Genomic DNA, 54,440 nt, shown 5'->3' on the forward strand with positions numbered 1-54,440 from the left:
CGGGCCCAAGACCGCAGACGGGTCTGGCCGTGGCCAGGGCTGGCTGCGGACGCGGGAGGGCTTGCCCTGCCCGCAGGAGCCTTAGAACGTCACCGGCCGGGACAGCTTCAGCAGCTGGTCCAGATCCATATAGCGTTCCAAATGGTCCGCCAGCGCATCCAGCGTCTCCTCGACACCGTCTTCATACCCCGTCTGGCTTTCATGCCCGAGCCCCGCCAGCACGCTGGCGCGGAAGGCATCCGAGGAAAACAGCCCGTGCAGATAGGACCCTTTCACCCGGCCATCGGCTGAGGCCGCGCCCTCGGCCCGCCCGCCGATGCTCAGCCATGCCCGATCGCAATCGGTACCAGCCGTGCGGCCCATGTGGATCTCATAACCGCTCACCGGAAGATTGCCGTCGCGGGTCACAGCCTTGGTCAGGGTGACGCGCTTTTCGCCCGCCATCACCGTATGCACATCCAAGAGGCCCAGCCCCTCGACCTTTCCGGGGCGGCCATCGACACCCTCGGGGTCGTCGATGGTCTTGCCCAGCATCTGATAGCCGCCGCACAAGCCCAGCACATGGCCGCCGCGGCGGTAATGCGCCTGGATGTCGATGTCCCAGCCCTGGCGGCGCAGATAGGCCAGATCGCCAATGGTCGACTTGCTGCCGGGCAGGATCACCAGATCCGCATCGCCGGGCAGGGCGCGGCCCGGTGGCACGATCTCCACCGTCACCTCCGGCTCCGCTGCCAGCGGGTCCAGATCGTCGAAATTCGCCATCCGCTCCAGCTGCGGCACCACCACCTTGCAGGCGCCGCCCTGGCGCGAGGCGATGTCCATCATGTCTTCGGCCGGCAGTTTCCAGGCGTCCCAGAACCACGGCACCACTCCCAAGGACGGCCAGCCGGTGCGCGCGGCAATATCGTCCCGGCCTGCATCAAACAGGCTGAGGTCGCCGCGGAACCGGTTCACCATGAAACCCGCGACCCGCTCCAGGTCCTGCGGCTCCAGCACCGCGTGGGTGCCGACGATCTGCGCAATCACCCCGCCGCGGTGAATGTCGCCTGCAATCACCACCGGCACCCCCGCCGCACAGGCAAAGCCCATATTGGCAATGTCATTCTTGCGCAGGTTGGTCTCGGCAGGCGATCCCGCGCCCTCGATCAGCACCAGATCGGCGTCCTTCGCCAGCCGGCGGTAGCTCTCCAGGGCAGCTTCCAGCAGGCCCGATTTGTCGCGCATGAAGGATCCGGCCCCTTGGGTGCCGCGGCGCTTGCCCTGCACGATCACCTGGGCGCCGGTATCCGTCTCCGGCTTGAGCAGCACCGGGTTCATGTCGGTATGGGGAGGCCGCATTGCGGCGCGCGCCTGCAGTGCCTGCGCCCGGCCGATCTCGCCGCCCTCGGGCGTCACCGCGGCGTTGTTGGACATGTTCTGCGGCTTGAACGGTGCCACCTTCAGCCCGCGCCGCACATAGGCGCGCGCCAGCCCCGCCACGATAAGCGACTTGCCGACATTGCTGCCGGTGCCCTGGATCATGATCGAACGCGCCCGTGTCATTTTCGCTGCCATCTCCCTGCTTGCGCCCCTGTGTCAGGGGTCTGCATAACAGCTTAGGCAGCGCCGTCTATGGGCGCTGTGCCGCAAGCGTCCCGCGGCAGCTGCCACGCGACAGGTTGACCCTGCGGAAACCTTGGTGCGCAAAAGAAAAACGCGCCCCCAAAGGGCGCGCTTTTCGGCAATGCGGGGCAGAGGCCTTTTAGGCGGCTTCTGCCTGCGCAGCGTTGCGGCGTTCGCTTTCTTCACGCGATAGTGCAACCGAGGTCCGCACACCGCGGCCCACGAAGTCCATCAGGCCTTCCACAACCCGTTCGTTCGGGTCGATACCGGCGCAGGACAGCACTTCGCGGCCATCGCGCGAGCGTGCCCAGCGGGCGATCTGCTCCGGGCCATTGCCGTATTTCTTGTCGTCGGCGATGGCATCATCCAGTGCGGCCAGGACAACGGCTGCAAACAGTTTGCGGGCGCGGTTGCCTTGCTCGTTATTATAAGCGGTGCCGTCTACGAAATCTCGCATCTCGTATCCCTTGTTGTTCTTGCTATTGCAATTTTCGGCGTAGCGCTGCTTATGGCGGAATTGTGACGATTCGGATAGAGCGCAGATGCATAGCTTTCATGCAAATTGCGCATACCTTATTCACACAGTCTCCATACCATATCCTTGTCTTGCCAGCGATCAGCCTGCCAGATATAGGGTCTTGCAAGTTTTCAACAACCATCCGAAAGGCATTTTCCCATGCCCAAGATCAACGGTAACGAAATCCGTCCCGGAAACGTCCTGGAACATAACGGCGGTTTGTGGGCAGCGGTGAAGGTCGATCACGTCAAGCCCGGCAAAGGCGGCGCCTTTGCCCAGGTCGAAATGCGCAACCTGCGCAACGGCTCCAAGCTGAACGAGCGCTTCCGCTCGGCGGACAAGGTCGAGAAGGTCCGCCTGGAACAGAAGGACCAGCAGTTCCTTTATGAAAGCGACGGCATGCTGGTGTTCATGGACACCGAAACTTATGAGCAGATCGAACTGCCGGCAGAGCTCTTGGGCGACCGCCGCCCGTTCCTGCAGGACGGCATGACTATTGTGGTGGAGTTCCACGAAGCCGAAGCGCTGAACGCCACCGTGCCGCAGAAAGTGACCTGCCAGATCGTCGAGACCGAGCCGGTTGTCAAAGGCCAAACCGCGGCGAATTCCTTCAAGCCGGCGATCCTGGACAATGGCGTCAAGGTCATGGTGCCGCCCTTTGTCGGCCAGGACGAGATGATCGTGGTGAACACCGAGACCATGGAATATTCCGAACGCGCCTGATCCAGGCCGCGTCCCGGAAAAGCTAAGGCTGCCCTCCCTCGGGGGCGGCTTTTTCAGGTCTTCGGGCGGATCCCAAGACTTTTGCAAAAGTCTTGGCAAAAGTTTTCGAAAACTTTTGCGCCGCCAGTCGGTGGGACGGGTGGATCACTCAGCAGGCAGCGACAGGTTGAAGCCGCATTCATCCATCATCCTGCCATAGGCCGCGGTAAATCCGCTCAACGACGCCTCATAGAACATGTCGTTCCCGGCCCAGATCTCTACCCAGCTTCCCTGTTTCATCGCTTGCAGCATCAGCAGGTGATCCTGGAGCTGCAGCGCGCTTTCAGCTTCGGCCAGGCCTTCCTCGTTGATCCAGGAATTGATCCCGGCAGATACTGAGAAGCTGCGGTCAAAGTCAAAGATGAAATCCACAGCTCCGCCCCGCTGCATCAGCGTCGGGTAATGGCGCGGCGCATATTCCTGCACCTTGGCCATCGGGTAAAAATCCGGCGGGCCGCCGTCGCCGGAAAACACCTCCAACGCCAGGATCGGGTCGCCATCGCCGCCGGTCCAGGCGCGGCAGGTCAGGTAGCTGTCCTGCTCGGTCTCATGCGGTTCAGTGGCGGCATGCCAGTCCTTGTAATTCCAGTAGTCCGCCCAGGCGGGGGAGGCCGCCAGCGCAGCCAGGCAAGCACCAAGGATCAGTCGCATCAAATACCCTTTCAGCAATCCTGACGGCGACCCTAACCCAATCAGGTGAACAGGGGCTTGTCAGACCCTCAGCGCGTCCAGCCGCGTCTCCATCTTGCTGCGGTAACTGGCACCGAACAGCCGCAGATGCACCAGCGCAGGCCACAGTTGAAAGATTGTGCGGCGCACCTCATGCCCCGGCTCCGGCGGGCCATAGCTTTCGTGAAACGCTTCAGGGCGTGCACCGAACAGATACAGCATCGCCAGATCCACGTCTCCATCCCCTTAGTAACACGCCGGGTCGATCAGATAGGCGGAGCTGCCGCGGAACAATACATTGGCGGCCCACAGATTGCCATACAGCAGAGAGATTGGCGGGCAGCAGGCAGCGGCTCCGGCAGCCTGTCGCAAAGGGTCTTAAACCGCGATCGCAGATCCTGGGGCAGGGCGAGGGGAGCGGCCAGCAGGCGGCGCTGACGCCCAGAACCTCAGGGGCAGGCGCACCAGCGGCGCGAATGGCCGGCAGCATAGCCGCTTCCGCGGCAACCAGCGGCCCGGTCTTGGCTACCACCCGGCGGCTACCCGTCAGCTCCAGCAGCTGCACCCCGGACAAATTTCCGCCATGCAGCGGGCGGGCGCGTGCGACTTCAGCGCCCAATAGGGAATGAAACGTTTCCTCCAGCCCGCTCACACCTGCCAGGTGACACGGGCCTCTCCGGCCAGCATCCCCTCCTTGGCACGGTCGAACCGCAGATAGGCAATGCCCCTGCCGCCGGACTGGGTGAACAGCGTGCCCACGGGTTTACCGCCCGAGGTGATCTCAGTGCCAACCGGTGCCGTGCCCTCAACCTCCACTGTGCGGAACCCCTTGCGCAGCTCGGTCTTGTGTTTCATCCGCGCGGTGACTTCCTGGCCCACGTAGCAGCCCTTGCGGAAATCCACCCCGTTCAGCGCTTCGAACCCGGCCTCCAGAATATAACTCTCGGGTCCCAGCTCGACGCTGGTCTCAGGGATGCAATGGGCGACCCGGACCGCGTCCCAATCACTGCCGTCATCGCCGCCTTCAGCGCCATAGAGCCGCCAGCCCATCGCCGCATGGCGCGGATCACTTAGGGCACCCTCAGGCGCTGGGCCTGTACCGCGTTTCACTTGCAGATCCGTCAGTTCCACCTGCACGTCAGCGCGCAGCCGGTACATGTTCAGCCGCTTCAGCAGGCCCTCGGCCAGTGACGCCTCCACATCCAAGAGCACCGCATCGCCATCAGCGGCCAGAAAGAAATCCGCCAGATACTTGCCCTGCGGCGTCAAAAGTGCTGCATAGACCAGCCCATCGTCCAGCCGGTCGACATTGTTGGTCACCAGCCCCTGCAGAAAACTGCGGGTGTCGGCACCACTCAGGCGCAGGATGCGGCGGTCGTTCATTTCATGTCTCCGGCGTTTCTCAGAGGACGTTTCATAGTTCCGCCCAGTGATATAGGAAGCAGGGCGGAAGAAAACAGGAAAACCACCCATGCCCGCGCCGGTCAGCATCGTGATCCCAGCCTTGAACGCAAGCGAAGAGCTGCCCGCCACGCTCGAACATCTGATGGAGGGGCTGGCAGCAGGTCTGATCCGCGAACTGGTGATCACCGACGGCGGCTCCGCCGACGCCACCCGCGCCATCGCTGAGGGTGCAGGCGCAGAATGGATCAGCGGTGCGCCGTCGCGCGGCGGCCAGCTGCGCCGGGGCTGTGCGGCGGCCAAGGGCGACTGGCTGCTGATACTGCACGCTGACACCCGTCTGGAACCGGGCTGGGCCGAAGCCGTGGCGCAGCATCTGCAGACGGGGCAGGGCAGCCCCGCCTGTTTCCACCTGCGCTTCCGGGCGCGCGGGTTGATGCCGGCCTGGGTCGCGGGCTGGGCCAACCTGCGCACACGGCTGTTCGGGCTGCCCTATGGCGATCAGGGCCTGCTGATCCAGCGCGCGGCGTATGAGGCCGCAGGCGGTTATCCCGACCAGCCGCTGATGGAGGACGTGGCCCTGGTGCGCCGCCTGCAGGGCATGACGATTCTGCCAAGCGCGGCGCTGACCAGCGCCGCGCGCTACCAGCGCGCGGGCTGGCTCAGGCGAGGGGCACGCAACCTGTGGACGCTGATGCAGTATTTTCTGGGGCGGGATACGAGAAAGCTGGCTGCTTCTTACCGGAAATAGAAGAGAGGGCAGGGTTCCTCCGCGGGCGGAAGCATAGCGCCCGCCGATGGGGGCGGACGGGCGTTGCCCGACCTTTCGGCCGGGGGAAACATTCAATGATACTCAGCCGAACACCTTGCGCGAGAACCGGCGGAACCAGCGTTCCTTGCCGCTTGCGGCGCCACCCGGCACCTGTTCCGCCTGGGCGGCAATGCCAGCAGTATCCACCACCGTCTTGCCGTCCTGAAATTGCAGCCGGTAAAGGTCGGCATAGGTGCCGCCGCGCGCCAGCAGCTCTTCGTGGGTGCCCTGATCCAGCACCCGGCCGCGATCCATTACCACGATCTTGTCGGCGTTGCGGATGGTCGACAGCCGGTGCGCGATCACCAGCGTGGTGCGCCCGCCCGCCAGCTTATCAAGCGCCTGCTGCACCACCTTCTCGGATTGCGCATCCAAGGCCGAAGTGGCTTCGTCCAGCAGCAGCACCGGCGTATTGCGCAGCAAGGCGCGGGCAATCACCACCCGCTGGCGCTGGCCGCCCGACAGGGCTGATCCGCGCGGCCCGACACGTGTCTCCAGACCATGCTCCAGCTTGGGCAGGAAATCCGCCACATGCGAGGCCTCAAGCGCGGCCTGCAGCTCTGCGTCGGGTACATCGGTGCGGCCCAGCACGATATTTTCAAGCAGGGTCTCGTCAAACAGCATCGCATCCTGAGTCACCACCGAAAACAGGCTGCGCAGATCGGCGGTGTTCAAATTGGTGACTTCAACCCCGCCCACGGTCACGGATCCCGCCTGCGGATCCACCATCCGGGTCAGTAGGTTGAAGATCGTCGATTTGCCAGCCCCCGAGGCCCCCACCAGTGCGGTGGTCTTGCCGGCTTCGGCCTCAAGTGTCAGCCCGTGCAGGATCTGCGCGTCGCCGTAATTCAGCTCAACTCCGCTCAGGTTGATGGCGGGCAGACCTTGCGGCGCGGCCTGCGGGTGTTCTGGCTCGCTCAGCAGGATCGGCGCATCCAGCAGCTCCTTGATCCGCTCCAGCGCTGCCGCCGCGCCCTGCCAAACACCGGAGATATTCGCCAGCCGCCGCATCGGTTCGAAACTCAGCCCGATTGAGGTGAAAAAGCTCATGAACTGGCCCACGGATTTTTCGCCGGCGATGATCTCGTTGCCGCCATAAAGCAGCACCGCCATGAAACCGACACCGGCCATGATGTCGGTCATGCCCGAAATCGACGAAGTGCCAAAGGCTGCCTTCACTTCCGAGCGGACAAAGTCATCGGTGCGTTCGGAAAACCGGCGGACCTGATATTCTTCCAGACGGTTCAGCTTGACCGGTACGATGCCGTGGAAAATCTCGTCCAGCCGGGTTGCCAGATCGGCGCCCAGATCGCGCGCGCGCGACGCCTTTTTGCGCACATAGCGCTGGATGGTGGAGATCGGCAGCAGCAGCACCGGCACCCCGACCAGCAGGATCAGCGTCCAGCGCCAATCAATGCTGAAGGCAACACCCAGCACCGCCACCAGCGCCACCAGATCGCGCCCGGCGCCGGTGATCACCGCCTGCCAGACCGCGTTGATGGCATAGACATCCGACTGGATCCGCTGGATCAGCAGCCCCGGGGGGTGCTGCTGGTGAAACGCCGGATCCTGGCGGATCAGCCGCGCCAGCATGTCCTTGCGCAGATGTGCGGCCGAGGTCTGCGAAACCTTGCTCAGCAGCACCTTCTGGGTGACGCTGGACACGCCGCGCAATGTGAAGATCGCCAGAAACGCCAGGCTGACCCAGACCAGCGCGTTTGAATTGCCCGCGACAAAGACCAGATCGAACATCGGCTGCATCATATAGCCAAGCGCGCCCATGGTGGCGCCCTCCAGCAGCATAAAGATCGCGGCAATGCCTAACAGGCCGATGTAATGGCGCAGGTAACCGCGCCACAGCCAGCCGAACAGCTCGCGCGAGGATTTGTGAGGCTGGCTCATACGGGGAGGGTCCGGCAGGGAGTTCGGGTCATTTCGCGCCTTTTCTGACATGCCGCAACCATTTAAGCAGCTCGGCTGCAGGGCGCAAGCAATTCGCCGTGACGCTGCGGACTGTTGAATTGACCCTGCGGGATCGCCGGCTACTGTGCCGCAAAGGATCAACCGCGGCGCGCGATGGCGTCTGCGCTGCAAGGAACATTGCCCATGAGCGGATCAGTGAACATATCGGCAGGCCGGTCTTACCTGGCCATTCCGGGCCCATCGGTGGTGCCGGACCAGGTGCTGCAGGCGATGCACCGGGCCTCTCCCAACATATATGCCGGTGATCTGGTCGAAATGACCGCCACCCTGATCCCGGATCTGCAGCGGATCGCCCGCACCCGGCATCAGGTTGCGATCTATATCTCCAACGGCCACGGCGCCTGGGAGGCGGCACTGCAGAACACGCTGCAGCCGGGCGACCGGGTGCTGGTGCCTTCCTCGGGCCGTTTTGCGATCGGCTGGTCGGAAATGGCCGAAGGGCTGGGTATCGAGGCTGAGGTTCTCGATTTCGGCAATCACGCGCCCTGGGACCTGGACCGGATTGCCGAACGGATCGCCGCGGACAGGGACCACCGCATCAAGGCGGTGCTGGGCGTGCATGTGGACACCTCCAGTTCGATCCGCAACGATGTGGCCGCCCTGCGCGGCATTCTGGACGCGGCGGGCCATCCGGCATTGCTGATGGCCGATTGCATCGCCTCATTGGGCTGTGAGCGGTTCGAGATGGATGCCTGGGGCGTCGATGTGATGGTCTCCGCCTGCCAGAAGGGGCTGATGGTGCCGCCGGGCCTTGGCTTTGTCTTCTTCAATGACCGGGCCGCCGCTGCCCGCAGAACCCTGCCGCGGATCAGCCGCTACTGGGACTGGGTGCCGCGCGCCAATCCGGCTGAGTTCTATCAGTATTTCGGCGGCACCGCGCCCACCCATCACCTTTATGGTCTGCGCGCCGCGCTGGACATGATCCACGCCGAGGGGATCGAAAATGTTTGGAACCGCCACGCCCGACTGGCCCGCACCATTTGGGCCGCCTGCGAGGCCTGGAGCAGCGCAGGCCCGCTGCGCATGAACGTGCCGGACCGGACCTTGCGCTCAAATGCGGTCACGGCGCTGCATATCGGATCGCCGCTGGGCACCGAACTGCGCATGTGGCTGGAACAGCACCTGGGCCTGACGCTGGGCATCGGCCTTGGCATGGCGGCGCCAAACAGCCCGGACTGGCACGGGTTTTTCCGGCTGGGCCATATGGGTCATGTGAACGGCCATATGGCGATGGGCCTGCTGGGCGGCATCGACACCGGTTTCAAGGCGCTGGGCATTCCGCACGGGCCGGGCGCGCTGGACGCGGCTGCAACAACCCTCGCCGCACGCTAGCAGCCGTTCAGAAACAGGCAGAAGGCGGATGTCACGCCTTCCGTGCATTCAGGCGGATATCCAGCCTGGTGATTAGATGGTTGATCAGCACCGCCAGCACCAGAACAGGCACCATTCCGTACATCACCCAGACCACAAAGAAGATCCACATCAGGTTGATCCCGGCAAAGGTGATTGCGGCAGTGAAGAAATCCGGCATGTCGGCCGGCAGTTCAGGGTCACGCATGACAATTCTCCCGGTTCTACTCCAAAATGGTAGTCCAGGAGTGGTGAATGTCCGGTAAAACTGCCGCGATCCGGCGGCGGTTGGCAAAATTCAGCCACCCCGTGCCGATGCCAAAGCCTGCGGCAGGGCCGCGGCAAAGGCGTCCAGCTCCGCTTCCGGCCCGCAGCTCACCCGGATGCAGCGGTTTTGCGGCTCGGCAAAGGGCATCCGCACAAAGATCCCCTGATCCACCAGACCATCCAGAACCGCCTTGGCAAACACTCCGTCCTTGCCGCAATCAATGGCCACGAAATTGGTGGCCGAGGGCAGGGTGCTCAGCCCGTTTGCTTCCGCAATCTCAGCAATCCGGCGCCGTGCGCCCGCGATCTGCCCCAGCACCTGCGCCAGCCAGTCCTGATCCTGCAAGGCCGCCAAGGCGCCAGCCTGCGCCGCCCTGTTCATGCCGAAATGATTGCGCACCTTGTTGAAGGCAGAGATCAGCTCCGGGTGGCCTATGGCATAACCCACCCGTGCGCCGGCCATGCCATACGCCTTCGAGAACGTCCGCATCCGGATCACCCGCGCATCATCGGCGCTTATAGGTGCCGCGGTGCCCTCGGGCGCGCATTCCACATAAGCCTCGTCCAGCAGCAGCAGGCAGCCCTCCGGAAGGTGGTCCAGCGCTGCGGCAATATCGGCGCCCCGGTGCCAGCTGCCCATCGGATTGTCCGGATTGGCCAGATAGACGATCTTGGCATCCACCTCCGCCGCCCTGTTAAACAATGCCTCAAAATCCTCGCGGTCATTCTTGTAGGGCACCGTGTGCAGCACCCCGCCAAACCCCGCGGCATGGTAATTGAACGTCGGATAGGCCCCCAGCGAGGTCACAACCGCATCGCCCGGCCCGATCAGCAGCCGCACCAGATAGCCGAGCAACCCGTCGATACCTTCACCGACAATGATATGCTCAGGTTCCACCCCATGATGTGCCGCCAGCGCCTGACGCAGATCATGGCTTTGCGCATCGCCGTATTTCCAGATCTCCGCCGCCGCTTTGGCCATTGCCTCAACCGCCTTAGGCGAGGGGCCGAATATGTTCTCATTCGCCCCTAGCCGCGCCGCAAAAGGCGCGCCGCGCTCACGCTCCTGCGTTTCGGGGCCGACAAACGGCACGGCGGCAGGCAGGGAAAGCGCAAGCGGGGTGTAGCGGGGACCAGTCATGGCCGCAGATAAGCGCAAGCATCGCTTGCGGGCAAGGCTTGCGTCACCGTTCCCTGCCGCGCAGATTAGACCCGGATTTCCAAAGGATTCTTTCATGCGCATTGTTCTGGCCGTGCTGGCCGCCGCCCTGGGCTACCTGTTGTTCTGGCCGGTGCCGGTGGACCCGGTGGCTTACAATCCGCCCGCAGCGCCGGGTTTTACCGGTGCCTACGCCGAAAACCGCGCCCTGGATGCGGCAGAGCTGATCACACTGCCCGATGGCGAAGCAGGCCCCGAAGACCTGGCCGAACTCCCGGACGGTGCGGTCTACACCACCAGCCTGTCCGGAAATCTCTACCGGATTGACGGGGCAGAACCTGTGCTGGCCGACCGCTTGGGCGGCCGCCCGCTGGGGCTGAAGGCCGGGCCGGACGGCGCGCTCTACATCGCTGACAGCTTCCGCGGCATCCTGCGCTGGTCTGGGCCCGGCACCCTGGAAGTGCTGGCAGACAGCGTGGGCGGCGCCCCCATCATCTATGCCAACCAGCTTGATGTGGCACGGGACGGCACCGTCTATTTCTCCAACTCCTCCGACCGCTTCGATCCGGAAACCATGGGCGGCACCAAGCCCACTTCGATCCTCACCATCTGGGAACAGTCGGACAGCGGCTACGTCGCCCGCTTGGCGCCAGACGGCAGCGTAGAAAAGCTCGCCGCAGGCTTTGTCTACACCAATGGTATCGCCCTGTCCCCGGACGAAGACTTCCTCTTGATCAACGAAACCGGCCGCGCCCGCATCCACCGGCTTTGGCTCAAGGGAGACAGGGCGGGCCAGCAAGAGGTCTTTCTTGATAATCTCCCCGGCTATCCCGACAACCTTGAAGGCCAGGGCGACGGTACCTATTGGCTCGCCTTTGCCAGCCCGCGCCTGCCGTCGGAAAAGCTGATGCCATACCCGGTATTGCGCAAACTGATCTGGCGGCTGGGACCGATGGTGCGCCCGGCGCCGGTGCATCGCGGCATGCTGATGCAGTTCGACGGGCAGGGGAAGATCTTGCGCACGCTGCAGGACCCGGACGGGCGCCTTGGCGTCACCACCGGCGGCAAGCTGGCAGGCGGGCAGCTTTACGTGATGACACTCGATTCGCCCTGGTTCGCCCGAATGCCATTGCAGCCCTGAGGCTTCCCCCACGTTGGACTGGCATCCCGTCCGCTGCCGGGGCAGGCTGGCCGCAAATCAGCAGCGGGGAACAAACCATGGCACGCGTCACCACCGGCTACAAGGACCACATCGCCTATGTCACGCTTGCCCGCCCGGACAAGCACAACGCCCTGGACGAGGAGATGATCGAGGCAATCATCACCGCCGGCCAGGAGGTGGCGGAATCGGACGCCCGCGCTGTGGTGCTGGCAGGCAGCGGCAACAGCTTCTGCGCCGGTCTCGACATGGCCGCCCTTGCCAGCTTTGCGCAGCGCGACCTCAGCACCCTGATTATGGAGCGCACCCACCACGACGCCAACGCGTTCCAGGAGGTGGCGATGGTCTGGCGCCGGATGCCGGTGCCGGTGATCGCCGCCATTCACGGCGCCTGTTTCGGCGGCGGGCTGCAGATCGCGCTGGGCGCCGACATCCGCATTGCCCACCCCGAGGCGCAGCTGTCGGTGATGGAGATGAAATGGGGGCTGATCCCGGATATGGGCGGCATGGCGCTGCTGCCGCGGCTGCTGCGCTCGGACGTTTTGCGCCGGCTCACTTACACGGCTGAAAAAATCGCCGCCCCGCAGGCGATGGACTGGGGGCTGGTGAGCGAACTGGCAGACAGTCCGCTTGCCCGCGCCCAGGAACTGGCCACCGTGATCGCAGCAAAAAGCCCCTCCGCCATCCGGGCCGCTAAACGCATGATCGCCTTTGCCGAAAGCGGTGCCGCCCAGGCCGATGTGCTGCTGGCCGAAAGCGCCGGACAGCTGGACCTGATCGGCAAGCCGGATCAGATTGAGGCCGTCGCGGCGCAGTTGCAAAAACGCCCGCCGGATTTCGGCTGAGCCCTGCCAGGGAGGCTTCTTCCCCGCCCCGAGCCGCCGCCCGCGTGGTGCTGAACCGGAATTCCAACAGCTTCTTCTGGCTGTAAATATCCCCGCCGGAGGCAGCGCCCGGAACGGGCGCTTCGCTGCCGGCGGGCCTTCAGAAACCGCAACAGCGGTTTTTCGCCAATTTTTCCGAAAATCCGCCGATGCCAGCGGGAATCCGCTGCCCGCCGGCAGAATAACGCCGCGTAAAATCAACAGAAACACCTGTTAACCTTTTGGCAATATTTGCGGGCGAATTCTGCCTTCAGCAGGGCGCAAAACAGGCCAATCCAGCATTTGGAAATCTGCTGCCGGGCGGCCCGCACGGGCACCGGATGGCTGTTTGCACCCTGATGAAATGCAGTAGAACCGGCTGGCGCAGGATATGCTCCATAGCCGGGCTTCAGAAAGGAGTGAGGCTGATGCAACTGGTGCGTAAGAAGTGGTTTATTCTGTTCGAAAGCGGCGCCCTGCTGTCCCGGACCGGCGACCGGATCACCTATTTTTATGACGAGGCCCTGTGCTTCGGGGATCGCGAGGAGGCGCAGCGCTACTTGGCGGCCAATGAAAACAAGGTCAGCTGCACCGGCCTGCACCCGTCGCTGACCGAGGCAGCGTGAGCGGATGGCTCGCCGCCAGCCGCAGGCCCCCAGCGGCAGAGGGTGCGATGCCTAGCTCGGCCCGTTGGCTGCTCGCCTTCAGCGGGGTGATGATCTCGGCCTCGGCGCTGGTGTTCTGGGCCTGGCTCGGCGGCGCAGGCCAGCCGGCCGAGGATCAGCCCGGCTGGTTCACCCTGGCGGCATTGCGGTTTTTCTGGCTGCCCTTCCTCAGCGGCGCCGGGCTGGTTCTGGCGGTCTGCTGCGCCGGGCGCACCGGTCTCTGATCCGGGTCTTTGATCTTGCCCTCTGATCCGGCCATGAAAAAAGCCGCGCCCGGTGCAGGCGCGGCTTTCCATTCAATAGATCTGCGGCGGGCTTACAGCGACGCGTCGTAGATCTTGGAGATATTCGCACCCAGAGCGGCGTCATAGTCCGCGTCAGACATAGCAACGTTCAGCCCCTCGGTCAGCGCGCGGCTGAAGGAGGCGATCATCTTGGCATTCTGCGACAGGCGCGCGCAAGCGTCATCGGTAGTATAGCCGCCCGACAGCGCTACAACCCGCACCACATTGACGTGGTCGGCCAGATCATCGTACAGGCCCGCCTGGCTCGGGATGGTCAGCTTCAGCGCCACTTTGGTGCCTTCGGGCAGGGCGTCCAGCTGGGCCTTGATCTCTGCCTTCAGGATGTCTTCGGCTTCGGCCTTGGTGGCAGAGTTGATGTCCACTTCGGGCTCGATGATCGGCACCAGACCGGCTGCAACGATCTGCTGGCCGACTTCGAACTGCTGCGCGACAACCGCCTTGATGCCCGCGGCATTGGCGTCCTTGACCACCGACCGCATCTTGGTGCCGAAGATACCCTTGGTGTTGGCCCGCGCCAGCAACGCGTCCAGCTCCGGCATCGGCTTCATCATCTGCACGCCGTCCGCTTCATCCGCCAGGCCCTTGTCGACCTTCAGGAACGGCACCACACCGCAGCTGTTCCACAGGAAGTCCGCAGTGGGGGTGCTGTCGATCTCGCCATCCATCGTCTTCTCAAACAGGATCGCTCCCAGGATACGCTCCTTGCCAAAGCTCGGCGAGGTGATGATGCGGGTGCGCATCTTGTGGATCTCGGCGAACATCTCGTCGTCGTTTGAAAAGGCGTCCCCGGTCACGCCATACAGCGCCAGCGCCTTCGGGGTCGAGCCGCCGGATTGGTCCAGCGCCGCAATGAAGCCTTTGCCGGCTGCGATACGGTCGAGTTGTGCCTGCTGTACGGAAGCGTCTTTTGCCATAATGCGTCACTCTTCTTGGGAATGGTCTGTCTTGGCGCTGTCTATACCGCGAATCCGGCAGGAAACAACGGGGTGTTGCGCTAACGGAAGAAGGATTTCCGCGCATCCCGCGCCATATTATAGCGCATTTCCAGATCCGAGATCTGCGCCATCGCCGCCTTGCGTGCCGCCGCATCCGTCAATGCCGCATAACCCTTGCGGGCCGCGGCCAGTTGTTCTTTCAATGTGAATTCCTCAGGCACCACGCCGGCCTGCGCCATGATCCGCATTCCTGCCGCCAGCCCCGCATCCACATGCGCCTCGCCGCTGCGGTCGGGCAGCGGCTTGCCTTCGCCCGCCAGTCCCTGCAGCTGCCCTTCGGCCTGGGCCTTGGCCAGCTGCCGTTCAATCAGATTGCGGAAGGCGCGGATCATGCGGGGCCTCTTGGGTTGCCGCGCCAGCGTACCACCCGCGGGTCAGCCCAGCCAGTCTTTGCGGGTGACTGCGTCATTCAGCGCAATCAGATCCTCGTGCAATTCGCCCAATGCAATAGGGCCGCCCAGGCAGACCCTAACCGCCTCCTCCGGCAGGCCGGTCACGGTGAAAGCATCGCTTGGCATGATGCCGATCTGGCGGCCTGCCATGCGGCCCATTACCTCGGCCCGGCTGGTGCCGCGGGGCAGGGTAAGCCAAAGGTTGAAGGCCAACGGATCCGCAACGGTAAAGCACTCCTGCAGCACCTCAGCCGCCAGCGCCTGCCGCACTGCTGCGGCCTTGCGGACAAAACCCTGGATTTCCGCCGCAGTGCCATCCTCGATCCAGCGGCCCAGCAGCGCCAGGTTCAGCGGCGACACCATCACATGCATCGACCGCATTGCTTGTGAAAACTGCCCCATCAGGCCGCGCTTGGGCACCGTGGTATAAGCCAGCCGCAACCCGGCGCCGAAACATTTGGACAGGCCCGCGATATGCCAGCTCAGATCCGGGATCAGGCTGCTGATGGCGGCAGGCGCATCCTCGGCAACAAAGCAATAGGCGTCGTCTTCGATCAGCGGCAGATCATGTTTTTGCAGCACTGCCGCCACCTCCTGACGCCGGTGGCTGGGCATGGTACGGGTGGTGGGGTTCTGCAGCGTCGGGTTCAGATACAGCACTGCCGGCCAGTGGTCGGTGACCGCTTTTTCCAGCGCCTCCGGCAGGATGCCGTCACGGTCGCCGGCCAGTCCGATCAGCCGGATCCCCAGCCGCGCCGCAATCGAGCGCAGCCCGGGATAGGTCACATCTTCGCACAACACGGTTGAACCCGGCTCGCACAGCACCGTCAGAATTGCATAAAGACTGGCATGAGAACCCGGCGTGACCGCCAGCCGCTCCGGTGCGCAGGGCAGGCCGTTTGCCTGCATCCAATCCGCCGCAATGGCCCGGTCTTGCGGGCTGCCGGTGACCGATTGATAGCGCAACAGCGGCAGCAGATTGGCCGAGACATGCTCAAGCCCCTTTTGCATCCGCGCCAGCAAGGCCGGGTCATCCGGCTCCGGCGGCATGTTCATCATCGGGTCTTCTTCCAGCGCCCGGCGCGGATCGGGGCGTGCCGGCAGCGCGTCCGGCGCCTTCACAAAGGTGCCGCGGCCGACAAAGCTTTCGATATAGCCGCGCCGCACCGCCTCGGCATAGCCGCGCGACACGGTTGAGAAATCCACCCCCAGATCCTGCGCCACCCGCCGCTGCGGCGGCAGCCGGTCACCGGGTGCCAGCACGCCGGTGTCGATGTCTGATTTGATCGCCTCGGCCAGCTCCAGATAGCGGGGCTTTGCATTGGCCAGACGGGCCGGGGTCCACTGCTTCATCGGCGGAATCTCCTGGGGTGATTGTTCCATCATTGATTGGTTCAATGATGGAGTGCGTCAATAAATGCAATATCGATGTTTGCAAATTGATTGCAATCAATCCCGGAATCGCAGTATCAGGCCGCAAACCCCAAGGAGACGTGCGATGACTGGGATGGATGTTTTGCAACAGGACCAGCGGGAGATGAAACCCGCCTTGCTGAAGGGGCTGCGGCTGCGCTGCCCGAACTGCGGCGAGGGCAAGCTCTTGCACAGCTATCTCAAGGTAAACGACAGCTGCAGCGAATGCGGCCAGGAGCTGCACCACCAGCGCGCTGATGACGGGCCGGCCTATCTGACTATTCTGGTGGTGGGCCACATTCTCGGCTTTGCGCTGCACATTGTTTACACTCAGCTGCGCCCGGACCCCTGGACCTTGGCGATCATCATGTCGGTGATTACGGTAGGGGCCTCGCTGTTGATGCTGCCGCGGATGAAGGGGCTGGTGGTGGCTTATCAATGGGCCAAGCGGATGCACGGGTTCTGAATCCGGCCGGAAACCAACCTGAAACCAACCAGTTAAAATGCAAAAGGCGGGCCGATGGCCCGCCTTTTTCCGGTTTCGCCCTGCGCCGCGCAGCGGCGCCGGGCCCAACTGGTGTGGCTCATGTGTCATGAGCCAAGCAACAGGCGGGAGAACACCCGCCTGCCGCGCTACAGCTCAGACCAGGCGCGAGGTGTCTTTGGCTGCGCGGACGAAATCGTCAAACAGCGGGTGCGGCGCAAAAGGTTTGGATTTCAGCTCCGGGTGGAATTGCACACCGATAAACCACGGATGGTCTTTCCATTCCACGATTTCCGGCAGGCGGCCGTCGGGCGACATGCCCGAGAAGTTCAGCCCGCATTCTTCCAGCTTCTCGCGGTATTTGATGTCCACCTCATAGCGGTGGCGGTGGCGCTCCTCGATGTGGGTGCTGCCATAGGCGGCGGCGACCTTGGAGCCTTCGGTCAGCGCCGCGTCATAAGCGCCCAGGCGCATGGTGCCGCCCTTGTCGTCATCCGCCTTGCGGCTGATCTTGTGGTTGCCCTGCACCCATTCCTTCAGGTGATAGACCACCGGCTCGAACCGTTTCTTGCCGGCTTCATGGTCGAATTCTTCCGAACCAGCCTCGGTAATGCCCGCCACATTGCGCGCGGCTTCGATCACCGCCATCTGCATGCCCAGGCAGATGCCCAGGTAGGGGACGTCGTTTTCGCGGGCGTATTGCGCCGCCTTGATCTTGCCCTCGGTGCCGCGCTCGCCAAAACCGCCGGGGACCAGGATCGCGTGGTAACCCTGCAGGTAGGGGGCGGCGTCTTCCTTGTCGAACAGCTCGGCGTCGACCCATTCGATCTTGACCTTGACCCGGTTCGACATGCCGCCATGGGTCAGCGCCTCGGCGATGGATTTATAGGCGTCTTCCAGCTGGGTGTATTTGCCGACAATGGCCACCTTCACTTCGCCTTCGGGGTTGTAGATGCGGTCGGCCACATCTTCCCAGCGGGCCAGGTTCGGCTTGGGGGCAGGGGAGATGCCAAAGGCATCCAGAACCGCCTGATCCATGCCTTCGCGGTGATAGGCCAGCGGCGCCTCGTAGATCGACTTCAGATCCTGCGCGGCAATCACGCTGTCGGGGCGCACGTTGCAGAACAGCGCCAGCTTTTCGCGTTCTTTTTTCGGGATCGGGCCTTCGGAGCGGCAGACCAGAATGTCCGGCGCCAGCCCGATTGAGCGCAGCTCCTTGACCGAGTGCTGGGTCGGTTTGGTTTTCAGCTCGCCGGACGCCTTGATATAGGGCAGCAGGGTCAGGTGCATGAACAGGCACTGGCCGCGCGGCTTGTCCTGGGCGAACTGGCGGATCGCTTCAAAGAAGGGCAGGCCTTCGATGTCGCCGACAGTGCCGCCGATCTCGCAGAGCATGAAGTCGACTTCATCCTCGCCGATCGAGATGAAATCCTTGATCTCGTTGGTGACGTGGGGAATGACCTGAATGGTCTTGCCCAGATAGTCGCCGCGGCGCTCTTTTTCCAGCACGTTGGTGTAGATCCGGCCTGACGAAATCGAGTCGGTCTTGCGCGCAGGCACCCCGGTGAACCGTTCGTAATGGCCGAGATCCAGATCGGTCTCGGCGCCATCGTCGGTGACAAAGACCTCGCCGTGTTCAAACGGGCTCATCGTGCCCGGATCGACGTTCAGATAGGGGTCCAGCTTGCGCAGGCGGACCGAGTAGCCCCGCGCCTGCAGAAGGGCGCCAAGCGCGGCCGAAGCCAGGCCTTTGCCCAAGGATGAAACAACACCGCCGGTGATGAAGATAAAACGCGCCATATGTATTCGGCTGCCCCCGTGAGAAGTCAGATTTCAGCTGCCCGGCGGTGATTGGAATCACCCCAAAAACCGCAGCATCACGGGACTTCATATATAAAGGATTCGCGCAAACAACGCAAGGGAACCGCAAGATGCTGTTGCGGTTCCTAAAACCCTCTCAAGGTGTAGTGTGTCAGTCTGCGCTGGGAACCAGCGGAGCGTTGTCGCCCTCAGAAGGCGGCAGAAGATCGCTGCCCAGCGGGACTGCCGGAGCGTCGCCCTGCTCTTCGGCCTGCGGCACTGCCAGACGGTCGGTGACCGAGGCGCCTGCGGATTTCTGCGCGGCCATGATGGTCAGGGTGATCGAGGTGCAGATAAAGGCAATGGCCAGGATCCAGGTCAGCCGGCTAAGCGCAGTGGCTGCCGCGCGGCCGGAGACAGCACCGCCGCCGCCGCCGCCCATGCCAAGGCCGCCGCCTTCGGAGCGCTGCAGCAGAACAACTGCAATCAGGCCGAGAGCCAAAAGAAGATGGATGATGAGAACAACGTTTTCCATGGGCCCCTGCGGCGGTTGGCTGAGTATCGGGCGGTAAATAGGCAAGATTGACCGGGGGGGCAAGGGCGGAGTTGCAGCCCCTGCCGTGAACCGTCCCGGACGTCACGCTACGTGAATGTTTGCATCATGAAACATGACTGGACAGGCCTCCTGCAGCGGCGCAGCATGGGGTATGCCTCATGATCACCCCGACCACCCGCATGCCCTTTTGCCGCCTGACCCTGCTTTGCGGGTCAAGGCGCTGGAAACGATTCTCACTCAGAAGGGGCTGATTGATCCCGCCGCACTGGAGGAGATCATTGATACATATCAAAACAGGATCGGCCCGCAGAACGGCGCCCGGGTGGTGGCGCGCGCCTGGAGCGATCCGGAGTTCAAGGCAGCGCTGCTGGCAGATGCTGATCCGGTGCTGGCGGACCTTGGGTTTTTTGGCCGCCAGGGCGAGCATATGGTGGTGGTGGAGAATACGGCCCTGCAGCACAATATGGTCGTCTGTACGCTGTGCAGCTGCTACCCGTGGCCTTTGCTGGGTATTCCGCCGGGCTGGTATAAGTCCGACGCCTATCGCGCCCGCGCGGTGCGCGAGCCGCGGAAAGTTCTGGCGGATTTCGGCGTGGCCTTGTCTGAGGGTACGGCTGTGCGGGTCTGGGATTCGACGGCTGAGGTCCGCTATCTGGTGCTGCCGATGCAGCCCGAAGGCACGGACGGGCTGAATGAAGATGATCTGGCCGCGCTGGTGACCCGCGACAGCATGATCGGCACCGGCCTGGCGCGGCAGCCGGGGGAGGTGCCGGCATGACCCGTGTGCATGACATGGGCGGGCGATTCGGTGACGGGCCGGTGGTGCCGGAGGCGGAGGACGCGCCGGTTTTTGCCGAGGACTGGCATGCCCGCGCCCTGGCAGTGACGCTGGCCTGCGGCGCCTTGGGGCAGTGGAATATCGACACCTCCCGCCACGCGCGGGAGAAGCTGTCGCCGCAGGATTACACGCGGTTTTCCTATTACGAGAAATGGATCTCGGCGCTGGCGGATCTGCTGGTTGAAAAGGGCGTGCTGACGCGCGAAGACCTGCAAGGGCAGGGGGCTACGGGGCTGCACGGGCTGGCGGAGCGGGCCTTGAAGGCGGACGCGGTGGCGGCTGCGCTGGCCAGGGGAGGGCCGGCAAACCGGGAGGGCGGGCCGAAGCCGCGGTTTCATCCGGGGCAGGCGGTGCGGGTGCGAATCCCTGCTGACAGTGTGCTGGTGGAGGGCGGCCACACCCGGCTGCCGCAATATGCCGCCGGGGCGCATGGCTATATCCTGCGGCTGCATGGCACCCATGTGCTGCCTGACAGCAACGCGCATGGATTGGGCGAGGCACCGGAGCCGCTGTATGCGGTGCGGTTTTCGGCGCGCACCTTGTGGGCACATCCCGAGCACCCCGAGGACGAGGTGGTGCTGGACCTGTGGCAAAGCTATCTGGAGGCACTATGAGCGGGTGTCCTGAGGTGGCCGCGCCGGAGCCGGTCTTTGCCGAGCCATGGCATGCGCAGGTCTTTGCACTGACGGTGCATCTGAACGAAGCCGGGCGGTTTACCTGGGGCGCGTGGGTCGAACGGTTCTCGGCCACTTTGCAGCGCCATGGCGTCAGCCGCGAGCTGGACGGCGGCGAGGATTACTTTTGCGCCTGGCTGGAAACGCTGGAGCTGTTTCTGGCCGAAGAGGGCGCGGCATCGCATGCGGAGGCCGAGGTGATGCGCAGCCGCTGGGAAGCGGCCTATCTGTCGACCCCGCATGGTGAGCCGGTCCGGCTAAGCGATTGACCGCGCAGCAGGTTCGGCCGCCGGGATCATCCGGGCGGGCGGTTTCAGGTTTTTTCTTTCGTCGATCTGAGCGCTGATCCGGTTAAGGATGGCGGCGCCGCCGGGTGGAGTAGGACAGACCCCGCGGGAGCCAGCTCGGGCAGGATTTCCTGAACGGCGCCCTTTTTATCGGGGCTTGTCTTCGGGGGATACGCAGAAAGCGCCACAGATGCCAGCGCTTTGTATCATGGCCCGTGCGCGGGGCCATGGCGGGTGATCCCGATCACTTGGCAGTCGGGCACCGTAGCGTGAGGATTGCGTCAAGGCGGCGTACGGCGGGTGCGCAACACCCTGTGGCTGGGCGCAATCCCGCCTGGAGAATCCGCCCGGAGTAAAGGTGCGCAACACCGCCGGGCAGATCCCGTCCGCCCCATCGGGGGTGCTCTTTTGACAGGTAAGCCCACCAACTGAACTCTTGCAGATCCGGCACGATAAGCTGCCTTGCAGGTCTGTTCCGCCGCCAGCCCGCGGACGGGCTCTGCCCGGCTGAGAGCAGGTTTCGCGGCGAAGATGGTACCGCGCGCCGTGAATTAGCGTCTGACAGCGGTGAATTTGCGGTTCCCCTGCCGGCGCAGCATCGCTATATGAGCGTGGGTTTGAACCAAGACTGTAAAGGACCGGATATGGCCAATGTCGTCGTAGTCGGCGCCCAGTGGGGCGACGAAGGGAAAGGCAAGATCGTGGATTGGCTGAGCGAGCGTGCAGACGTGATCGCGCGCTTCCAGGGCGGCCATAACGCCGGCCATACGCTGGTCATTGACGGCAAGGTCTACAAGCTGCACGCGCTGCCCTCGGGCGTGGTGCGCGGCGGCAAGCTGAGCGTCATCGGCAACGGTGTGGTGCTGGATCCCTGGCACCTGATGAAAGAAATCGCCACGGTCCAGGCGCAGGGTGTTGAGATCACCCCGGATACGCTGATGGTAGCGGAAAACACGCCGCTGATCCTGCCGCTGCATGGTGAATTGGACCGGGCGCGCGAAGAGGCGGCCAGTAAAGGCACCAAGATCGGCACCACCGGCCGCGGCATTGGCCCGTGTTACGAGGACAAAGTGGGCCGCCGGGCGATCCGCGTGGCCGATCTGGCCGATGAGGCGACGCTGATTGCCCGCGTTGACCGGGCGCTGCAGCATCATGATCCGCTGCGCAAGGGGCTGGGCGTTGACGCGGTTGACCGCGACGCGCTGATTGAACAGCTGAAAGAGATCGCACCGAAGATCCTGCCCTATGCGGCGCCGGTCTGGAAAGTGCTGAACGAGAAACGCAAGGCGGGCAAGCGGATCCTGTTTGAAGGGGCGCAAGGCGCGTTGCTGGACATTGATTTCGGCACCTATCCGTTTGTGACCTCGTCGAATGTGATTGCAGGCCAGGCGGCAACTGGTGTGGGCATCGGCCCCGGCTCGATCGATTATGTGCTGGGCATTGTGAAGGCCTATACCACACGGGTTGGCGAAGGCCCGTTCCCGACTGAGCTGTTGCAGGCCGATGGCACGCCGGATGCGGACGGCCAGCGTCTGGGTGAGCGCGGCCATGAGTTCGGCACCACCACCGGACGCCAGCGCCGTTGCGGCTGGTTTGATGCCTGTCTGGTGCGCCAGACCTGCGCCACCTCCGGCATCAACGGTATTTCGCTGACCAAGCTGGATGTGCTGGACGGGTTCGAGACCCTGAAGATCTGTGTGGGCTATGATCTGGACGGCGAGCGCCTGGATTACCTGCCGACGGCTGCCGACAGCCAGGCCCGCTGCACCCCGATCTACGAGGAAATGCCGGGCTGGAGCGAAAGCACCGAAGGCGCGCGCAGCTGGAACGACCTGCCGGCCAATGCGATCAAATACGTGAAACGCGTGGAAGAGCTGATTGATTGCCCGGTGGCATTGCTGTCCACCAGCCCGGAGCGGGACGACACCATTCTGGTGACCGATCCCTTTGCCGACTGATGGCTGAGGAAACAGGCCTGAGCTATAAGGCCCGGCGGCGCTGGGCACTGGTTATCCTGCTGGTCGGGATGCCGGTTTACATCGTGGCTGCGGTGACGGTGATGAATATGCTGGACCGGCCGCCGTTGTGGCTGGAGCTGCTGATTTATGTAGCGCTGGGGGTTGTCTGGGTGCTGCCGTTCAAATTTGTGTTCCGCGGTGTCGGCAAGGAAGATCCGGGCGCGGAACAGGAATAAGGTGAGGGGCGCTGCCCCTTTTGGCCTCCGGCCAATTCACCCCGGAGTATTTCGGCAAAGATGAAGCAGGATCCGGTTCGGAAACTGAAAAGGCGGCCCGCAATGGCCGCCTTTTTTGGTCTGTTTGCCGGGGCGTTCAGCCTGCGGCGCGTTTGCCGGGCTTGAAGCCGATGTCGCCGGAGGCGGTGAACTGGCCGTTGCCGGAGCGTTCGATCTTGCCGTCGCGCAACAGCTGGCCGAAAGAACGCAGCCCGTCTTCGCGGTTGAAGTCGCTGCTGCCGGCGCTGCGCACCTTGTTCATCAGCTGCGGGCGCGAGAAGTGGTCGCGGCCTTCGACAAAGCTCATGTAGGCGGCGGCCGCTTCCAGCAGCTCATGCAGCTCGGCGGCGCCGCGTTCGGCGGCGTAGGAGGCAAAACCGCTGCTGCCTTCGGTCTCGTCGCCCAGAACCGCAGCCGAGACCCGGCGCGGGCGCACCGGCTGCTGCGGAGTGCTGCCTTCGTCAATGCGCTGTTCAGCCACCAGTTTCAGCGGGGCCGGGCGGGAGGCCGGGCCGGCCGGACGTTCCGAGGCGTTCGGGCGGGACTCCGGGCGGCGCGGGCGGACCACGCTGGCCAGGTCTTCGCGGTAAGGCTTGGCGCCATCGCTGCCTGTGGTGCCGGCGGCAGAGCCTTCGGCCTTGGTGGCGGCGACAGCGCCGCGCAACTGGCTGTAAGCCTCGCGGGAAGAGGCGGTGTCAGGGTCTTCGAGTTTTTCGTCGGCGGCGGCCATCAGCCGGGAGACATCGCTGTCCGCCAGGCTGGCTGCTGCGGACTGGTCCGTGGGCTGGGCTGGGGACTGGACGGGGGAATCCCCGGCGTCCTGATCTTCGGAAGCGGCCAGGATCTCGGCCTCCACCACAGCCAGTTCGCGCATCAGGTCGGCTTCGTCTTCCTGCGACAGCGGCGGCTGCCCGGGTGCGGGGTCTTCGCTGGCTTTGGCTTCTTCCAGCCGGCCGGACGCGACCGCCTTGTCAAAGTCGGCGCGCTTCACCTTGGTGATGCGTACCCGCGCCGGGCGGGCGGGGGCAGGTTTGGCAGCGGCGGCTTCGTCTTCGGCGTTGCCGGCCAGGAGGTTTTCGGCGCCGCGGCTGTCTGTGGTTTCGCTGGCGTCCGCTGCAGCCGGCGCATTGTCTTTATCCTGCAGGCCGGCAAACAGGCTGTCGCTGTCTTGTGCCGGGTCATCGCTTGCAGAGGCGGCCCCGGTGTTCAGGTCCAGGCGGTCCAGTGCCTTGGCGATTGCATCGTTGTCTTCATCATCGAAGCCCTGTGCGCCGTCGACGTCATCCTCCAGCAGCGCGTTTGAGATGTCCTCGGCGGCGCTTTCCAGCACGTCGTCGGCATGTTCGTCTTCGGTGAAGTCTTCGTCCGGGGTCTGTGCCACCACGGCACGGATGCGCTGCAGTTTGGCGGCGATGCTGTCTGCGGCCGGCACGGTGTCTTCGCCGGTGTCCATTCCGGCGTCTTTTCCGGCGCGCGGAGCGGCTTCGGCCTTTGCTTCCCTGGGGGTGTTAACCTCAGCGGCAGCGGCTTCATTGACTTCGAGCAGTTCGACTTCGGGGGCGCTGTCTTCGGTGGCCTGCACATCTTCGCTTGCGGTTTCCAGCACCGTGGCGATGGCTTCTTCGGCTTCGGCTTCGGCTTCGGCTTCGGCTTCGGCTTCGGCTTCGGCTTCGGCTTCGGCTTCGGCTTCGGCTTCCTCAATCTCTGCTGCTTCGGATTGGGCTTCCTCTACAACGGCCTCGGCGGCAGAATCGGAGGCTTCGGCAGCAATCGTGTCTGCTGCTGTGCTTACTTCAGCGGCGGCCTCGGTCACGGCAGTTTCTGCAGATTCTTCTGCCGGGGCGGGTTGTTCTGCAGCCGGTTCCGCAGCAGGTGCCGGTGCGGGGACAGTCTGTGCCGGAGCTGCCTTAGACGGAACAGCCTGTGCCGGAGCAGGGGGTTCAACTGCGGCGGTGCCAAGCGCCGGGGTGGCGGCGCGCAGGTGGATACCGCCGTCGCTGGTGCGGGCCTCGACCTGGCGGGCAATCTCGCGTTGGGCGATGCGGGCCAGCATGTCGGCGTCAGGCTGGGGCGGCTCGGCCCCGAAATACCTGTCGTCCGACGCAAGGTCGCGGAAATACTCGGCAATTGCCTTCATGGTGCCGAAGGAATCCTCAAACCCTTCCAAAGTGCAGGAAAAGGTTCCATAGGATACGGTCAAGACTTTGTTGTTATGTACCATCAGCTCGCTCGTCTTCGTCACATTTGTTGCCATTCACCATATTGGCAGAAGGGACCAATTTTGCTCGAATCCGTGCAATTGATCGTATCATTTTGTGTTCAGAATGTGACCTGTTTCCAAAACTGCCAGGAATGCGCCCCATGAACCGTCTGATTGTTGAGGAATTGGAACCAATCACCCTGGTTGGCGGCGGTGCGCTTGGGGCTGACGATCTGGCGGCGGCGCTGGCGCTGGCACCGGTGCTGGTGGCGGCCGATGGCGGGGCTGCCGCGGTTTTGGCGGCGGGCTGTGTGCCAAGTGCGGTGATCGGCGATTTTGACTCGCTGCCGCAGGATGTGCGGGACCGTCTGCCGCCGGAGTGCCTGCATCCGGTGGCCGAGCAGGACAGCACCGATTTTGACAAGGCGCTGCGGGGGATTGCGGCGCCGGTGGTGCTGGCGGTGGGGTTTCTGGGTGCGCGGGTGGATCACCAGCTGGCGGCGTTCAATACGCTGGTGCAGGGGCATCAGACCCCTTGTGTGCTGATTGGTGAGACCGAAGTGATTTTTCACCTGACCCATGCGGTGGACCTGCCGGCGGCGGCGGGGGAGGTTGTCTCGCTGTTTCCGATGCAGGCGGTGCAGGGGCGGTCCGAGGGGCTGGAGTGGCCCATTGATGGCTTGCAGATGTCGCCGATGGGGCGGATTGGCACGTCGAACCGGGCCACCGGACCGCTGCGGCTGGTGCCGGAGGGGCCGGGGCTCTTGGTGATCGTGCCGCGGCGGCTGCTGGCGGCGGTGGCGGCGGCGGTCAGGCGGGATTGATCCGTTCTGCGATCTCGGCGGCCTTGCGTTCGCGCAGCACCGCATAGAGACCGGCACTGATGGTCAGCAGGATGCCAAAGGCCGCGAGGGTGTTCGGGAGTTCATAGAAGAACAGCCAGCCGAAGAACACGGCCACCGGGATTTCCAGGTATTGCATCGAGGCGAGGGTGGAGGTGGGGGCAAACCGCAGGCTCCAGGTCATCATCAGATGCGCGACGGTGCCCAGGGCGCCGGCGGCGGCCAGCAGGGTCCAGGTGTCCTGCGGCGGCGGGGCGGTGGAGAGGGCGGGCAGGCCGATGGCGTCGCCGATCAGGAACACCGGGGCCAGCAGCGCCGTGCCCATGGCGCCGGCCACGGCCTGAACCGCGATCGGGTCGGTCTCCTTGGCGATCTTGCGGGTGATCAGCATGAACAGGGCAAAGATTACCGCCACCAGCAGCGGCCAGAGCGCGTTCCAGCCGACGGCGGCAAAGCTGGGCTGGATGACCAGTAATGTGCCGGTGAAGCCCACGATGCAGGCACCGAGGCGGCGCAGGCCGACTTCTTCGTTCAGGACGTATTTGCCCAGCAGCAGCATCAGGAAGGGCATCACGAAGGCAATCGCCACTGCGTCGGCCAAGGGCAGATAGCGGAAGGCGGTGAACATGGCGGCGATGCCGCCCATCTGCAGAAGCGTACGCAGGAACAAGAGCGGCGCCACCCGGCGCGACAGGCTGAGCGGCAGCCGCAGCGCCAGAGCCAGCGGCAGCAGGATCGCGGCCTGGGCGGCAAAGCGGATGAAAACGATCTGGGCAACCGGCACCCGGTCGGTCAGCAGTTTGGCAATGGCGTCCCCGAGCGGGATCACCATGCAGAAACCCAGCATCAGGGCGATGCCGAGGAGGGGCCGGTCCTGTGTCATGGCGCCACGCTAGGCCCGCAAGGAAGGCGGCGCAAGCTGGAGTTGCGGGGAAAAGAGAGACGTTGCGCCTCATTGGAAGGAAAGAGCGCCAGTTGCCGAGCCCCGCGCCCAAAGGCCCGGGGCTGACCTTGGGAGGGCGCGAATGCGCCTTCCCGGGAGGAAGGTCAGGCGCGGGCCGTGCCGCTTCGCGACACGTCCCAAGAAGGGTTTCCTAAAGAGACCGGAACCTCAGCAGTTCGGAACGTTCACGGCGAGGCCGCCAAGCGAGGTTTCCTTATACTTGTCGTGCATGTCGGCGCCGGTCTGGCGCATGGTCTCGATGCAGGCGTCGAGCGGCACGAAGTGCTGGCCGTCGCCGCGCAGGGCGAGGGAGGCGGCGGAGACCGCCTTGATCGCCGCGAGGCCGTTGCGCTCGATGCAGGGAACCTGCACCAGGCCCTTCACCGGGTCGCAGGTCATGCCCAGGTGATGCTCCAGCGCGATCTCAGCCGCGTTTTCCACCTGTTCGGGGGTGCCGCCCATCACCGCGCAGAGGCCCGCGGCGGACATCGCGGCAGCGGAGCCGACCTCTGCCTGGCAGCCGGCCTCGGCGCCGGAGATAGACGCGTTGTACTTGACCAGGCCGGCAATTGCGGCGGCAGTCAGCAGGAAGTCCTCGACGTGGCTTTCCGAGGCGCCGGGCACGTGGTCGAGGTAGTAGCGGATCACCGCGGGCAGGGTGCCTGCGGCGCCGTTTGTGGGGGCGGTCACGACCTGGCCGCCGGCCGCGTTTTCCTCGTTCACCGCCATCGCATAGACGCTCATCCAGTCGTTGATGGTGTGCGGCGCAGTGAGGTTCATGCCGCGTTCGGCCATCAGCGTATCATGGATTCCCTTGGCGCGGCGGCGCACCTTGAGGCCGCCGGGCAGGATGCCGTCGCGCTCCAGGCCGCGGTTGATGCAGTCGTTCATCACCTGCCAGATGCGGGCGGTGCCTTTGGCGAGGCTGACTTCGCAGCCGCGGGCAATCTCGTTGGCGCGCTTCATCTCGGCGATGGATTTGCCGCTGGCCTTGGCCATTTCCAGCATTTCGGCGGCGGATTTGAAGGGGAAGGGGACAGGGTCGCCTTCGTCGGTCGCCTTGCCTGCGGCGAGTTCTTCTTCGGTCACGACAAAGCCGCCGCCGATCGAGTAGAACACCTGTTTCAGGATCACGTCGCCCTGGGCATCGGTGGCCATCAGGATCATGCCGTTGGCGTGGCCCGGCAGTGCGTGATCATAGTCGAAGATCATGTCGGCCTTGGGGTCGAAATGCAGCGCGCCCAGCCCTTCGGGGTGCATGGTGTGGGTCTTGTCCAGCTCCGCCAGGAAGGCCTCCGCCTTGGCGTCGTCATAGTCATGGGCGACAAAGCCGCCGAGGCCGAGGATGGTGGCGCGGTCGGTGGCGTGACCGACGCCGGTGAAGGCGAGCGAGCCGTGCAGCGAGGCGCGCAGCCCGTGGAATTCAAACGGCGAGGCGCGCATCATGTCGAGGAAGCGCGCGGCGGCGACCATCGGACCCATGGTGTGGGAGGACGACGGGCCGATGCCCACTTTGAACATGTCGAAAACGGAGAGGAACATTAGGTGGCTGATCCTTCTGGGGGATTGGCGTAGGCCGGGGATGTGAACGGGGTGGCGCCGAGGCCCTCGGCCTCGCGTGCCACGGTAACGGCGGAGCGGTGTTCCAGCGCGGCGCAGATCCGCTGCAGGCTGGGGTATGCGGCGATGCGGAACCAGGATCTGTCCGCATCGGCAGGATACAGCCCCATCCAGCGCAGTTGGCAGGCCAGGTAATAGTCCAGCACCGAAGGCTGCGGCGCGCCGAGCCAGGCGGGGCGCTCGGCGGCGGCGCGGTCGAGACTGGTCAGATGCTGATGCAGCCGCTGGCGGATGACGGACTGCAGCTGCGCCTGCTGGGCAGGGTCATCGCCGATGTATTTTTGCGGATAGAACAGAATCCGCAGATCAGCATGCAGGGTGTTGGAGGCAAAGAACAGCCATTTCAGGAACGGTGCGTAGTCCGCAGTGCCTGCCGCCGGGGCCATCGCCCCGTGCCGTCCGGCCAGCCACAGCAGGATGGCGGCGGTTTCAAACAGCGCACCATCGGGCGTTTCCAGCACCGGGATCAGCCCGCCGGGATTGAGCGCCAGATAGTCCGCGCTGCGCTGCGCCTTTGCCTTGCGGTCAACGAGAACGGCGTCAAACGGCAGGCCAAGCTCCTCCAGCACCAGCCGGATGACCAGTGAAGCATTGTCGGGGGCGTAGTGCAGGCGGTATTCGGGTTTCATGACGCAATATTATGACGCAGACGCCCGGAATATGTGTCCGTTTCCGGCGTTTCCAATAGGAAACCCGCCTTTGTGATGCAGGTTTTGCTGCCGGGGCGCCGGATGGCGGTTTCCTGCCTGCGATTCAGGCGGCTATTGCCGCCGGGCGGTGCAGACAAAATGGGTGAGCGACATGAAGAATCTGCCCTCGGCGGCCAGTTCCTGCTGTTCCTGCGCCCAGGCGGCGGCGTCATCGTGGTCGGTGGCGCCGATATCCACCGCAAAGGCGCGGATCAGCTGGATCATCATTGCCGCCAGCCCGTCCGGGCGCAGGGTGGTGTCGCAGACTGCAAGCGGCTGCATCCGCTGCATTTCAAATCCGCAGCTGCGCAGTTCGGAGGGCAGTTTTGCAGGCAGGTCGCGCACCGCCATGTGGCGGCTCCAGGCCTCCAGCATCCGGTTCATGCGTGTGGTATTGTCGCTGTGCCAGGCCAGGGTGTCCCAATGCATGTCGCCAACCACCAGCAGCCCGCCGGGCTTCAGCACCTTATGCAAGGCGCGCAGGGCAAGGCGGCGGTCGGTCAGGTATTCGAACACTTGCAGCGAAACGGCTTTGTCAAAGCTTTCCGTCTGAAACGGCAGCCGGGCCGCATCGCCCTCGGCCAGGGTGGTATTGGCGCGCGCCTCCAGCCGGTTGCGGGCGGCGGCCAGCATGTCGGGGCTGGTGTCCAAGCCAGTCACGTGGCCGGCCGGGCCGACAGCGCGGGCCAGTTCCAGCGTCAGCAGCCCGTTGCCGCAGCCCAGATCCAGGATGCGGTCTCCCGGTTCGGGCGTCAGCGCGTCGAAACTGGCCCGCCGCCGCTGCGACACATCGGCGCCCTGATAGGCGTCTTCCAGCACACGGGCGGTTTCCTCGTCGAATTGCAGCATGGTTTTGATCCCCCAAGTTGAAAATCAATAGCCCGGCTGCGGCGCATTTCCAGCCGCGGCGCCGGAATCCGCTGCAAGCCCCCTCGCACAGAGGCGGCAAACCGCCTATAACCGCGGCAAATGCGTATTCATGGAGTCACCTGATGACCGGAGAGCTGTCGCCCATCGACAAGGCGAAATTTGTGGCTGCCAAACGGGCCGCTGAAATGGTTGAGGATGGCATGCGTGTCGGCCTTGGCACCGGTTCCACCGCGGCCTGGCTGGTGCGCTGCCTGGGCGAGATGGTGAGCCGCGACGGGCTGAAGATCACCGCAGTGCCGACCTCCAGCCGCACTGCCGCGCTGGCGCGGGATGTGGGCATCAATGTGGTGTCGCTGGACGAGGCCAAATGGCTGGATATGACCATTGACGGCGCCGATGAGTTCGACGCCGATCTGAACCTGATCAAGGGCGGCGGCGGCGCGCATCTGCAGGAGAAGATCGTGGCCACCGCCTCGGACCAGATGGTGGTGATTGCCGATGCCAGCAAGTCGGTTGAGACCCTGGGCGCCTTCCCGTTGCCGGTTGAGGTGCTGCCGTTCGGCTGGCAGAGCAGCCAGGCGCTGATTGAGGAAACCCTGGTATCGATGGATGTGATGGGCCGCACCACGACGCTGCGGATGAACGGCGATGCGCCGTTTGTGACCGATGAGGGCAATTACATCCTGGATCTGCATCTGAAGCGCATCGGCAATGCCCGCCAGCTGGCGCTGGTGATGAACCAGATCCCCGGCGTGATCGAGAACGGGCTGTTCATCGACATCTGCGACACCGTGGTGATCGGTTTCGGCGACGGCAGGGTCGAGGTGCGCGACATCAACGAAGGCACGGTTGAGAAGGACAAGCTGGACTTTGTCGAGAACGACAACCTGTTCACCGATCTGCAGGATTGAATTGCACCCGGCCGGCAGGCCGGGCGCTGCCCTGCGCTTTCTGTGTGGGGCCTTTCGCCTCACAACCCTGTGCAAATTCAATGCAAAAGGTTGAATGCGCCGCAGGAACGCCCACTTGGGCATATGGCGTTTGGTGGTCCGTTATGGGATACACCTGATCAAGAAATGCAAAGGGCGGGATTTCATGAGCTTTGATTACGATCTGTTTGTCATCGGCGGCGGCTCGGGCGGGGTGCGGGCGGCGCGTGTTGCGGCGCAGGAAGGCGTCAAGGTGGCGCTGGCCGAGGAAGACCGCTATGGCGGCACCTGTGTGATCCGCGGTTGTGTGCCGAAGAAGCTGATGGTTTTTGCCTCGGAGTATTCCGGCATGGTCGAGGATGCCCAGGCCTATGGGTGGGACATCAAAGCAGGTGATTTCAGCTGGGATGCCTTCAAGGGCAAGCTGCATGCGGAACTGGACCGGCTGGAAGGCATCTACCGCAACATCCTGAAAAACAACGGTGTCGAGAGCTTTGATCAGCGTGCCAAGCTGGCCGATGCCCACACGGTTGAGCTGGCTGACGGCACCCGCAAGACGGCCAAGCATATTCTGGTGGCAACCGGCGGCTGGCCGACCGTGCCGGAATTTCCGGGCGCGGAGCTGGCGATCACGTCGAACGAGATTTTCCACCTGGATAAGCTGCCCGAAAGCCTGCTGATTGTCGGCGGAGGTTACATCGCGTCTGAATTTGCCGGCATCATGAACGGCCTGGGCGTCAAGACGACGCAATTCTACCGCGGACCGCAGATCCTGCGCGGATTTGACGAAGAAGCGCGCGGCGTGATTGCCGAGGGCATGGCCGAGGCGGGCGTCGACCTGCAGTTGAACACCAATGTCACCGAAATGCAGGCCGAGGGCGATAAGATCCGGGTGACCGATACCCATGGCAACAGCCATCTGTTCGACAAGGTGATGTACGCCACGGGCCGCGCGCCCAATGCGGACAATCTGGGGCTTGAAGACATCGGCGTCGAGCGCGGCAAGGGCGGCGCCATTGTGGTGGATGCCTACAGCCAGACTGCGGTGCCGTCGGTCTTTGCCGTTGGCGATGTGACCGACCGGGTGAACCTGACACCGGTGGCGATCCGCGAAGGCATGGCCTTTGTCGAGACCGTGTTTAAGGGCAACCCGACCAGCCCCGACCACGAGCTGATCCCGACGGCGATTTTCACCCAGCCGGAAATGGGCACCGTGGGTCTGAGCGAAGAAGACGCGGCCAAGCAGGAAGCGATCGAGGTTTACTCGACCTCCTTCAAGCCGATGCAGCAGGCCTTTGCGGGGCGGGCCCAGAAAGTGCTGATGAAACTGGTGGTGTCCAAGGCCACGCGCAAGGTGCTGGGCTGCCATATTGTCGCGCCGGGGGCGGGAGAGATGATCCAGCTGGCCGGAATTGCCGTAAAGATGGGCGCAACCAAGGAAGATTTCGACCGTACGGTTGCGGTCCACCCGACAATGTCGGAAGAGTTGGTAACGCTGAAGACTCCGGTACGCTCGACCTGATCGGGCAGACCGGCAATAATTTAGACCTCATGCCGGCCAGTGTGAAAAATCATCGGCGGCAGCATATGGATAGGAGACAAATGGCGGGCAATAGCGGTGGCCCATGGGGGGGCGGTGGCTCCTCTGGCGGCGGAGGAGGCAACCGGGGCAATAACGGCGGCAACAATGGCGGCGGCGGCGGCCGCAAGCCGGAGGACCCCCAGATCCCCGAGATTGACGAGCTGGTCAAGAAAGGCCAGGAGCAGCTGCGCGTCCTGATGGGCGGGCGCGGCGGGTCCGGCGGACGGGGCGGCCGCGGCGGCGGTTCCGGCGGCGGCGGACCGCTGTTCACCAAGGGCACGCTGGGGCTGGCCGTTGTTGCTGCAGCCGTGCTGTGGGGCTTTGCCAGCTTCTATACCGTAAAGCCGGAAGAACAGTCGGTTGAGCTGTTTCTGGGGGAATACTCCTCGACCGGACAGCCGGGCCTGAATTTTGCGCCCTGGCCGCTGGTGACCAAGGAGATCCTGCCGGTCACCCGTGAACAGACCGAAGACATCGGTGTTGGCGGCGGCCGCAGCTCGGAAGCGGGGCTGATGCTGACCGGGGACGAGAACATCGTCGATATTGATTTCCAGGTGGTCTGGAACATCAACGATCCGGCGAAGTTCCTGTTCAACCTGCGCGATGCCCGCACCACCATTCGCGCTGTATCGGAATCGGCGATGCGCGAGATTATCGCCCAGTCCGAACTGGCGCCGATCCTGAACCGTGACCGTGGCTCGATCGCGTCGCGGCTGCAGGAGCTGATCCAGTTCACGCTGGACGATTACGACAGCGGCATCAACATCATCCGCGTCAACTTTGACAAGGCGGATCCGCCTGCGTCCGTGATTGCCGCCTTCCGCGATGTTCAGGCTGCTGAACAGGAACGCGACCGGCGCCAGAACGAAGCGGACGCCTATGCCAACAATGCGCTGGCTGAGGCCCGAGGTCAGGCGGCTGAGCTGCTGGAACGGGCCGAAGGCTACCGTGCGCGCGTTGTCAACGAAGCCCAGGGTGAGGCGAGCCGTTTCAGTGCGGTTCTGACCGAATACCAGAAGGCGCCTGAGGTGACACGCAAGCGGCTGTACATTGAAACCATGGAAAAGGTGCTGAGCCGGGTCGACAAGATCATCCTCGATGAGCAATCCGGCGAAGGACAGGGCGTCGTGCCTTACCTGCCGCTGAATGAACTGCGCCGCGGAGGAAGCAACTGATGCGTAAGACAACTCTTTTGCTGCCGGTGCTGGTGATCGCTGCAATTGCCGCGCTGTCGTCGGTGTTCATTGTGGACGAGCGCGAAAAAGCGCTGGTGCTGCAGTTCGGCCGGGTGGTCTCGGTCAAGGAAGATCCGGGCCTGGCGTTCAAGATCCCGGTGATCCAGGAGGTGGTGCGCTATGACGACCGCATCCTGAGCCGCGACATTGACCCTCTGGAAATCACCCCGTCGGACGACCGCCGTCTGGTGGTTGACGCCTTTGCGCGCTACCGGATTGTGGACGTGAACCGGTTCCGTCAGGCAGTTGGTGCCGGCGGTATCGCCACTGCGGAAAACCGGCTGGATTCGATCCTGCGGGCGCAAACCCGCGAGATCCTCGGCTCGGTCAGCTCCAACGACATCCTGTCGTCGGACCGTGCCGCGCTGATGCTGCGGATCCGCAATGGCGCCATTGCCGATGCGCGCGCTTTGGGCATTGCCATCATCGACGTGCGTCTGAAGCGCACCGACCTGCCGTCGGAAAACCTGGATGCGACGTTTGAGCGGATGCGGGCCGAGCGTGTGCGCGAAGCCACCGACGAACGCGCCCGCGGTAACGAAGCCGCACAGCGGATCCGGGCCCAGGCCGACCGCACCGTGGTTGAGCTGGTGTCGGAAGCGCAGCGCGAGGCGGAGATCATCCGTGGTGAATCGGATGCCGAACGCAACGCGATTTTTGCCCAGGCTTATGGTGCGGACCCGGAGTTCTTTGAATTCTACCGCAGCCTGAACGCCTATGCGAATTCGCTGCTGGCGGGGAATTCGACCATGGTGCTGTCGCCGGACAACGAGTTTTTCAACTACCTGAAATCCTCGGACGGCAAGCGGCCGGCAGGGCAGTAATGGGGTTCATCCTCCTGGCCCTTGGGCTGGTACTGATTGCAGAGGGGCTGGTGTACGCACTGGCCCCTTCGCTTGTGGAGCGTTTGCTGGAGATGCTGCGGGCCTTGAGCGAGGAGCAGCGCCGCAATGCCGGGCTGGCGGCACTGGCGCTGGGTCTGATCCTGGTTTGGCTGGCGTTCCGGTTTAGGGGAATTGGTTCAATTTTTAGCTGAAATAGGGTATCGTTCTCCCGCAACATGGGAGGAGCGGAATGGCGACCTATGATGATACTGGACCAGATGTCCCGCACCCGAATTTTGGCCGGAAACGTGTTCAGGTCCCTAAGGACAGGCAGGGAATGACTGGCGATAGTCCGCATCGAGCTTATTCTGATGAAGCAATGCGAGCTGCCATGGAATTGGCCCGGCATGCAGAAGCAATGGACGGGCGCTTTGTTGCTCAGCGGCTTGCGGTGACTGGTACTAATCTGCTTGTATCAGGTTCAGTTTTGTCATTCGGGCTTCAAGCTAAAGATTTGGATACGTTTCAATTTCTGAGCCTTGCCGTAGCTTTGGTGGGGTTGGGATTTTTGTTTCGATACATTGTCAAGACGATTGGTTGCGCTGAAGTCTACTACCACAAGTTGGGGAGTGCGGGGCGGCAAATCGTGATGCGCCATTTCGGGTTGAGGGTCATGCACTGGGACGCGGATGCCGCTTACACCGTCGCACAAGGCAAAAGGAACAGCAGCTATGACGCGCATGTCTATAAGTCATACGTCTGGATGAATTGGTTCGTGCCGGTCTGCGCTGCAGCTTTCCTATTAGCCTGGGGCCTTCAGTCAGGTTAGCTTGCCGTGGGTCTCCCGGCCCATAGAAAGCCTAGCTGGCGTTCCGGTTTGGCGTCTGAGCCGCAGTTTTCCCCTCGGATTTTCAGCGAAAACGTAAATTTTCCCTGCTAGAATAACCTGCAGCAGGACGCGCGCGTGCCGTTGCGGGCTGAAAACCCGGTCACAGCGGCTTTATTCCTTGCAACATTTGTTGCGGGGCGGGCGGAAGTTCCTACATTGGAGCCATAAGACTCTGCCCGGCTATCCTGGTGTTTATGCCGGTCCGTGGCGGACAAGAAGAATTAGAAGTGACAAGGAGTAGATCCGTGCAGCCACAGGCAATTGCAATTTCCGGCCGGGCAGGCGGCAGCAGCGCGATGATGCGCATGATCTGGCTTGCGGTGCTGGCCATGGCGGTCCTGCTGATGCAGGCGGTATCCGCGATGGCGCGCCCCGAAAGCCTGGCGCCGCTGGCCGATCAGGTCAGCCCGGCAGTGGTCAACATCACCACCACAACCGTGGTCGAGGGCCGCACCGGCCCGCAGGGCATTGTCCCCGAAGGCTCGCCGTTTGAAGATTTTTTCCGTGAATTCCAGGACCGCAACGGCAATGGCAATGGCAATCGTCCGCGCCGGTCCTCGGCGCTGGGGTCTGGGTTTGTGATTTCCGAGGACGGTTACATCGTCACCAACAACCATGTGATTGAAGGTGCGGATGAGATCGAGATCGAGTTTTTTCCCGGCGACGGCCAGCCTAAGGAGCTGCTGCCGGCCAAGGTGATCGGCACCGATCCCAACACAGATATCGCGCTGCTCAAGGTGCAGGCGCCCGCACCGCTGAAATTCGTCAAATTCGGCGACAGCGACACCGCCCGTGTCGGTGACTGGGTGGTCGCCATGGGCAATCCGCTGGGGCAGGGGTTCTCAGTCTCCGCCGGCATCGTGTCAGCGCGCAACCGCGAGCTGTCGGGGTCTTATGACGATTACATCCAGACCGATGCGGCGATCAACCGGGGCAATTCGGGCGGGCCGCTGTTCAACATGGATGGCGATGTTGTCGGCGTGAACACTGCGATCCTGTCGCCCAATGGCGGCTCCATCGGCATTGGCTTTTCGATGGCGTCGAATGTGGTGGTCAAAGTGGTCGACCAGCTGAAGAAATTCGGCGAGACCCGCCGCGGCTGGCTGGGTGTGAAGATCCAGGATGTGGATGCGGATCTGGCTGAGGCGATCGGCCTGGACAAGGCCCGCGGCGCGCTGGTGACGGACGTGCCCGAAGGCCCTGCCAAAGCGGCCGGTGTGCTGGCCGGCGACGTGATTGTCAGCTTTGACGGCGGCGATGTGAAGGACACCCGCGGGTTGGTGCGCCAGGTCGGCAATGCCGAGGTCGGCAAGACCGTGCGGCTGGTGGTGTACCGCGAGGGCAAGACAGAAACGTTGCGGGTGACTCTGGGCCGCCGCGAAGATGCCGAGCGCAGCCCCACCGGTCAGCAGAACGGTGACGGTGAACCCGGGCAGACCGAAAAGGAACTGCTGGGCCTGTCGGTCGGAGTTCTTACGGACCAGATGCGCGGTGAGCTGAATGTGGGCGAAGATGTCGAAGGACTGGCCATTCTGTCCGTGGATGAGACATCGGAGGCCTGGGAAAAGGGCCTGCGCGCCGGCGATGTGATCACCGAGGCAGGCCAGCAGAAGGTCACCTCGATCAGCGAGCTGGAAAGCCGCGTTGCTGAAGCCAAGGAGGCGGGCCGCAAGTCGCTGCTTCTGCTGGTGCGCCGCGGCGGCGAGCCGCGTTTTGTGGCGCTGAACCTGGCGAAGTAACCGCCTGAAGACAGGTCTTGTCCAAGTCGTCAAAGGCCGGGCTCTCTGCCCGGCCTTTGATCATTGCGGCAAGGAGTTATGCCCGTTTCATGAGCAACAGGCCGTGGCTGTCCTGTTCGGTGTGCCATCCCTTTGGGTCGGCAGCAAAGATCCGGCGGAAATCTTCAAGGTTGGGTTTTTCGTCGGATATCAGCACCCAGCCGCCCGGCCGCAGATGCGGCAGGCAGCGGGTCAGGACCGCCCGCCGGTCCGGCGCGGCCAGCATGTGCAGGGTCCGGTCGAACAGCAGGACGTCGTAGTCCTTGTCCGGCTCCCAAGTTGTGAGGTCGGCGGCAGCGCCGGTAATGTCCAGGCCTTCCTTTGCCGCAGCATCCAGCATATCCCGGATGCCATGCGGCGACAGGTCGACGCCTGTGACCCGGTGGCCCAGGCGGGCAATGAACAGCGCGTCCCGCCCCTGGCCGCAGCCGGCATCCAGAACATGCAGGCCTTGCGCCTTAAGCCCTGTGAAAAAGGCAGTGATTTCCGGAGAGGGAGTGCCGAGGGCGTCCGGGGTTTCGCGGTAGAGTTTGTCATAATTGTAAGCCATGCGCGGCACCGTAGCGGCCCGGTTGCGGAATGGCTAAGTGAAATATTCCGTGAGCGGAAGGCGGGCCCGGCGCAAGACTTTTCTGAAAAGTCTTGGCAAAAGTTTTTGGAAAACTTTTACGCCCCGTCGCTGACGGGCCGCGGCTGCCAACGAGAGTGCGGAGTGGGGAAGAGCCATGCGCTGGCGGGCGCATGGCTCTTTTGGGACAGGCAGCCATTGGGATGGAACGGATAATGGCTGTCTGTATCCGGTTATTGCCGGATGCAGACAAGCGTTCTGTAACCGGGATTACAGAGCAGGGTTTTTCCCGCGGTTTTTCCGGAAAATTGCTGCCGCTGGTGCTGTCAGATCGAGTCCGGCTCGGCCAGCACCGCCAGTTCTGTGCGGTCAAGGATCTGCACGCCGCCGCGGCTGATACTGACCAGGCCGGTGCGCTTCCAGGCGGCCAGGGTTTTTGAAACCGCTTCGCGGGTGGCACCGACAAATTCCGCCAGTTCGGCTTGCGACAGGGCGACGCGGCCGTCGCTGTTTTCAGGTGCCAGATACAGCAGTTTGCGCGCCAGCCGCACCGGCATCGGCAGGAACACCTGCTCGTTCAGTTGGGTGTTCATCCAGCGCATCCGCTGCCCGGCCAGCCGCAGCAGGTCGGCGGCCAGATCCGGATACTGGCGGATCTGATCCAGCACGTCGCCGCTGCGCAGGCGCAGCACCCGGCTTGGCTCGGCGGCGATGGCGGTGGCGGTGCGCTCACCCGGGTCGAACAGGGTGATCTCGCCGAACACCGCGCCGGGGCGCATCATGTCCAGCGACAGCTTGCGGCCCGAAGCAGACAGCACCGAAAATTCCAGCGCGCCCTCGGCAATTGCATAAAGCGCATCGCCTTGATCTCCCTGTTCAAATAGTACTTCGCCCTGGCGCAGGCGCACTTCAGCCGCCTGGCTTTCGAGCATCCGCCTAAGCGGGCCGGAGGCGGCCGAGAGAAAGCCGGTATCGGGCAGGCGGGTTGTCAGCATGGCCAAATCTCTTTGCGTCAGGTGCCCAGTCCGGCGGACCTTAGCAGAGGCGTGGACACCGGGGAACCGGGGAACTGAACCGGTTGGTTCAGCCCGCCACGGCGACCAGTCCCAGCTTGCGGGCGGAGGTGAGTGTCAGGGTGCCGCTGTCCAGTCCCAGTGGTGCTTGATAGCGTCGCACAGCCTTGCGGGTGGCGGCGTCCATCTGTCCGTGAACGGGCCCGCGGTAGACCCCGCGGACGGCCAGAGCGCGCTGGATTGACCGGATAAAGCCGGGCGTCATCATGGCGGGGCAGGGGATTTCTATCCAGCGCTTCTGCCGCGGCTGCACGATCTGCTGGCGGGTCTCGGTGCGGAAGATGGCGGGGCGGATGACCTGGCCGCTGCTGTTGGTTTGCGCGGGTTGAGTCAGCACCTGGCTGGTGATGGTCTCAACGACGGCGGGCGAGGTGTGCGTGCTCCAGCAGGTATCGGGCGGCGCGCCGGGCGGGGCATAGCGGCCGGCGCGGGAGACATCGCCGCCGGGCGGCGGCTGGACGCAGGCCGCCAGCAGCGCCAGCAGCAGCCCGGGCCAGAACCGGCGGCTGGTTTCGATTATGCTCGGCGTCATGCCCGGATGCCTTTGTCACTGTGCCTCTGCCGGCGCCCCTGTCAGTTCCGGGCGCCGGTGCTTTGACGGCAGGTTAGCCCAGTTCCGGCCCTTGCGCAAAGGCGGGATCATCCCGGCGGCTTTGTTCCGCCAGCAACAGGTCAAGCATCGGCGAAATGTCCTCAACCGTTTCGGCAATCACATGGGTGACGGAATGCGCCCGCTGCAGCCGCCCGGTGACGCGCAAGAGCCGGCCTGAGATCACCGCGCGGCGGAAAGCCTCGTAGATCTTGCGCCAGATAATCACGTTGACGATGCCGGTCTCGTCCTCAAGCGTGACAAAGATCACGCCCTTAGCGGTGCCGGGGCGCTGGCGCAGGATCACTAGCCCGGCGACGGTGATGCAGGCGTTCTGGGGCGGTTCCTGCAGCCGGGCCGCAGGCAGGCAGTGCGGCGGGTGCGGCCAGGGCTGGGATCCGTGCCCGCCTGCTGCGCAGGCTGCGGCAGGGGGGAGAACTGAGGCAGGGGTTGATGCGGGGGGTGAGGCGGGGGCTGGCATGAGGAAAACGGCCTTGCGGTTGAAAAATATCCGATGTGAACAAACATAGAACATTGACGCGAAAAGTCCAGCTGCGGCAGGGCGGGGTCGCAATTGGGGGTGGCACCGGCGCAGGGGCTTGGCTACACAGTCGCGCAAGTACCGGAAAAGGGAAGAGAGCTGACAATGGCAAAGATCACTTACATCGAGCACAACGGCACCAGCCATGTGGTGGACGTCGCCAACGGGCTGACCGTGATGGAAGGCGCGCGCGACAACAATATTCCGGGTATCGAGGCCGATTGCGGCGGCGCCTGCGCCTGCTCGACCTGTCACGTGTACATTGCGCCGGACTGGGTTGAGAAGCTGCCCGCCAAGGACGACATGGAAGAGGATATGCTGGATTTCGCCTATGAGCCCGATCCGGCCCGCTCGCGCTTGACCTGCCAGATCAAGGTGAGCGATGCGATGGACGGGCTGGTGGTGCATATGCCCGAAAAGCAGATCTGATGAGCGCAGGGGCAGCGGCGCGGCGTTTTCCGTTGCGCGCCCGGCCCCGTTTCGTCCACCGCGTTTGGCGGGCGATGTGTTTGGGGCTGGCCTTGGCCGGCCCGTCTGTTCTGGCGGCTGAGGGCAGGGTGGTCTCGGCGCATTACGGCGAGCCCACCACACGCTATGGCCATGCAGTGCTGGGCGATGATGCGGAATACGGCGCGCTGGTACTGAAGGTGGAAAACACCGGCTCCGGCGGGTTGTCCGCCAAGGCGGTCTACCAGAAGTCCGAAATCCTGATCCGCCTGCCGCTGGACCATGTGTTCGAGGACATCGCACCGCGGCTGGCGGATATCGATGGCGATGGCCGCCCCGAGGTGCTGGTGGTCGAGACCGATGTGGCAGAGGGCGCCCAGCTGGCCATCTATGATGCCCGCGGCGAAAAGATTGCCGCCACCCCGCATATCGGCACCCGCAACCGCTGGCTGGCACCCATTGGCGCGGCGGATCTGGATGGCGACGGGCATGTGGAAATTGCCTATATCGACCGGCCGCATCTGGCCAAAACTCTGCGTATCTGGCGGTTCAGGAACGGTGCGCTGACTGAAGCCGCCAGCACGCCCGGGCTGACCAATCACCAGATCGGCCATGACTTCATCACCTCCGGCATTCGCGATTGCGGGCAAGGACCGGAACTGGTGACCGCCAGCGGCGATTGGCGCAGGATCATTGCATCCCGTCTGCAGAACGGCAGAATCACCAGCCGGGACATCGGCGGGTTCCGGCAGGGCACGGGACTGCAGGCCGCAATGGCCTGCCGCTAAGCGCTGCCTGCGACGCGCACTGCGCGGCGCCGCGCCCAACTGGGAAGGGCATCCGCAAGGATGGGCTGGAACAGGCGGGAGTGCTTGCCGCCGCTGCCGCCCGGAAAGACAGGCCTGTTGCGCCGCGTCCAACCCGGTCTTTGTGCGGTGTTTCATATTTATTCATCACCTTTGGTTACCTTGCCCCTGACGAGCGGCGCCAGGCGGCTACCTGTCTGGGCCGGTTTTACAGGAGACAGGCGCGTGAGCTTTACACCCTATGTGTTGGGCACCGGTATCAGCGGGTGGACCTTCCTGCAGCGGACCCGCGACCAGCAGCAGGAAATTTATGAGAAGTCGCCGGTCATCGACCGGGCGCTGCAGGACTTCAATGAAAAAATCACCGGCATTCAGACGTCGGACCAGTTGCTGGATGACTACAACCTGCTGACCGTCACGCTCGGTGCCTTTGGCCTGGACGAGGATATCGGCAACAGAGCGTTCATCAAAAAGGTGCTTGAGTCCGATGTCAGCGACTCGGGGTCTTTTGTGAACCGGCTCAACGACGTCCGGTATCAGGCGCTGGCGGAAACCTTTGGCTTCAACAGTCCGGATGGTCCAACGCTTCCCACCGCCAAGGCGGGCGCTGAATTTGCCAGTGTCGCCTCGCCAGATGATTTGCTGGCAAACGGCACCCTGCTGCGCAAGGCGCTCGGCAATGTCGGGATGGAAGGGTTTGAAAATAATCAGTTCTTTCTGCAGAAAATTCTGGAATCCGACTTGGAAGACCCGAATTCCTTTGTTAATAAACTGAGCAATCCCAAATATACCGAGTTTGCCCAGCAATTCAGTTTCAACAAGCCGCCGGTGTATGAAAACAGCATTCAGGCGTTGGTTGGGGAATTCAACGAGCACACCGAAGGCCTGCAAAGCGCGGATGATCTGCTGGAGGATAAGCATCTTCTGCAAGCCGTCATCGAGGCCTTTGGCCTGGAAAGTTCCAATCCCGTTTTTCTGCGGCGCGTTCTGGAATCGGATACCACCGACCCTGACTCCTTTGTGAATCAGCTGGAAGATAAAAGATATCTTGCCGCGTCCGAAGCATTTGGATTCGGCTGGCCCGATATCAATGAGTTCACCGACCCAGACCAGCTTCTGTCCAATCCGCCGCTGCTGGAAAGCGCGCTGGACACATTCGGGCTTTTTGGCAGGGACGAAGCCGAGCTGCGCCAGATTCTGGAATCCGATCTGTCAGACCCGAACTCCTATGTGAACCAGCCGGAAAATGCTGCTTACTATGACTTTGCTGATGCGTTCCAGAACGGCTGGCCGGATCATGTCAGCAAGATGCAGGTGTTTTCTGATGACATCACAGACAAGCTGGGCACCTTCTCCGATCCAAGGCAGCTGGTCTTTGATATAAGCTTGTTTAATGCGACGCTGGATATCTTTGGCCAGAGCAAGCGGAGCCTGGATTTTGACACCGTGATCCGCGCCTTTGAATCTGACCTGTCGTCCAGCACGTCATATGCAAACTTGCATTACGACACCGGCCTGAAGGCCATGGCTCATGCTTTTTCCTTCAATGGGGGAGAAACCGGCCGGGAGTATCCCGAAGGCTTTGCCGAGCAACTTTCCGAGCTTTACACCACCCGCCAGTTTGAAATTGAGATCGGTGAGAGCGATCAGAACATGCGCTTGGCGCTGGCCTTTGAGCGCGAGCTGCAAACCGTTGCTGATGCAGGCGGCAGCGAAGATGCCCATTGGTACGGTATTCTCGGTTCCCCGCCGCTGAAATCGGTTTTTGAAACCACATTGGCGCTGCCGTCAGGTTTCGGCCAGCTGGATGTGGACAGGCAGGTGGAGGAAATGAAGGAGCGCTCGTTTGCTGCATTTGGGACCACCCATCCTGCAGATTTTCTCGAAGCCGGAAAACTGGATGAATTCCGCAACAGGTTCCTGATGCTGGCAGATCTCAACGCACCTTTTAACACTGGCGTCAGCGATCCGATTTTGTCGCTGTTCTGACCCGCCGGGTGCGCTTTGGCCTGTGGAGCGGCAATTGTTTCGACCGGCTCAGAAAGCTGGCGCCATAGCGTCACGCGCATGGTGATACCGGTCACCCTGCTGCAGCCGGGATAAGCGCCTTCTGCGGTCTTGATAAATCCCAGCCGGTCGAACCTGCGGTGGTTTTCCACAAGTTCGACCCTCGTCTGCAACTCAAGCGCCGGCAGGCCAAGATCCCTGGCTCGCTCTGCCGCCAGGTCCACCCTCTGCCTTGCCTGGGCCGATCCGCGTTGGGCCGGATCGACTGCCAGTTTGCCCAGATACAGGCAGTCCGTCTGTGATGTCAGGAATATGCAAGCCGCAGGCAGGCTGCCGGCCAGATAGCGATCCTTCATTGATCCCCCGTCAGCCGGTGCATGGAAGACAGCGGATCAATGCGCCCGTTGATATAGGCAAAGCTGCGCCGGATCAGGGCCTGCACGCCGCGGATCGTCAGCATTGACCCGGCGGGGCTGTTTCACAGCTGGGCCACCCGGAGGGCGGGCCGGAAATACTCCTGGCTGGCCAATGGCAGAAGGCAAGCGGTGCAGACGGCATGAGAAGCCGCAGAGAGGGAATGGTACGGCATGCCGCTTCTCCTGCAGATACTGGCCTTTGCCGCTTTGGACGGTTCTCATTGCTTCGCTGCATCCCGCTTCTGGCTGGTGTCCAGAGTACCGCAATGCTCCGGTCAGGAAGACTGCCGGCTGGTGGAACAATACCGCCGCGCCGGGCGCATTTGCGCCCGGCCACGCCCAACTGAGACTGTCAATCTGCGATTGACTGGAAACAGGCGGGAGAGCCGCCGCCGGGACAGATGCTCAACCCAGCGCGCGCCAGCCGATGTCGCGGCGGAAAAACCCCAGCGGCCAATCAACCCCGTCAACCATCGCATAGGCACGGTCGCGGGCCTCCTGCAGGGTTTCACCGCGGGCAGTTACGTTCAAAACCCGACCTCCAGCTGCCAGCACCATGCCGTTTTCAGCCTTGGTACCGGCGTGGAAGACCATGTTGCTGCTATCCTCGGGCAGGGCCTTCAGCCCCTTGATTTCCGACCCTTTTTGGTAAGATCCGGGATAGCCCTCAGCCGCCATCACCACCGTGATCGCATGATCGTCGCCCCAGTTCACCTGCGCCTCGGCCAGGCGGCCCTCAGCCGCAGCGTGCATCAGGTCCAGCGCCTGCGCGCCCAGCCGCATCATCAGCACTTGGCATTCCGGATCGCCAAAGCGGACGTTGTATTCCACCAGCCGCGGCTGCCCGTCCTTGATCATCAGACCGGCATAAAGCACGCCCTGATAAGGCATGTCGCGCTCAGCCATCACCCGCATGGTGGGCTTGACGATCTCGTCCATCGCGCGGGCTTCGATCTCGGCGGTCAGCACCGGTGCCGGGGAATAGGCACCCATGCCGCCGGTGTTGGGGCCGGTGTCGCCTTCACCCACGCGCTTGTGGTCCTGGGCTGAGCCGATCGCCAGCACATCCTCGCCGTCCACCAGGACGAACAGCGATGCCTCTTCGCCTTCCATGAACTCCTCGATCACCACCTCGGTGCCGGCCCCGCCAAAGGCGCCGCCGAACATGTCGTCGATGGCGGCGATGGCTTCTTCTTCGGTCATGGCGATGATCACGCCTTTGCCGGCGGCCAGCCCGTCGGCCTTGACCACAGTGGGCGCGCCGTGTTTGCGCACATGCGCCTTGGCGGCTTCTGCATCAGTGAAATGGCCATAGCCAGCGGTGGGCGCATTGGCTGCATCGCAGACTTCCTTGGTGAAGCTTTTGGAGGCTTCCAGCCTGGCCGCCGCTTCCGAGGGGCCAAAGACCAGCAATCCCGCCTCGCGCAGACGGTCGGCCACCCCTGCGGCCAGCGGCGCCTCCGGGCCGATGATCACGAAATCGATGGCGTTGTCTTCGGCGAAACCGGCGACCGCGCCGCCATCCTCGATGTCGAACGATGCGCAATCGGCGATTTGCGCGATCCCTGCATTGCCCGGCGCCACGATCAGCTTGTCGCATTTGGGGTTTTGCATCACCGCCCAGGCCAATGCGTGTTCGCGCCCGCCACTGCCAAGGATAAGGATGTTCATCTGCGTCTACTCCGATCTGACTGAGCCGAGAGGCGCCCCGGTCCTGTCTGGGGCTTGCCTTGCTTGCGGCGGGTTCTATGCTGCGCGCGAATTCAAAACAAGACCAGCCGCAAGCCGCAGGAGAGCTGCCCCGCAATGTCCGACCTGTTTGATGATCCAAAACCGGGGCAGAACGCGCCCGAATTCACCGTTTCGGAACTCTCCGGCGAGGTGAAGCGCACGCTGGAGGGCACCTTCGGCCGCATCCGGGTCAAGGGGGAGGTCGGGCGGGTGTTCAAGGCCCGCTCCGGGCATTTGTACTACGACATCAAGGACGACCGCTCGGTGCTGGCCTGCACCACCTGGAAAGGGCAGGTTTCCAGCCTGTCGGTGGTGCCCGAGGAGGGGCTGGAGGTGGTCGTCACCGGCCGGCTGACCGCATTCGGCGCCCAGTCCAAGTACAACATGAATGTGGACGAGGTTGCGGTTGCGGGCCAGGGGGCGCTGATGGCGCTGCTGGAAAAGCGCAAAAAACAGCTGGAGGCAGAGGGGCTGTTTGCCCCGGAACGCAAGACACCGCTGCCTTACCTTCCGCAGATCATCGGCGTGGTGACTTCGCCGTCGGGCGCGGTGATCCGCGATATCCTGCACCGGCTGCGCGACCGTTTCCCGCGCAAGGTGCTGGTCTGGCCGGTGGCTGTGCAGGGGCAGAATTGCGCGCCCGAGGTGGCCCGCGCCATCGAAGGATTCAACCGCCTGACGCCCGGCGGCGCGCTGCCGCGGCCCGATCTGATCATTGTCGCCCGCGGCGGCGGCTCGATCGAGGATCTTTGGGGATTCAACGAGGAAATCGTGGCGCGGGCTGCGGCGGCCTCGCAGATCCCGCTGATCTCGGCGGTGGGGCATGAGACGGATACCACGCTGATCGACTTTGTCTCCGACCGCCGGGCGCCGACCCCGACTGCGGCGGCGGAACTGGCGGTGCCGGTGCGGCTGGAACTGATGGCCTGGGCCGAGACCCAGGGCGCGCGGCTGATCCGCGCCGCAGGCCAGGCGGTGCAGCAGCGGCGCCAGCGGCTGAATGATCTGGCCCGTGCGTTGCCCAAGCCCGACACGCTGCTGGAAACCCCGCGCCAGCGGCTCGACCGGATTTCCGACCGGCTGCCGGGCGCGCTGATCTCCGGTGTGCAGCGCCGCCGGGTGCATCTAAGCGAAACTGCCGCCTCCCTGCGCCCCTCCACCCTGCGCCAACTGGTGCAAGGCCGCCGCGACCGGCTGCAAAACCTGTCCTCGCGCCTGACCCTGCGCCCGATCCAGCGCGAGATCACAGCCCGCAAGGACGCGCTGGACCGACTGGCGCAGCGGTTGGATGCGGCGCAGTCGCTGCGTCTTGACCGCCAGCGCCAAAACCTCTCCGCCGCTGGCCGCCAGCTGGAGATCCTCAGCTACAAGGCCACGCTGGAGCGCGGCTATGCGGTGGTGCGTTCGGGCGCCGAGATCCTCACAACCAGGGCCGCCGCGGCCAAGGGCGGCCCGTTGCAGATCGAATTTGCCGACGGCATGCTGGACCTAGAGGAGGGCATCGCGGAACCTGGTTCCCAGACCGCTGCTGCGAAACCGTCCGGCGGTGGTCAGGGCTCGCTGTTCTAGCTTCTTTCTGGTCTGAAATACCCAGCCCGCCTCAGACGCCAACGTCCGGGCCGTAGCACAGCATGTCCTCGCCGATGTCTTCGGCCTCGTATAATTCGGTCGAGGCCGGGTCATCCTCAAACCGGGCGGTCAGCCCGCCGGGGGTGAGTTCAAAGCTCCAGCACTGCGGATCGCCCCGGTTTTCATAGACAAAACAGATCCGGCCTGCGTCTTCATACCAGCTGCCCTCCTGGCATCTGCCGTCCAGAAAGGACCAGATCACCCGGCGTCCGGGCAGATAGCGTTCCACCCCGTACATGCTGCCGCCAAAGCCATAGAACAGCGTGCGGCCCTGGGTATAGCGGTCGAATTGCTCGGCGTTCAGCGGCTCGGCAGCACACAGCGGCCCATTGAGGGCGGCAACCAGGGGAATCAGCATCAGACAGCGCATGGGTTCACTGTGCCAGAGTGTCCGGGTCCGGGCCAAGGGAAACACGCAGGCTGCAAAAACGGGCAGCAAACGGGCCGTAAAGCGGAGCGGCGCTGCCAGGCTCCCGCTTGGTCACCTTTGACCCGGCGCCTGTCTTGCAGCCAACTGGCACAAACGGGCAGGGAGGTAGGACTTTGATGATGCAATTGACGGCGGCAGGGGCAGCACTCTGCGCCGCCGGGTATTTGGGCCTGACCGCCCAGCCGCCCGGTATTCTGCGCAGTCTGGCAAAAACCGCAGCGGTTGCGCTGCTGGCTCTTGGCGCCGGGCTGGCGGGGGTGCCGCTGCTTCTGGTACTGGCGCTTGGTCTTTGCGCGCTGGGGGATCTGTTCCTGTCGCGCGGCGGCGAACGCGCCTTTATCGCCGGTGTGGGGGCTTTTGCCGCTGGACATCTGGCTTATGCGGCGTTGTTCCTGACCCGGCCGGACAGCGATCCTGCCCGGCTCATGCACATGCCGGCTGCGGGGATTGCTGCCGGGCTGCTGGTTTCGGGCCTGATCATGGCGCGCGTTCTGGCGCCGCGGGCGGGCGCGCTGAAGGGGCCGGTGCTGGCCTATATCCCGGTCATCCTGGGCATGGGGGCGGCGGCGCTGACCCTGCCGTTTGGCACCTGGGTCTTTGCCGCGGCTTGTGCCTTCATGCTGTCGGATATGATCCTGGCGGCGGAAACCTTTGTCCTGAGCGCAGAGCATCCGCTGCTGCGGATCACGCCATATGCGGTCTGGGTGCTGTATTGGGGCGCGCAAGCCGGGTTTCTGGCTGCATTTTCCTGAACCTGGCGGTGCCTTGCGCTTTGCACTCCGGGTAAATCCGCATTAGGTGGGGTGCAGACCCTTTTGCGGAGACCAAGATGGCGTTTTTCTCAAAGCTCAAGGAGCGGCTGTTCAAATCCTCCTCCAAGCTCGAGCAGGGGCTCGATGCGATTGTCGAGGAGGGGGCGGACAGCAGCGCGGCGGAGGCCGGGGAGGCCCAAGTTGAGGCCCTGGCAGAGTCCCCGGCGGTAACGCCGGAGCAGCCTGCACCTGCACCGGTTCCGCAACCGGACCCTTTGGCCGAGCCGGAACCTGCGCCCGAAGCTGCACCTGAACCCGCGCCTGCACCGAAGCCGGCTGCTGCTTCTAAACCTGCCCCCGCGCCGCAGCCGGCATCGGAGCCTGAGAAAAAATCCCCGGGCCTCTTGGGCCGCCTGATGGGCCGCACCGTTGCTGCTGAACCGCGCCGGGCGCTGGATGACGGCATGCTGGAGCAGCTGGAAGAGCTGCTGATCGCTGCTGACATGGGGGTGGACACGGCGCTGCGCGTGACCGCTAACCTGGCCGAGGGGCGGATGGGCAAGAAGGTTTCCAGCCGCGAGATCAAGGAGCTGCTGGCGCAGGAAGTCGCCCGCATCATGGAGCCGGTGGCCAAGCCGCTGCCGATCTACGCCAAACGGCCGCAGGTGGTGCTGGTCGTGGGGGTCAACGGCTCTGGCAAGACCACTACCATCGGCAAGCTGGCCAGCCAGTTCAAGGGCGCCGGCAAGAAGGTGGTGATTGCCGCAGGCGACACATTCCGCGCCGCGGCTGTCGAACAGTTGCAGGTCTGGGGCGACCGTGCGGGCGTGCCGGTTCTGACAGCACCGGAAGGCTCCGACCCGGCCTCCTTGGCGTTTGACGCGATGACCAAGGCCCAGGAAGACGGTGCCGACCTTCTGATGATTGACACCGCGGGCCGGTTGCAGAACCGCGCCGACCTGATGGAGGAACTGTCGAAAATTGCCCGGGTGATCCGCAAGAAGGACGAAACAGCACCGCATAACACTCTGCTGGTGCTGGATGCGACAACTGGCCAGAACGCGCTGAGCCAGGTGGGCACATTCCAGAAGCTGGCGGATGTCTCAGGCCTGGTGATGACCAAGCTGGACGGCACCGCCAAGGGCGGCGTGCTGGTGGCGCTGGCGGACAAGTTCGGCCTGCCGATCCACGCCATCGGTGTGGGTGAGCAGATCGACGACCTCGCCCCCTTCGATCCCGAGGAGTTCGCCGCCGCTCTGACTGGTTTGGAAAAGTCCTGATCCATATCTTCTTCTGGCCGGAAGTATCCTCCGGGGGACCGGGGGTGGAAAACCCCCGGCGCCTTCCTCCTGCGTAAAGGCGGCTGATTTGAGCGAGTGGCTGATCTCCCTGGAAGGCACCGAGGCCGGGCATCAGACGGCGCTGTTTCTGGCTATCTGGGCCGCGTTCCTGCATGCGGTCTTCGGCGCGCTGCAGAAGGGGCGGCATGACCCCTGGCTGTCGCGCGGGGCGATTGATTTTTTCTACTGTGTGATGGCGGCGCCCTTTGCGCTGTTCGTGGTGCCTTGGCCGGAGCCGCATATGTGGCTGATCTTCGCTGTCGCCTGGGGGATCCACGTCTTCTACAAGCTGTTCCAGGCGCTGGCCTATACCAAGGGCAGCTACACCGTGGTCTACCCGGTGGTGCGCGGGACCGGGCCGCTGTTCACGGTGATCGGCTCCTTCTTTCTGTTCGGCGAAGTGTTCACCCCGGTGCAATGGCTGGGGGTGGCGGTGCTGCTGGCCGGGATCTTCGGCCTGGCGGCGTACAACTACCGCTACCTGACGGTGAACCGCGACACGCTGGTGCCGGCGCTGGTGCTGGCGGTGATCACCGGGTTGTTTGTGGCGGGCTACACCACATATGACGCCTATGGCATCCGGGCGACCGCTGATCCGTTCACCTTTCTGGCGTGGTTCTTTATGATCGACGGGCTGGTGTTTCCGGTGATTGCCTTGACCCGCTGGCGCAGAATGCCCGCGCCGCCGGCACCTGGGCCGCTGATGGTCCGTGGTTTCTTTGGCGGGCTGGTCGCCTTTGCGTCCTTTGGTGCGATCATGCTGGCCACAAGGCTGGACAAGGTCGGAGAGGCGGCGGTGCTGCGCGAGACCTCCACCGTGTTTGCCGCCCTCATCGGCTGGCTGGTGCTGAAGGAAACCGTGGGGCCGCGGCGGATTGCCTTGATGGCTTTGATCGCGCTGGGCGCCGTGATAGTGGAAATTGGCGGCTGAGGCCGCGCGCAGAACTGACAGGAGGCCCCATGGCCGCAAAGAAGATCAACCCGACCCTGAAGATGCTATTGGAATTGGGCCCGATTGTTCTCTTTTTCATTGGCTATCTGAAGCTGAAGGATGAGGTGTTTCTGATCGGCGGCCATGAGTACAAGGGCTTTATCGTGATCACCGCTGCGTTTATTCCGCTGATGGTGGCGTCCACGCTCGCCCTGTGGAAGCTGACCGGGCATCTGTCGAAGATGCAGTTTGCGACCCTGGTGCTGGTGGTGCTGTTTGGCGGCATGTCGGTGTGGTTCAACGACGACCGGTTCATCAAGATGAAGCCGACGATGCTGTATCTTCTGTTCGGCGGGCTCTTGGGCATCGGGCTTATGCGCGGGCAAAGCTGGCTGAAGGTGGTGATGGAGGAAGTCATGCCGTTGCAGCAGGAGGGCTGGATGATCCTGACCCGGCGGCTGTGCGTTTTTTTCTTTGGCCTGGCGGTTGCAAACGAGCTGATCTGGCGGACCCAAAGCACCGACACCTGGGTTTATTTCAAAACCTTCGGCCTGCCGGTGGCGATGTTTGCCTTCTTCATGATGCAGGGGCAGCTGTTGCAGAAATTCGGGATCGAAGAAGAGGCCGGACCGGCGGAGTAATCTGCGGCTGAAAGGGGGGGCTCCCGTGCCTTTGCCCCTCATCCAAGATGAGGCACAAAGCCTTGGGCCGGGCAGCGCACCTGCGGTGCGCTGCGGCATCGCTTCTTTCTGGTCTTAAATACCCGCGCCGCAGGCGTCCTTTTTTGCATCAATTGCCAAACAACACCTGCTGCGCCTTGGTGTCCGAGCGGTCGCCGCGCAGCTCCGCATGCAGCGCCCGGCCCGCAACCACACCAGGGCGGGACCACATCAGCTCCAGCCAGCGGGCGAGATGCGGTTTGTCCTCCACTACCTGCTGCTGGCCTTCCCACAGCGAGGCCCAGGGCCAGATCGCCATATCAGAAATTGTGCAGTCCGGTCCCGTCACATACTCATTCTCCGCCAGCTGCCGGTCCAGAACGCCGTAAAGACGGGCCACCTCGTTCCGGTAGCGGTCTTTGGCATAGGGCAGATCCTCGGGCGCGTATTTCAGGAAATGATGCGCCTGGCCCGCCATTGGCCCGACCCCGCCCATCTGCCACATCAGCCATTGATCCACCGCCAGCCGGGCGCGTTCATCCGCGCCATAGAACTGCCCGGTCTTGCGGGCGAGATACTGCAGGATGGCGCCGCTTTCGAACAGGGAAACAGGCGTGCCGCCGGGGCCGCCCGGGTCGATGATTGCGGGCATCCGATTGTTGGGGGAGATGTTCAGGAACTCCGGCGCGAACTGATCGCCATTCGTGATGTCGACCAGAGAGACATCATAGGGCAGGCCCATCTCCTCCAGTGCAATGGAGATCTTCCAGCCGTTCGGTGTGGGCCAGTAAAAAAGCTGGATCGGCTCCCGCATGGTCGTCCTCCGTCAGAATGCCCGGCCACAGGAGCACGGGCAGCGGCGGTAAGGCAAGAGGCGGCGCCGCTCACATCCGTGTGACTGGCGAAGACGCTGCCGCTTGACCGAATCCCGCAATATGCGTAAAGCCCGGACATCACATCGTGGCGATTTGTTACCGGATTGCGGGCCACGTTAAACACTCCCGCTAAAGAGGTCAGGACGTGAAGGACCCCCTTTCGCTTGGCCGATTGGGGTTTTTTTATGCGCGACAGGCGCGAGGAGACAGAAGATGAGCGACAACTGGAACAGCCGCACCAAGCTGGTTCACGCAGGCACCCGCCGCAGCCAGTACAACGAGGTGAGCGAAGCGATCTTCCTGACCCAGGGCTTTGTCTACGAGAGTGCCGAGCAGGCCGAGGCGCGGTTCATCGAGACCGGCCCGGATGAGTTCATCTATGCCCGTTACGGCAACCCGACCGTCGACATGTTCGAAAAGCGCATAGCGGCGCTGGAAGGGGCGGAGGATGCCTTTGCCACCGCCTCCGGCATGGCGGCTGTCAACGGCGCGCTGACCTCGCTGGTGAAAGCGGGCGATCACATCGTGTCGGCCAAGGCGTTGTTTGGATCCTGCAACTACATCCTGGCGGATGTGCTTGGCCGCTTCGGGGTCGAGGTAACCTTTATTGACGGCACCGATCTGGATGCCTGGCGGCAGGCCGTGCGCCCTGACACCAAGGCGGTGTTTTTTGAGTCCATGTCGAACCCGACACTGGAGGTGATCGACATTGCCGCGGTTGCAAAGATCGCCCATACAGCGGGCGCCACGGTGGTGGTGGACAATGTGTTCTCGACCCCGGTGTTTTCCCGCGCGATCGAACAGGGCGCCGATGTGGTGATCTATTCCGCAACCAAGCATATCGACGGCCAGGGCCGGGCGCTGGGCGGGGTGGTGCTGGGCACCAAAGATTTTATCCGCGGCACGCTGGAACCCTATATGAAGCACACCGGCGGCAGTCTCAGCCCGTTTAATGCCTGGGTGATGCTGAAGGGGCTGGAGACGATTGACCTGCGGGTCAACGCCCAGGCGGACAGCGCCCTGAAAATCGCCGAAGCGCTGGACGGCCATGCAGCGCTGGCGCGTACCATCTATCCGGGTCTGAAAGGTCACGCGCAGAACGCATTGGTGCAGGCTCAGCTGGGCGGCAAGGGCGGCACCGTGCTGTCGCTGGACCTGAAGGGCGGCAAGGACGCGGCGTTCAAGTTCCTGAACGCAATGACCATCCCGGTGATCTCCAACAATCTGGGCGATGCCAAATCCATCGCCACCCACCCGGCCACCACCACCCACCAGCGCCTCAGCGATGAGCTGAAGGCGGAGCTGGGTATCACGCCCGGCCTGGTACGCTTTTCAGTCGGGCTGGAGGACGCAGACGACCTGATCAACGACCTGAAAGCGGCGCTGGAGGCGGCGCAGGGCTGAGGCGCGCACGCCGTCTGTTTCTTTCTAGTGGGAAAAATCTACCGTGTTGCTTTGTTCGATACTTTCCCCATTCGATCTTCAGCAGAGTAGCCGTTCGTCTTTCGCGCAGCGGAATCAACGAGAGAGCCCTTTGCAGCCGTTCGTCCCATGGCATTCTTTTGCACATGCAGTACGTCGCAATCGGTTCCTTCCTGCCATTCCGTTTTGGAAACGCAACGGCAGGAAGGAACCGGCATTTTGGTTTCAATGACTACACGTAGTCAGGTGCATCCAACGTTTTACCGCTCATAGTGCCTTCGATAGCTGCGACATAGGCTTTGGCAGTATCCGCAGCTGACAGGCCAGAACTTGCGTCCATGCCCATCATTTCCATGGTCTCTTTGACAAAGACCGGGCTGACGGTGTTGACGCGCAAGCCGCGGTCCAGTTCCAGTGCGGCAGCCTTGGAAAATGATTCCAGAGCACCGTTGGCGATGCTGATCACCACAGAACCCGGCATCGGATCGCGGGACAGAATGCCAGCAGTGAGCGTGAAGGAACCGCCTTCAGTGATGTGGTTCCCGCCGACACGGACAAGGTTGATCTGGCCCATCAGCTTGTTGCAAAGCGCAAGGTCGTAAGCCGCGTCGTCCAGCTCGTTGAAGGGCGCAAAACCG

The 54,440-nt window shown here is 63.5% G+C and carries 55 protein-coding genes, 2 pseudogenes and 1 riboswitch (1 of these 58 running past the window's edge); of the genes and pseudogenes, 30 read left to right on the forward strand and 27 right to left on the reverse strand.

What is annotated here, in order from left to right; translation table 11 throughout:
• Window positions 1-81 precede the first annotated feature (81 nt).
• Window positions 82-1,542 carry a cobyric acid synthase gene (locus tag K3555_RS06090; RefSeq protein WP_260007773.1) on the reverse strand — a complete coding sequence of 487 codons (1,461 nt, stop codon included), beginning with the start codon at window positions 1,540-1,542 and terminating at the stop codon, window positions 82-84.
• Window positions 1,543-1,741: 199 nt separating this feature from the next.
• Window positions 1,742-2,059, reverse strand: coding sequence for a DUF6280 family protein (locus K3555_RS06095; protein WP_008556013.1), 318 nt, complete (start codon window positions 2,057-2,059; stop codon window positions 1,742-1,744).
• A gap of 219 nt (window positions 2,060-2,278) precedes the next feature.
• Between K3555_RS06095 and efp the strand changes: the two genes are divergently transcribed.
• Window positions 2,279-2,842 carry an elongation factor P gene (efp, locus tag K3555_RS06100; RefSeq protein ID WP_129370286.1) on the forward strand — a complete coding sequence of 188 codons (564 nt, stop codon included), beginning with the start codon at window positions 2,279-2,281 and terminating at the stop codon, window positions 2,840-2,842.
• Between the two features lie 144 nt (window positions 2,843-2,986).
• Here the strand turns inward: efp and K3555_RS06105 are convergent, their stop codons facing one another.
• The 3 genes and pseudogenes from K3555_RS06105 to K3555_RS06115 all read right to left on the reverse strand — a co-directional run bounded on the left by K3555_RS06105 (window position 2,987) and on the right by K3555_RS06115 (window position 4,933).
• The gene (locus tag K3555_RS06105; RefSeq protein WP_260007774.1) at window positions 2,987-3,532 is read right to left on the reverse strand and encodes a hypothetical protein; all 546 of its coding nucleotides are present in this window, start codon (window positions 3,530-3,532) and stop codon (window positions 2,987-2,989) included.
• 60 nt (window positions 3,533-3,592) lie between these two features.
• A pseudogene (locus K3555_RS24960) lies at window positions 3,593-3,922 on the reverse strand (fructosamine kinase family protein).
• Between the two features lie 276 nt (window positions 3,923-4,198).
• Window positions 4,199-4,933, reverse strand: coding sequence for a folate-binding protein YgfZ (locus tag K3555_RS06115; protein WP_260007776.1), 735 nt, complete (start codon window positions 4,931-4,933; stop codon window positions 4,199-4,201).
• An 88-nt stretch (window positions 4,934-5,021) separates the two neighbouring features.
• Here K3555_RS06115 and K3555_RS06120 point away from each other — a divergent pair, with 88 nt between their 5' ends.
• Entirely contained in the window at window positions 5,022-5,702 is a 681-nt protein-coding gene (locus tag K3555_RS06120; RefSeq protein ID WP_259997987.1) for a TIGR04283 family arsenosugar biosynthesis glycosyltransferase, read from the forward strand.
• Window positions 5,703-5,804: 102 nt separating this feature from the next.
• On the opposite strand, the gene K3555_RS06125 is transcribed toward K3555_RS06120, so the two are convergent.
• Complete coding sequence (locus tag K3555_RS06125; protein WP_260007778.1) at window positions 5,805-7,664, reverse strand: ABC transporter ATP-binding protein; 1,860 nt, start codon at window positions 7,662-7,664, stop codon at window positions 5,805-5,807.
• Window positions 7,665-7,868: 204 nt separating this feature from the next.
• Between K3555_RS06125 and K3555_RS06130 the strand changes: the two genes are divergently transcribed.
• Window positions 7,869-9,077: an alanine--glyoxylate aminotransferase family protein gene (locus tag K3555_RS06130; RefSeq protein WP_260007779.1), complete on the forward strand. Its 1,209-nt coding sequence runs from the start codon at window positions 7,869-7,871 to the stop codon at window positions 9,075-9,077.
• 31 nt (window positions 9,078-9,108) lie between these two features.
• Here the strand turns inward: K3555_RS06130 and K3555_RS06135 are convergent, their stop codons facing one another.
• Both K3555_RS06135 and K3555_RS06140 read right to left on the reverse strand, forming a co-directional pair.
• A complete protein-coding gene (locus K3555_RS06135; RefSeq protein WP_260007780.1) occupies window positions 9,109-9,303 on the reverse strand; it encodes a histidinol phosphate aminotransferase in 195 nt (64 codons plus the stop codon).
• Between the two features lie 90 nt (window positions 9,304-9,393).
• Complete coding sequence (locus K3555_RS06140; protein WP_260007781.1) at window positions 9,394-10,503, reverse strand: pyridoxal phosphate-dependent aminotransferase; 1,110 nt, start codon at window positions 10,501-10,503, stop codon at window positions 9,394-9,396.
• A gap of 94 nt (window positions 10,504-10,597) precedes the next feature.
• On the opposite strand from K3555_RS06140, the gene K3555_RS06145 reads away from it, so the two are divergent.
• The 4 genes from K3555_RS06145 to K3555_RS06160 all read left to right on the forward strand — a co-directional run bounded on the left by K3555_RS06145 (window position 10,598) and on the right by K3555_RS06160 (window position 13,432).
• On the forward strand, window positions 10,598-11,662 hold the full coding sequence (locus K3555_RS06145; RefSeq protein WP_260007782.1) for an SMP-30/gluconolactonase/LRE family protein: 1,065 nt from the start codon (window positions 10,598-10,600) through the stop codon (window positions 11,660-11,662).
• A gap of 77 nt (window positions 11,663-11,739) precedes the next feature.
• Window positions 11,740-12,525: a crotonase/enoyl-CoA hydratase family protein gene (locus K3555_RS06150; protein ID WP_260007783.1), complete on the forward strand. Its 786-nt coding sequence runs from the start codon at window positions 11,740-11,742 to the stop codon at window positions 12,523-12,525.
• A gap of 446 nt (window positions 12,526-12,971) precedes the next feature.
• Window positions 12,972-13,169, forward strand: coding sequence for a hypothetical protein (locus K3555_RS06155; protein ID WP_259991089.1), 198 nt, complete (start codon window positions 12,972-12,974; stop codon window positions 13,167-13,169).
• A 47-nt stretch (window positions 13,170-13,216) separates the two neighbouring features.
• On the forward strand, window positions 13,217-13,432 hold the full coding sequence (locus K3555_RS06160) for a hypothetical protein (RefSeq protein WP_259991091.1): 216 nt from the start codon (window positions 13,217-13,219) through the stop codon (window positions 13,430-13,432).
• 92 nt (window positions 13,433-13,524) lie between these two features.
• Here K3555_RS06160 and K3555_RS06165 read toward each other — a convergent pair whose 3' ends face one another.
• From K3555_RS06165 to K3555_RS06175, 3 genes are all read right to left on the reverse strand, one after another.
• Window positions 13,525-14,427, reverse strand: coding sequence for a fructose bisphosphate aldolase (locus K3555_RS06165; RefSeq protein ID WP_260007784.1), 903 nt, complete (start codon window positions 14,425-14,427; stop codon window positions 13,525-13,527).
• A gap of 80 nt (window positions 14,428-14,507) precedes the next feature.
• On the reverse strand, window positions 14,508-14,840 hold the full coding sequence (locus K3555_RS06170) for a DUF1992 domain-containing protein (RefSeq protein ID WP_260007785.1): 333 nt from the start codon (window positions 14,838-14,840) through the stop codon (window positions 14,508-14,510).
• Window positions 14,841-14,882: 42 nt separating this feature from the next.
• On the reverse strand, window positions 14,883-16,253 hold the full coding sequence (locus tag K3555_RS06175; RefSeq protein WP_260007786.1) for a PLP-dependent aminotransferase family protein: 1,371 nt from the start codon (window positions 16,251-16,253) through the stop codon (window positions 14,883-14,885).
• A 145-nt stretch (window positions 16,254-16,398) separates the two neighbouring features.
• Between K3555_RS06175 and K3555_RS06180 the strand changes: the two genes are divergently transcribed.
• Entirely contained in the window at window positions 16,399-16,779 is a 381-nt protein-coding gene (locus K3555_RS06180) for a DUF983 domain-containing protein (RefSeq protein WP_259991097.1), read from the forward strand.
• A gap of 174 nt (window positions 16,780-16,953) precedes the next feature.
• Here the strand turns inward: K3555_RS06180 and K3555_RS06185 are convergent, their stop codons facing one another.
• Window positions 16,954-18,597 carry a CTP synthase gene (locus tag K3555_RS06185; RefSeq protein WP_129370301.1) on the reverse strand — a complete coding sequence of 548 codons (1,644 nt, stop codon included), beginning with the start codon at window positions 18,595-18,597 and terminating at the stop codon, window positions 16,954-16,956.
• Window positions 18,598-18,769: 172 nt separating this feature from the next.
• On the reverse strand, window positions 18,770-19,132 hold the full coding sequence (gene secG, locus K3555_RS06190; protein ID WP_259998000.1) for a preprotein translocase subunit SecG: 363 nt from the start codon (window positions 19,130-19,132) through the stop codon (window positions 18,770-18,772).
• Window positions 19,133-19,304: 172 nt separating this feature from the next.
• Here secG and nthA point away from each other — a divergent pair, with 172 nt between their 5' ends.
• The 5 genes from nthA (at window position 19,305) to K3555_RS06215 (ending at window position 23,146) form a co-directional block, all read left to right on the forward strand.
• Window positions 19,305-19,931: a nitrile hydratase subunit alpha gene (gene nthA / locus K3555_RS06195; RefSeq protein WP_260007787.1), complete on the forward strand. Its 627-nt coding sequence runs from the start codon at window positions 19,305-19,307 to the stop codon at window positions 19,929-19,931.
• Entirely contained in the window at window positions 19,928-20,605 is a 678-nt protein-coding gene (nthB, locus tag K3555_RS06200; RefSeq protein WP_260007788.1) for a nitrile hydratase subunit beta, read from the forward strand. The genes nthA and nthB overlap by 4 nt, the downstream gene beginning before the upstream one ends.
• On the forward strand, window positions 20,602-20,934 hold the full coding sequence (locus K3555_RS06205; RefSeq protein WP_260007789.1) for a nitrile hydratase accessory protein: 333 nt from the start codon (window positions 20,602-20,604) through the stop codon (window positions 20,932-20,934). Before nthB ends, K3555_RS06205 begins: the two co-directional genes overlap by 4 nt.
• Window positions 20,935-21,596: 662 nt before the next feature.
• On the forward strand, window positions 21,597-22,910 hold the full coding sequence (locus tag K3555_RS06210) for an adenylosuccinate synthase (protein WP_259991108.1): 1,314 nt from the start codon (window positions 21,597-21,599) through the stop codon (window positions 22,908-22,910).
• A complete protein-coding gene (locus K3555_RS06215; protein ID WP_259991110.1) occupies window positions 22,910-23,146 on the forward strand; it encodes a DUF2842 domain-containing protein in 237 nt (78 codons plus the stop codon). The genes K3555_RS06210 and K3555_RS06215 overlap by 1 nt, the downstream gene beginning before the upstream one ends.
• 136 nt (window positions 23,147-23,282) lie before the next feature.
• On the opposite strand, the gene K3555_RS06220 is transcribed toward K3555_RS06215, so the two are convergent.
• Window positions 23,283-25,406 carry a chemotaxis protein CheA gene (locus K3555_RS06220; protein WP_260007790.1) on the reverse strand — a complete coding sequence of 708 codons (2,124 nt, stop codon included), beginning with the start codon at window positions 25,404-25,406 and terminating at the stop codon, window positions 23,283-23,285.
• Window positions 25,407-25,546: 140 nt separating this feature from the next.
• Here K3555_RS06220 and K3555_RS06225 point away from each other — a divergent pair, with 140 nt between their 5' ends.
• The gene (locus tag K3555_RS06225) at window positions 25,547-26,209 is read left to right on the forward strand and encodes a thiamine diphosphokinase (RefSeq protein WP_260007791.1); all 663 of its coding nucleotides are present in this window, start codon (window positions 25,547-25,549) and stop codon (window positions 26,207-26,209) included.
• On the opposite strand, the gene K3555_RS06230 is transcribed toward K3555_RS06225, so the two are convergent.
• The 4 genes from K3555_RS06230 to K3555_RS06245 all read right to left on the reverse strand — a co-directional run bounded on the left by K3555_RS06230 (window position 26,196) and on the right by K3555_RS06245 (window position 30,328).
• Window positions 26,196-27,110 carry a DMT family transporter gene (locus K3555_RS06230; protein WP_260007792.1) on the reverse strand — a complete coding sequence of 305 codons (915 nt, stop codon included), beginning with the start codon at window positions 27,108-27,110 and terminating at the stop codon, window positions 26,196-26,198. The genes K3555_RS06225 and K3555_RS06230 overlap by 14 nt on opposite strands.
• A gap of 228 nt (window positions 27,111-27,338) precedes the next feature.
• The gene (locus K3555_RS06235; protein ID WP_260007793.1) at window positions 27,339-28,712 is read right to left on the reverse strand and encodes an L-serine ammonia-lyase; all 1,374 of its coding nucleotides are present in this window, start codon (window positions 28,710-28,712) and stop codon (window positions 27,339-27,341) included.
• Entirely contained in the window at window positions 28,712-29,419 is a 708-nt protein-coding gene (locus tag K3555_RS06240) for a glutathione S-transferase family protein (protein ID WP_260007794.1), read from the reverse strand. Before K3555_RS06240 ends, K3555_RS06235 begins: the two co-directional genes overlap by 1 nt.
• A 132-nt stretch (window positions 29,420-29,551) precedes the next feature.
• A complete protein-coding gene (locus K3555_RS06245) occupies window positions 29,552-30,328 on the reverse strand; it encodes a methyltransferase domain-containing protein (RefSeq protein WP_259998012.1) in 777 nt (258 codons plus the stop codon).
• Between the two features lie 143 nt (window positions 30,329-30,471).
• Here K3555_RS06245 and rpiA point away from each other — a divergent pair, with 143 nt between their 5' ends.
• From rpiA to K3555_RS06280, 7 genes are all read left to right on the forward strand, one after another.
• Window positions 30,472-31,260: a ribose-5-phosphate isomerase RpiA gene (gene rpiA, locus K3555_RS06250; protein ID WP_027259609.1), complete on the forward strand. Its 789-nt coding sequence runs from the start codon at window positions 30,472-30,474 to the stop codon at window positions 31,258-31,260.
• Window positions 31,261-31,444: 184 nt separating this feature from the next.
• The gene (gor, locus tag K3555_RS06255) at window positions 31,445-32,800 is read left to right on the forward strand and encodes a glutathione-disulfide reductase (RefSeq protein WP_260007795.1); all 1,356 of its coding nucleotides are present in this window, start codon (window positions 31,445-31,447) and stop codon (window positions 32,798-32,800) included.
• Between the two features lie 80 nt (window positions 32,801-32,880).
• Entirely contained in the window at window positions 32,881-34,035 is a 1,155-nt protein-coding gene (gene hflK / locus K3555_RS06260) for an FtsH protease activity modulator HflK (RefSeq protein ID WP_259991125.1), read from the forward strand.
• Complete coding sequence (gene hflC / locus K3555_RS06265; RefSeq protein ID WP_259991127.1) at window positions 34,035-34,919, forward strand: protease modulator HflC; 885 nt, start codon at window positions 34,035-34,037, stop codon at window positions 34,917-34,919. The genes hflK and hflC overlap by 1 nt, the downstream gene beginning before the upstream one ends.
• Window positions 34,919-35,131 carry a DUF2065 domain-containing protein gene (locus K3555_RS06270; protein WP_260007797.1) on the forward strand — a complete coding sequence of 71 codons (213 nt, stop codon included), beginning with the start codon at window positions 34,919-34,921 and terminating at the stop codon, window positions 35,129-35,131. The genes hflC and K3555_RS06270 overlap by 1 nt, the downstream gene beginning before the upstream one ends.
• A 38-nt stretch (window positions 35,132-35,169) precedes the next feature.
• Window positions 35,170-35,748, forward strand: a complete 579-nt coding sequence (locus tag K3555_RS06275; protein ID WP_260007799.1) for a hypothetical protein — start codon at window positions 35,170-35,172, stop codon at window positions 35,746-35,748.
• 356 nt (window positions 35,749-36,104) lie between these two features.
• Window positions 36,105-37,547 (forward strand): Do family serine endopeptidase, encoded by a 1,443-nt coding sequence (locus K3555_RS06280; protein WP_260008501.1) that lies wholly within the window; start codon window positions 36,105-36,107, stop codon window positions 37,545-37,547.
• Between the two features lie 76 nt (window positions 37,548-37,623).
• Here K3555_RS06280 and K3555_RS06285 read toward each other — a convergent pair whose 3' ends face one another.
• From K3555_RS06285 to K3555_RS06300, 4 genes are all read right to left on the reverse strand, one after another.
• The gene (locus tag K3555_RS06285) at window positions 37,624-38,136 is read right to left on the reverse strand and encodes a trans-aconitate 2-methyltransferase (RefSeq protein WP_260007800.1); all 513 of its coding nucleotides are present in this window, start codon (window positions 38,134-38,136) and stop codon (window positions 37,624-37,626) included.
• A gap of 344 nt (window positions 38,137-38,480) precedes the next feature.
• Complete coding sequence (locus K3555_RS06290) at window positions 38,481-39,149, reverse strand: Crp/Fnr family transcriptional regulator (RefSeq protein ID WP_129370322.1); 669 nt, start codon at window positions 39,147-39,149, stop codon at window positions 38,481-38,483.
• Between the two features lie 88 nt (window positions 39,150-39,237).
• Complete coding sequence (locus K3555_RS06295) at window positions 39,238-39,759, reverse strand: peptidoglycan-binding protein (protein ID WP_260007802.1); 522 nt, start codon at window positions 39,757-39,759, stop codon at window positions 39,238-39,240.
• Window positions 39,760-39,832: 73 nt separating this feature from the next.
• Entirely contained in the window at window positions 39,833-40,297 is a 465-nt protein-coding gene (locus tag K3555_RS06300) for an OB-fold nucleic acid binding domain-containing protein (RefSeq protein WP_260007803.1), read from the reverse strand.
• A gap of 165 nt (window positions 40,298-40,462) precedes the next feature.
• Between K3555_RS06300 and K3555_RS06305 the strand changes: the two genes are divergently transcribed.
• The 3 genes from K3555_RS06305 to K3555_RS06315 all read left to right on the forward strand — a co-directional run bounded on the left by K3555_RS06305 (window position 40,463) and on the right by K3555_RS06315 (window position 43,599).
• Complete coding sequence (locus tag K3555_RS06305) at window positions 40,463-40,786, forward strand: 2Fe-2S iron-sulfur cluster-binding protein (protein ID WP_259991138.1); 324 nt, start codon at window positions 40,463-40,465, stop codon at window positions 40,784-40,786.
• Window positions 40,786-41,592 carry a VCBS repeat-containing protein gene (locus K3555_RS06310; protein ID WP_260007804.1) on the forward strand — a complete coding sequence of 269 codons (807 nt, stop codon included), beginning with the start codon at window positions 40,786-40,788 and terminating at the stop codon, window positions 41,590-41,592. The genes K3555_RS06305 and K3555_RS06310 overlap by 1 nt, the downstream gene beginning before the upstream one ends.
• Window positions 41,593-41,676: 84 nt before the next feature.
• Window positions 41,677-43,599 carry a DUF1217 domain-containing protein gene (locus K3555_RS06315; protein ID WP_260007805.1) on the forward strand — a complete coding sequence of 641 codons (1,923 nt, stop codon included), beginning with the start codon at window positions 41,677-41,679 and terminating at the stop codon, window positions 43,597-43,599.
• A 194-nt stretch (window positions 43,600-43,793) separates the two neighbouring features.
• Here K3555_RS06315 and K3555_RS24790 read toward each other — a convergent pair.
• Window positions 43,794-43,973 (reverse strand): annotated as a pseudogene (locus K3555_RS24790) (GNAT family N-acetyltransferase); the annotation flags it as partial.
• A gap of 465 nt (window positions 43,974-44,438) precedes the next feature.
• Window positions 44,439-45,704 carry a phosphoribosylamine--glycine ligase gene (purD, locus tag K3555_RS06325; protein WP_260007806.1) on the reverse strand — a complete coding sequence of 422 codons (1,266 nt, stop codon included), beginning with the start codon at window positions 45,702-45,704 and terminating at the stop codon, window positions 44,439-44,441.
• 135 nt (window positions 45,705-45,839) lie between these two features.
• Between purD and xseA the strand changes: the two genes are divergently transcribed.
• Window positions 45,840-47,333: an exodeoxyribonuclease VII large subunit gene (gene xseA, locus K3555_RS06330; RefSeq protein WP_260007807.1), complete on the forward strand. Its 1,494-nt coding sequence runs from the start codon at window positions 45,840-45,842 to the stop codon at window positions 47,331-47,333.
• Window positions 47,334-47,364: 31 nt separating this feature from the next.
• Here xseA and K3555_RS06335 read toward each other — a convergent pair whose 3' ends face one another.
• Window positions 47,365-47,751: a hypothetical protein gene (locus K3555_RS06335; RefSeq protein WP_409201677.1), complete on the reverse strand. Its 387-nt coding sequence runs from the start codon at window positions 47,749-47,751 to the stop codon at window positions 47,365-47,367.
• Window positions 47,752-47,942: 191 nt separating this feature from the next.
• Here K3555_RS06335 and K3555_RS06340 point away from each other — a divergent pair, with 191 nt between their 5' ends.
• The 4 genes from K3555_RS06340 (at window position 47,943) to K3555_RS06355 (ending at window position 51,487) form a co-directional block, all read left to right on the forward strand.
• The gene (locus K3555_RS06340; RefSeq protein ID WP_409201691.1) at window positions 47,943-48,575 is read left to right on the forward strand and encodes a lysoplasmalogenase; all 633 of its coding nucleotides are present in this window, start codon (window positions 47,943-47,945) and stop codon (window positions 48,573-48,575) included.
• Between the two features lie 77 nt (window positions 48,576-48,652).
• Window positions 48,653-49,855 carry a signal recognition particle-docking protein FtsY gene (ftsY, locus tag K3555_RS06345; protein WP_260007810.1) on the forward strand — a complete coding sequence of 401 codons (1,203 nt, stop codon included), beginning with the start codon at window positions 48,653-48,655 and terminating at the stop codon, window positions 49,853-49,855.
• An 88-nt stretch (window positions 49,856-49,943) separates the two neighbouring features.
• Window positions 49,944-50,846: a DMT family transporter gene (locus K3555_RS06350; RefSeq protein ID WP_260007811.1), complete on the forward strand. Its 903-nt coding sequence runs from the start codon at window positions 49,944-49,946 to the stop codon at window positions 50,844-50,846.
• Window positions 50,847-50,875: 29 nt separating this feature from the next.
• Window positions 50,876-51,487: an inner membrane-spanning protein YciB gene (locus K3555_RS06355; RefSeq protein ID WP_259991156.1), complete on the forward strand. Its 612-nt coding sequence runs from the start codon at window positions 50,876-50,878 to the stop codon at window positions 51,485-51,487.
• A gap of 148 nt (window positions 51,488-51,635) precedes the next feature.
• On the opposite strand, the gene K3555_RS06360 is transcribed toward K3555_RS06355, so the two are convergent.
• A complete protein-coding gene (locus tag K3555_RS06360; RefSeq protein WP_260007812.1) occupies window positions 51,636-52,319 on the reverse strand; it encodes a glutathione S-transferase N-terminal domain-containing protein in 684 nt (227 codons plus the stop codon).
• 136 nt (window positions 52,320-52,455) lie between these two features.
• Window positions 52,456-52,534: riboswitch (SAM riboswitch) on the forward strand.
• Between the two features lie 59 nt (window positions 52,535-52,593).
• Between K3555_RS06360 and metZ the strand changes: the two genes are divergently transcribed.
• Window positions 52,594-53,784, forward strand: a complete 1,191-nt coding sequence (metZ, locus tag K3555_RS06365) for an O-succinylhomoserine sulfhydrylase (RefSeq protein WP_260007813.1) — start codon at window positions 52,594-52,596, stop codon at window positions 53,782-53,784.
• A 250-nt stretch (window positions 53,785-54,034) separates the two neighbouring features.
• On the opposite strand, the gene K3555_RS06370 is transcribed toward metZ, so the two are convergent.
• Window positions 54,035-54,440, reverse strand: the 3' portion of a protein-coding gene (locus K3555_RS06370; protein ID WP_260007814.1) for a short chain dehydrogenase. The gene runs 197 nt beyond the window's last position; 406 of the gene's 603 nt are visible here — the last part of the coding sequence; the start codon falls outside the window, past its right edge — the gene reads right to left on this strand; the stop codon is at window positions 54,035-54,037.

It is taken from the genome of Leisingera sp. M527 (assembly GCF_025141525.1).
Taxonomy (GTDB): domain Bacteria; phylum Pseudomonadota; class Alphaproteobacteria; order Rhodobacterales; family Rhodobacteraceae; genus Leisingera.

Bases quoted from the DNA above. Each gene is read 5' to 3' on its own strand.
- K3555_RS06090 (WP_260007773.1), bottom strand. From the start codon at position 1,542: ATGACACGGGCGCGTTCGATCATGATCCAGGGCACCGGCAGCAATGTC.
- K3555_RS06095 (WP_008556013.1), bottom strand. From the start codon at position 2,059: ATGCGAGATTTCGTAGACGGCACCGCTTATAATAACGAGCAAGGCAAC.
- efp (WP_129370286.1), top strand. From the start codon at position 2,279: ATGCCCAAGATCAACGGTAACGAAATCCGTCCCGGAAACGTCCTGGAA.
- K3555_RS06105 (WP_260007774.1), bottom strand. From the start codon at position 3,532: ATGCGACTGATCCTTGGTGCTTGCCTGGCTGCGCTGGCGGCCTCCCCC.
- K3555_RS06115 (WP_260007776.1), bottom strand. From the start codon at position 4,933: ATGAACGACCGCCGCATCCTGCGCCTGAGTGGTGCCGACACCCGCAGT.
- K3555_RS06120 (WP_259997987.1), top strand. From the start codon at position 5,022: ATGCCCGCGCCGGTCAGCATCGTGATCCCAGCCTTGAACGCAAGCGAA.
- K3555_RS06125 (WP_260007778.1), bottom strand. From the start codon at position 7,664: ATGAGCCAGCCTCACAAATCCTCGCGCGAGCTGTTCGGCTGGCTGTGG.
- K3555_RS06130 (WP_260007779.1), top strand. From the start codon at position 7,869: ATGAGCGGATCAGTGAACATATCGGCAGGCCGGTCTTACCTGGCCATT.
- K3555_RS06135 (WP_260007780.1), bottom strand. From the start codon at position 9,303: ATGCGTGACCCTGAACTGCCGGCCGACATGCCGGATTTCTTCACTGCC.
- K3555_RS06140 (WP_260007781.1), bottom strand. From the start codon at position 10,503: ATGACTGGTCCCCGCTACACCCCGCTTGCGCTTTCCCTGCCTGCCGCC.
- K3555_RS06145 (WP_260007782.1), top strand. From the start codon at position 10,598: ATGCGCATTGTTCTGGCCGTGCTGGCCGCCGCCCTGGGCTACCTGTTG.
- K3555_RS06150 (WP_260007783.1), top strand. From the start codon at position 11,740: ATGGCACGCGTCACCACCGGCTACAAGGACCACATCGCCTATGTCACG.
- K3555_RS06155 (WP_259991089.1), top strand. From the start codon at position 12,972: ATGCAACTGGTGCGTAAGAAGTGGTTTATTCTGTTCGAAAGCGGCGCC.
- K3555_RS06160 (WP_259991091.1), top strand. From the start codon at position 13,217: ATGCCTAGCTCGGCCCGTTGGCTGCTCGCCTTCAGCGGGGTGATGATC.
- K3555_RS06165 (WP_260007784.1), bottom strand. From the start codon at position 14,427: ATGGCAAAAGACGCTTCCGTACAGCAGGCACAACTCGACCGTATCGCA.
- K3555_RS06170 (WP_260007785.1), bottom strand. From the start codon at position 14,840: ATGATCCGCGCCTTCCGCAATCTGATTGAACGGCAGCTGGCCAAGGCC.
- K3555_RS06175 (WP_260007786.1), bottom strand. From the start codon at position 16,253: ATGAAGCAGTGGACCCCGGCCCGTCTGGCCAATGCAAAGCCCCGCTAT.
- K3555_RS06180 (WP_259991097.1), top strand. From the start codon at position 16,399: ATGACTGGGATGGATGTTTTGCAACAGGACCAGCGGGAGATGAAACCC.
- K3555_RS06185 (WP_129370301.1), bottom strand. From the start codon at position 18,597: ATGGCGCGTTTTATCTTCATCACCGGCGGTGTTGTTTCATCCTTGGGC.
- secG (WP_259998000.1), bottom strand. From the start codon at position 19,132: ATGGAAAACGTTGTTCTCATCATCCATCTTCTTTTGGCTCTCGGCCTG.
- nthA (WP_260007787.1), top strand. From the start codon at position 19,305: ATGCCTCATGATCACCCCGACCACCCGCATGCCCTTTTGCCGCCTGAC.
- nthB (WP_260007788.1), top strand. From the start codon at position 19,928: ATGACCCGTGTGCATGACATGGGCGGGCGATTCGGTGACGGGCCGGTG.
- K3555_RS06205 (WP_260007789.1), top strand. From the start codon at position 20,602: ATGAGCGGGTGTCCTGAGGTGGCCGCGCCGGAGCCGGTCTTTGCCGAG.
- K3555_RS06210 (WP_259991108.1), top strand. From the start codon at position 21,597: ATGGCCAATGTCGTCGTAGTCGGCGCCCAGTGGGGCGACGAAGGGAAA.
- K3555_RS06215 (WP_259991110.1), top strand. From the start codon at position 22,910: ATGGCTGAGGAAACAGGCCTGAGCTATAAGGCCCGGCGGCGCTGGGCA.
- K3555_RS06220 (WP_260007790.1), bottom strand. From the start codon at position 25,406: ATGGTACATAACAACAAAGTCTTGACCGTATCCTATGGAACCTTTTCC.
- K3555_RS06225 (WP_260007791.1), top strand. From the start codon at position 25,547: ATGAACCGTCTGATTGTTGAGGAATTGGAACCAATCACCCTGGTTGGC.
- K3555_RS06230 (WP_260007792.1), bottom strand. From the start codon at position 27,110: ATGACACAGGACCGGCCCCTCCTCGGCATCGCCCTGATGCTGGGTTTC.
- K3555_RS06235 (WP_260007793.1), bottom strand. From the start codon at position 28,712: ATGTTCCTCTCCGTTTTCGACATGTTCAAAGTGGGCATCGGCCCGTCG.
- K3555_RS06240 (WP_260007794.1), bottom strand. From the start codon at position 29,419: ATGAAACCCGAATACCGCCTGCACTACGCCCCCGACAATGCTTCACTG.
- K3555_RS06245 (WP_259998012.1), bottom strand. From the start codon at position 30,328: ATGCTGCAATTCGACGAGGAAACCGCCCGTGTGCTGGAAGACGCCTAT.
- rpiA (WP_027259609.1), top strand. From the start codon at position 30,472: ATGACCGGAGAGCTGTCGCCCATCGACAAGGCGAAATTTGTGGCTGCC.
- gor (WP_260007795.1), top strand. From the start codon at position 31,445: ATGAGCTTTGATTACGATCTGTTTGTCATCGGCGGCGGCTCGGGCGGG.
- hflK (WP_259991125.1), top strand. From the start codon at position 32,881: ATGGCGGGCAATAGCGGTGGCCCATGGGGGGGCGGTGGCTCCTCTGGC.
- hflC (WP_259991127.1), top strand. From the start codon at position 34,035: ATGCGTAAGACAACTCTTTTGCTGCCGGTGCTGGTGATCGCTGCAATT.
- K3555_RS06270 (WP_260007797.1), top strand. From the start codon at position 34,919: ATGGGGTTCATCCTCCTGGCCCTTGGGCTGGTACTGATTGCAGAGGGG.
- K3555_RS06275 (WP_260007799.1), top strand. From the start codon at position 35,170: ATGGCGACCTATGATGATACTGGACCAGATGTCCCGCACCCGAATTTT.
- K3555_RS06280 (WP_260008501.1), top strand. From the start codon at position 36,105: ATGATGCGCATGATCTGGCTTGCGGTGCTGGCCATGGCGGTCCTGCTG.
- K3555_RS06285 (WP_260007800.1), bottom strand. From the start codon at position 38,136: ATGGCTTACAATTATGACAAACTCTACCGCGAAACCCCGGACGCCCTC.
- K3555_RS06290 (WP_129370322.1), bottom strand. From the start codon at position 39,149: ATGCTGACAACCCGCCTGCCCGATACCGGCTTTCTCTCGGCCGCCTCC.
- K3555_RS06295 (WP_260007802.1), bottom strand. From the start codon at position 39,759: ATGACGCCGAGCATAATCGAAACCAGCCGCCGGTTCTGGCCCGGGCTG.
- K3555_RS06300 (WP_260007803.1), bottom strand. From the start codon at position 40,297: ATGCCAGCCCCCGCCTCACCCCCCGCATCAACCCCTGCCTCAGTTCTC.
- K3555_RS06305 (WP_259991138.1), top strand. From the start codon at position 40,463: ATGGCAAAGATCACTTACATCGAGCACAACGGCACCAGCCATGTGGTG.
- K3555_RS06310 (WP_260007804.1), top strand. From the start codon at position 40,786: ATGAGCGCAGGGGCAGCGGCGCGGCGTTTTCCGTTGCGCGCCCGGCCC.
- purD (WP_260007806.1), bottom strand. From the start codon at position 45,704: ATGAACATCCTTATCCTTGGCAGTGGCGGGCGCGAACACGCATTGGCC.
- xseA (WP_260007807.1), top strand. From the start codon at position 45,840: ATGTCCGACCTGTTTGATGATCCAAAACCGGGGCAGAACGCGCCCGAA.
- K3555_RS06335 (WP_409201677.1), bottom strand. From the start codon at position 47,751: ATGCTGATTCCCCTGGTTGCCGCCCTCAATGGGCCGCTGTGTGCTGCC.
- K3555_RS06340 (WP_409201691.1), top strand. From the start codon at position 47,943: ATGCAATTGACGGCGGCAGGGGCAGCACTCTGCGCCGCCGGGTATTTG.
- ftsY (WP_260007810.1), top strand. From the start codon at position 48,653: ATGGCGTTTTTCTCAAAGCTCAAGGAGCGGCTGTTCAAATCCTCCTCC.
- K3555_RS06355 (WP_259991156.1), top strand. From the start codon at position 50,876: ATGGCCGCAAAGAAGATCAACCCGACCCTGAAGATGCTATTGGAATTG.
- K3555_RS06360 (WP_260007812.1), bottom strand. From the start codon at position 52,319: ATGCGGGAGCCGATCCAGCTTTTTTACTGGCCCACACCGAACGGCTGG.
- metZ (WP_260007813.1), top strand. From the start codon at position 52,594: ATGAGCGACAACTGGAACAGCCGCACCAAGCTGGTTCACGCAGGCACC.